At 70.3% G+C, this 56,730-nt stretch carries 50 protein-coding genes and 1 other RNA gene; 37 read left to right on the forward strand and 14 right to left on the reverse strand.

The window, feature by feature from the left end; genetic code table 11:
* Positions 1–108: 108 nt before the first annotated feature.
* The 5 genes from ACFXJ8_RS31045 to ACFXJ8_RS31065 all read left to right on the forward strand — a co-directional run bounded on the left by ACFXJ8_RS31045 (position 109) and on the right by ACFXJ8_RS31065 (position 7,130).
* Positions 109–609, forward strand: a complete 501-nt coding sequence (locus tag ACFXJ8_RS31045; protein WP_379647529.1) for a sigma-70 family RNA polymerase sigma factor — start codon at positions 109–111, stop codon at positions 607–609.
* Entirely contained in the window at positions 609–809 is a 201-nt protein-coding gene (locus ACFXJ8_RS31050; protein ID WP_379647530.1) for a zf-HC2 domain-containing protein, read from the forward strand. Before ACFXJ8_RS31045 ends, ACFXJ8_RS31050 begins: the two co-directional genes overlap by 1 nt.
* Positions 810–899: 90 nt before the next feature.
* On the forward strand, positions 900–1,679 hold the full coding sequence (locus ACFXJ8_RS31055; protein ID WP_379647531.1) for a tryptophan 2,3-dioxygenase: 780 nt from the start codon (positions 900–902) through the stop codon (positions 1,677–1,679).
* Positions 1,680–1,723: 44 nt separating this feature from the next.
* Entirely contained in the window at positions 1,724–6,598 is a 4,875-nt protein-coding gene (locus ACFXJ8_RS31060; RefSeq protein WP_379647532.1) for an NAD-glutamate dehydrogenase, read from the forward strand.
* A 31-nt stretch (positions 6,599–6,629) separates the two neighbouring features.
* Positions 6,630–7,130 (forward strand): GNAT family N-acetyltransferase, encoded by a 501-nt coding sequence (locus ACFXJ8_RS31065; protein ID WP_379647533.1) that lies wholly within the window; start codon positions 6,630–6,632, stop codon positions 7,128–7,130.
* Positions 7,131–7,257: 127 nt separating this feature from the next.
* Here ACFXJ8_RS31065 and ACFXJ8_RS31070 read toward each other — a convergent pair whose 3' ends face one another.
* Complete coding sequence (locus ACFXJ8_RS31070) at positions 7,258–8,247, reverse strand: hypothetical protein (RefSeq protein WP_379647534.1); 990 nt, start codon at positions 8,245–8,247, stop codon at positions 7,258–7,260.
* Between the two features lie 46 nt (positions 8,248–8,293).
* On the opposite strand from ACFXJ8_RS31070, the gene prfB reads away from it, so the two are divergent.
* Complete coding sequence (gene prfB, locus ACFXJ8_RS31075) at positions 8,294–9,406, forward strand: peptide chain release factor 2 (RefSeq protein WP_379647535.1); 1,113 nt, start codon at positions 8,294–8,296, stop codon at positions 9,404–9,406.
* 263 nt (positions 9,407–9,669) lie between these two features.
* Here the strand turns inward: prfB and ACFXJ8_RS31080 are convergent, their stop codons facing one another.
* Positions 9,670–9,849 carry a hypothetical protein gene (locus ACFXJ8_RS31080; protein WP_379647536.1) on the reverse strand — a complete coding sequence of 60 codons (180 nt, stop codon included), beginning with the start codon at positions 9,847–9,849 and terminating at the stop codon, positions 9,670–9,672.
* A 214-nt stretch (positions 9,850–10,063) separates the two neighbouring features.
* Between ACFXJ8_RS31080 and ftsE the strand changes: the two genes are divergently transcribed.
* From ftsE to ssrA, 5 genes are all read left to right on the forward strand, one after another.
* The gene (gene ftsE, locus ACFXJ8_RS31085; RefSeq protein WP_358137003.1) at positions 10,064–10,753 is read left to right on the forward strand and encodes a cell division ATP-binding protein FtsE; all 690 of its coding nucleotides are present in this window, start codon (positions 10,064–10,066) and stop codon (positions 10,751–10,753) included.
* 19 nt (positions 10,754–10,772) lie between these two features.
* A complete protein-coding gene (gene ftsX / locus ACFXJ8_RS31090) occupies positions 10,773–11,684 on the forward strand; it encodes a permease-like cell division protein FtsX (protein ID WP_379647537.1) in 912 nt (303 codons plus the stop codon).
* A 22-nt stretch (positions 11,685–11,706) separates the two neighbouring features.
* Positions 11,707–12,174, forward strand: coding sequence for an SsrA-binding protein SmpB (gene smpB / locus ACFXJ8_RS31095; protein ID WP_379647538.1), 468 nt, complete (start codon positions 11,707–11,709; stop codon positions 12,172–12,174).
* On the forward strand, positions 12,171–14,045 hold the full coding sequence (locus ACFXJ8_RS31100; protein ID WP_379647539.1) for a penicillin-binding transpeptidase domain-containing protein: 1,875 nt from the start codon (positions 12,171–12,173) through the stop codon (positions 14,043–14,045). Before smpB ends, ACFXJ8_RS31100 begins: the two co-directional genes overlap by 4 nt.
* A gap of 288 nt (positions 14,046–14,333) precedes the next feature.
* Positions 14,334–14,718, forward strand: a transfer-messenger RNA (tmRNA) gene (gene ssrA, locus ACFXJ8_RS31105).
* Between the two features lie 193 nt (positions 14,719–14,911).
* Here the strand turns inward: ssrA and ACFXJ8_RS31110 are convergent.
* Positions 14,912–15,559: a TetR/AcrR family transcriptional regulator gene (locus ACFXJ8_RS31110; RefSeq protein ID WP_379647618.1), complete on the reverse strand. Its 648-nt coding sequence runs from the start codon at positions 15,557–15,559 to the stop codon at positions 14,912–14,914.
* A gap of 304 nt (positions 15,560–15,863) precedes the next feature.
* Between ACFXJ8_RS31110 and ACFXJ8_RS31115 the strand changes: the two genes are divergently transcribed.
* From ACFXJ8_RS31115 to ACFXJ8_RS31150, 8 genes are all read left to right on the forward strand, one after another.
* On the forward strand, positions 15,864–17,087 hold the full coding sequence (locus tag ACFXJ8_RS31115; RefSeq protein ID WP_379647540.1) for an oxygenase MpaB family protein: 1,224 nt from the start codon (positions 15,864–15,866) through the stop codon (positions 17,085–17,087).
* Between the two features lie 106 nt (positions 17,088–17,193).
* On the forward strand, positions 17,194–17,448 hold the full coding sequence (locus ACFXJ8_RS31120; RefSeq protein WP_379647541.1) for a type II toxin-antitoxin system VapB family antitoxin: 255 nt from the start codon (positions 17,194–17,196) through the stop codon (positions 17,446–17,448).
* Positions 17,445–17,837 carry a type II toxin-antitoxin system VapC family toxin gene (locus tag ACFXJ8_RS31125; RefSeq protein WP_379647542.1) on the forward strand — a complete coding sequence of 131 codons (393 nt, stop codon included), beginning with the start codon at positions 17,445–17,447 and terminating at the stop codon, positions 17,835–17,837. Before ACFXJ8_RS31120 ends, ACFXJ8_RS31125 begins: the two co-directional genes overlap by 4 nt.
* A 179-nt stretch (positions 17,838–18,016) precedes the next feature.
* Positions 18,017–19,498, forward strand: a complete 1,482-nt coding sequence (locus tag ACFXJ8_RS31130; protein ID WP_379647543.1) for an MFS transporter — start codon at positions 18,017–18,019, stop codon at positions 19,496–19,498.
* Between the two features lie 209 nt (positions 19,499–19,707).
* A complete protein-coding gene (locus ACFXJ8_RS31135) occupies positions 19,708–21,513 on the forward strand; it encodes an ABC transporter ATP-binding protein (protein WP_379647544.1) in 1,806 nt (601 codons plus the stop codon).
* A complete protein-coding gene (locus ACFXJ8_RS31140; protein WP_379647545.1) occupies positions 21,510–23,228 on the forward strand; it encodes an ABC transporter ATP-binding protein in 1,719 nt (572 codons plus the stop codon). The genes ACFXJ8_RS31135 and ACFXJ8_RS31140 overlap by 4 nt, the downstream gene beginning before the upstream one ends.
* Before the next feature lie 133 nt (positions 23,229–23,361).
* Positions 23,362–23,706 carry a type II toxin-antitoxin system RelE/ParE family toxin gene (locus ACFXJ8_RS31145; RefSeq protein WP_379647546.1) on the forward strand — a complete coding sequence of 115 codons (345 nt, stop codon included), beginning with the start codon at positions 23,362–23,364 and terminating at the stop codon, positions 23,704–23,706.
* Complete coding sequence (locus ACFXJ8_RS31150) at positions 23,703–24,023, forward strand: helix-turn-helix domain-containing protein (protein ID WP_379647547.1); 321 nt, start codon at positions 23,703–23,705, stop codon at positions 24,021–24,023. The genes ACFXJ8_RS31145 and ACFXJ8_RS31150 overlap by 4 nt, the downstream gene beginning before the upstream one ends.
* Positions 24,024–24,106: 83 nt before the next feature.
* Here the strand turns inward: ACFXJ8_RS31150 and ACFXJ8_RS31155 are convergent, their stop codons facing one another.
* From ACFXJ8_RS31155 to ACFXJ8_RS31165, 3 genes are read right to left on the reverse strand one after another with little or no spacing between them, the layout of a single operon-like run.
* A complete protein-coding gene (locus tag ACFXJ8_RS31155) occupies positions 24,107–24,820 on the reverse strand; it encodes a DUF4386 domain-containing protein (RefSeq protein WP_379647548.1) in 714 nt (237 codons plus the stop codon).
* Between the two features lie 13 nt (positions 24,821–24,833).
* Positions 24,834–25,055 (reverse strand): helix-turn-helix transcriptional regulator, encoded by a 222-nt coding sequence (locus tag ACFXJ8_RS31160; RefSeq protein WP_379647549.1) that lies wholly within the window; start codon positions 25,053–25,055, stop codon positions 24,834–24,836.
* Positions 25,056–25,057: 2 nt separating this feature from the next.
* Positions 25,058–25,477, reverse strand: a complete 420-nt coding sequence (locus tag ACFXJ8_RS31165) for a hypothetical protein (protein ID WP_379647550.1) — start codon at positions 25,475–25,477, stop codon at positions 25,058–25,060.
* Between the two features lie 93 nt (positions 25,478–25,570).
* Between ACFXJ8_RS31165 and ACFXJ8_RS31170 the strand changes: the two genes are divergently transcribed.
* Complete coding sequence (locus tag ACFXJ8_RS31170; protein WP_379647551.1) at positions 25,571–26,089, forward strand: hypothetical protein; 519 nt, start codon at positions 25,571–25,573, stop codon at positions 26,087–26,089.
* Here the strand turns inward: ACFXJ8_RS31170 and ACFXJ8_RS31175 are convergent.
* The gene (locus ACFXJ8_RS31175) at positions 26,008–27,078 is read right to left on the reverse strand and encodes a hypothetical protein (protein WP_379647552.1); all 1,071 of its coding nucleotides are present in this window, start codon (positions 27,076–27,078) and stop codon (positions 26,008–26,010) included. The genes ACFXJ8_RS31170 and ACFXJ8_RS31175 overlap by 82 nt on opposite strands.
* Positions 27,079–27,189: 111 nt before the next feature.
* Between ACFXJ8_RS31175 and ACFXJ8_RS31180 the strand changes: the two genes are divergently transcribed.
* The 7 genes from ACFXJ8_RS31180 to ACFXJ8_RS31210 all read left to right on the forward strand — a co-directional run bounded on the left by ACFXJ8_RS31180 (position 27,190) and on the right by ACFXJ8_RS31210 (position 38,049).
* On the forward strand, positions 27,190–28,344 hold the full coding sequence (locus tag ACFXJ8_RS31180; RefSeq protein WP_379647553.1) for a sensor histidine kinase: 1,155 nt from the start codon (positions 27,190–27,192) through the stop codon (positions 28,342–28,344).
* Positions 28,345–28,349: 5 nt separating this feature from the next.
* On the forward strand, positions 28,350–28,985 hold the full coding sequence (locus tag ACFXJ8_RS31185; RefSeq protein ID WP_379647554.1) for a response regulator: 636 nt from the start codon (positions 28,350–28,352) through the stop codon (positions 28,983–28,985).
* A 168-nt stretch (positions 28,986–29,153) separates the two neighbouring features.
* Positions 29,154–32,270: a BTAD domain-containing putative transcriptional regulator gene (locus ACFXJ8_RS31190; protein WP_379647555.1), complete on the forward strand. Its 3,117-nt coding sequence runs from the start codon at positions 29,154–29,156 to the stop codon at positions 32,268–32,270.
* On the forward strand, positions 32,267–34,027 hold the full coding sequence (locus ACFXJ8_RS31195; RefSeq protein ID WP_379647556.1) for a serine/threonine-protein kinase: 1,761 nt from the start codon (positions 32,267–32,269) through the stop codon (positions 34,025–34,027). Before ACFXJ8_RS31190 ends, ACFXJ8_RS31195 begins: the two co-directional genes overlap by 4 nt.
* Complete coding sequence (locus ACFXJ8_RS31200) at positions 34,024–36,819, forward strand: BTAD domain-containing putative transcriptional regulator (RefSeq protein WP_379647557.1); 2,796 nt, start codon at positions 34,024–34,026, stop codon at positions 36,817–36,819. The genes ACFXJ8_RS31195 and ACFXJ8_RS31200 overlap by 4 nt, the downstream gene beginning before the upstream one ends.
* 95 nt (positions 36,820–36,914) lie before the next feature.
* Positions 36,915–37,550 (forward strand): hypothetical protein, encoded by a 636-nt coding sequence (locus ACFXJ8_RS31205; RefSeq protein WP_379647558.1) that lies wholly within the window; start codon positions 36,915–36,917, stop codon positions 37,548–37,550.
* Positions 37,534–38,049 carry an OmpA family protein gene (locus ACFXJ8_RS31210; protein WP_379647559.1) on the forward strand — a complete coding sequence of 172 codons (516 nt, stop codon included), beginning with the start codon at positions 37,534–37,536 and terminating at the stop codon, positions 38,047–38,049. The genes ACFXJ8_RS31205 and ACFXJ8_RS31210 overlap by 17 nt, the downstream gene beginning before the upstream one ends.
* Here the strand turns inward: ACFXJ8_RS31210 and ACFXJ8_RS31215 are convergent.
* Together ACFXJ8_RS31215 and ACFXJ8_RS31220 are read right to left on the reverse strand one after the other, a co-directional pair.
* Positions 38,039–39,094, reverse strand: coding sequence for a S1C family serine protease (locus ACFXJ8_RS31215; RefSeq protein ID WP_379647560.1), 1,056 nt, complete (start codon positions 39,092–39,094; stop codon positions 38,039–38,041). The two genes, ACFXJ8_RS31210 and ACFXJ8_RS31215, sit on opposite strands and share 11 nt — an antisense overlap.
* Positions 39,095–39,114: 20 nt before the next feature.
* On the reverse strand, positions 39,115–40,530 hold the full coding sequence (locus ACFXJ8_RS31220) for an AMP-binding protein (RefSeq protein WP_379647561.1): 1,416 nt from the start codon (positions 40,528–40,530) through the stop codon (positions 39,115–39,117).
* A gap of 63 nt (positions 40,531–40,593) precedes the next feature.
* Between ACFXJ8_RS31220 and ACFXJ8_RS31225 the strand changes: the two genes are divergently transcribed.
* The 3 genes from ACFXJ8_RS31225 (at position 40,594) to ACFXJ8_RS31235 (ending at position 45,064) form a co-directional block, all read left to right on the forward strand.
* Complete coding sequence (locus ACFXJ8_RS31225) at positions 40,594–41,487, forward strand: hypothetical protein (protein ID WP_379647562.1); 894 nt, start codon at positions 40,594–40,596, stop codon at positions 41,485–41,487.
* 43 nt (positions 41,488–41,530) lie between these two features.
* Positions 41,531–43,693 (forward strand): acyl-CoA dehydrogenase, encoded by a 2,163-nt coding sequence (locus tag ACFXJ8_RS31230; RefSeq protein WP_379647563.1) that lies wholly within the window; start codon positions 41,531–41,533, stop codon positions 43,691–43,693.
* A gap of 240 nt (positions 43,694–43,933) precedes the next feature.
* On the forward strand, positions 43,934–45,064 hold the full coding sequence (locus ACFXJ8_RS31235) for an NAD(P)H-dependent flavin oxidoreductase (protein ID WP_379647564.1): 1,131 nt from the start codon (positions 43,934–43,936) through the stop codon (positions 45,062–45,064).
* A 2-nt stretch (positions 45,065–45,066) separates the two neighbouring features.
* On the opposite strand, the gene ACFXJ8_RS31240 is transcribed toward ACFXJ8_RS31235, so the two are convergent.
* From ACFXJ8_RS31240 to ACFXJ8_RS31250, 3 genes are read right to left on the reverse strand one after another with little or no spacing between them, the layout of a single operon-like run.
* Entirely contained in the window at positions 45,067–45,471 is a 405-nt protein-coding gene (locus tag ACFXJ8_RS31240; RefSeq protein WP_379647565.1) for a type II toxin-antitoxin system VapC family toxin, read from the reverse strand.
* 3 nt (positions 45,472–45,474) lie between these two features.
* Positions 45,475–45,711, reverse strand: a complete 237-nt coding sequence (locus ACFXJ8_RS31245; RefSeq protein ID WP_379647566.1) for a hypothetical protein — start codon at positions 45,709–45,711, stop codon at positions 45,475–45,477.
* Positions 45,712–45,765: 54 nt separating this feature from the next.
* On the reverse strand, positions 45,766–46,575 hold the full coding sequence (locus ACFXJ8_RS31250; protein WP_379647567.1) for a crotonase/enoyl-CoA hydratase family protein: 810 nt from the start codon (positions 46,573–46,575) through the stop codon (positions 45,766–45,768).
* A gap of 129 nt (positions 46,576–46,704) precedes the next feature.
* On the opposite strand from ACFXJ8_RS31250, the gene ACFXJ8_RS31255 reads away from it, so the two are divergent.
* From ACFXJ8_RS31255 to ACFXJ8_RS31275, 5 genes are read left to right on the forward strand one after another with little or no spacing between them, the layout of a single operon-like run.
* Positions 46,705–48,234 carry an acyl-CoA synthetase gene (locus ACFXJ8_RS31255; protein ID WP_379647568.1) on the forward strand — a complete coding sequence of 510 codons (1,530 nt, stop codon included), beginning with the start codon at positions 46,705–46,707 and terminating at the stop codon, positions 48,232–48,234.
* The gene (locus ACFXJ8_RS31260; protein ID WP_379647569.1) at positions 48,224–49,120 is read left to right on the forward strand and encodes a Zn-ribbon domain-containing OB-fold protein; all 897 of its coding nucleotides are present in this window, start codon (positions 48,224–48,226) and stop codon (positions 49,118–49,120) included. The genes ACFXJ8_RS31255 and ACFXJ8_RS31260 overlap by 11 nt, the downstream gene beginning before the upstream one ends.
* Positions 49,120–50,139 carry a lipid-transfer protein gene (locus tag ACFXJ8_RS31265; RefSeq protein ID WP_379647570.1) on the forward strand — a complete coding sequence of 340 codons (1,020 nt, stop codon included), beginning with the start codon at positions 49,120–49,122 and terminating at the stop codon, positions 50,137–50,139. Before ACFXJ8_RS31260 ends, ACFXJ8_RS31265 begins: the two co-directional genes overlap by 1 nt.
* Positions 50,140–50,154: 15 nt before the next feature.
* Positions 50,155–51,303, forward strand: coding sequence for a thiolase domain-containing protein (locus tag ACFXJ8_RS31270; protein WP_379647571.1), 1,149 nt, complete (start codon positions 50,155–50,157; stop codon positions 51,301–51,303).
* Between the two features lie 29 nt (positions 51,304–51,332).
* Positions 51,333–52,916: an acyl-CoA synthetase gene (locus ACFXJ8_RS31275; protein WP_379647572.1), complete on the forward strand. Its 1,584-nt coding sequence runs from the start codon at positions 51,333–51,335 to the stop codon at positions 52,914–52,916.
* Between the two features lie 86 nt (positions 52,917–53,002).
* On the opposite strand, the gene ACFXJ8_RS31280 is transcribed toward ACFXJ8_RS31275, so the two are convergent.
* Together ACFXJ8_RS31280 and ACFXJ8_RS31285 are read right to left on the reverse strand one after the other, a co-directional pair.
* Positions 53,003–53,641 carry a LysE family translocator gene (locus tag ACFXJ8_RS31280; protein WP_379647573.1) on the reverse strand — a complete coding sequence of 213 codons (639 nt, stop codon included), beginning with the start codon at positions 53,639–53,641 and terminating at the stop codon, positions 53,003–53,005.
* Positions 53,642–53,703: 62 nt separating this feature from the next.
* Positions 53,704–54,564 (reverse strand): LysR family transcriptional regulator, encoded by an 861-nt coding sequence (locus ACFXJ8_RS31285; protein WP_379647574.1) that lies wholly within the window; start codon positions 54,562–54,564, stop codon positions 53,704–53,706.
* Positions 54,565–54,628: 64 nt separating this feature from the next.
* Here ACFXJ8_RS31285 and ACFXJ8_RS31290 point away from each other — a divergent pair, with 64 nt between their 5' ends.
* Both ACFXJ8_RS31290 and ACFXJ8_RS31295 read left to right on the forward strand, forming a co-directional pair.
* Entirely contained in the window at positions 54,629–55,150 is a 522-nt protein-coding gene (locus ACFXJ8_RS31290; protein WP_379647575.1) for a cysteine dioxygenase, read from the forward strand.
* Between the two features lie 166 nt (positions 55,151–55,316).
* Positions 55,317–56,684: a hypothetical protein gene (locus ACFXJ8_RS31295; protein WP_379647576.1), complete on the forward strand. Its 1,368-nt coding sequence runs from the start codon at positions 55,317–55,319 to the stop codon at positions 56,682–56,684.
* Positions 56,685–56,730 lie beyond the last annotated feature (46 nt).

Consider the following 56,730-nt stretch of genomic DNA (forward strand, 5'->3'; position numbering starts at 1 on the left):
GACCAGGTACGACAAGCTCGCCGTACGCTACGAGGCCACCGTCCAGATCGCCATCATCAACGACTGGCTGACCTGCTTATGAAACACGCCCTAGGTCACCTCGACGACATGGAGCACCGCATACAGGCGCTCTATGAGCAGTTCGGCGGGCCTTTGCTCCGCCACGTGCGCAAAGCCACAGGGAACGATCTGCAGTGGGCCGAGGACGTCGTACAGGAGACGATGGTCAGGGCCTGGCGGCATTCCGACCGGCTGCAGTGGGAGCCCGGCCTGGTCTGGGCGTGGCTGCTCACCGTGGCCCGCCGCATCGTGATCGACGGAAGACGCCGCAGGAGCGCCCGGCCGCACGAGGTCGAGCCCCCGGAGGCGGACACCGTCGCCGTTTCCGACGGCTGCGACCGGGCGCTGTCGGCGATCGTCGTCGCCGACGCGCTGCGCAGCCTGTCGCCGGAACACCGAGAAGTCATCGAGCAGACTTATCTCAGGGATCGTACGATTGGGGAGGCGGCGGAGATTCTGGGGATCCCGCCGGGCACGGTCAAGTCAAGGCTCTACTACGGGATCAGGGCTCTGCGGGGGCTGCTGCGGGACAAGGGGGTTGCCGGCTGATGCATCCTGAGGTGGCCGCATACGCGCTGGGCGTTCTCGACGAAGCGGATCTTCAGGCGTTCGAGCGCCACCTCGACTCGTGTGAGCAGTGCCAGACCGAGCTGAGGGAGCTGCGAGAGGTTCCCGAACTGCTCGACACCCTCAAGCTTCAGGCCTCCGCGTCAGAGGAAGACGACCCCCCGCTTCCTATGCCACGTTGACGTTCTTGGGCTTTTCGGGTGATATCGGGTACGTCCGGTCAACGAGGACCGGGCTGTCGGGGGAGGTGCCCGGTGGTGGGGACAGGAGCGATGCCTCCTGACCGGAGTTTCGGCGAGGAGGGCGCACGCCTGTCCTACGGCGGATACCTCCGGCTGCCCGCCCTGCTCGACCAGCAGGAGCCCCAGTCCTCCGTCCCCGACGAACTGCTCTTCATCACCGTCCACCAGGTCTACGAGCTGTGGTTCAAGCTGCTCCTCCACGAGCTGGAGGGCGCCAGGGCGGCGATGGTGGCCGGCGAGCTGTGGCAGGCCAGGCACCTGTTCAAGCGGGTCCACGCGGTCGAACGCGTCCTCGTCGAGCAGGTGGAGGTCCTGGAGACGATGACCCCGCAGGACTTCCTCGAGTTCCGCTCGACGCTGGCGCCCGCCAGCGGGTTCCAGTCCGTCCAGTTCCGCGAGCTGGAGTTCCTGTCGGGAGCCAAGGACCCCGGCTACCTCCAGCGGGTGCGCAACGCCGGCGAGGCCGAACTCGCCAGGCTGCGTCGCCGGCTGGCCGAACCCACGCTGTGGGATGCTTATCTCACCGCCCTCTCCCAGCGCGGCCTGGCTGTCTCCGACGCGGAGATCATGGCCTCGCTGCTGGTTGTGGCGAGGGACCGCGGGTCATACGACGATCTGTGGCAACTGGCCGAGGATCTGCTGACGCACGATGAGATGTGCGCGTTGTGGCGCATGCGTCACGTCCAGATGGTCGAACGGCAGATCGGCACCAAGTCGGGCACTGGCGGCTCGACCGGCGCGCCGTACCTCAGGGAACGTACGCGCCTGCACTACTTCCCCCTGTTGTGGGAACTAAGAGGCTGGTTGTGACCAGCATCCGATATGGCGACCCCTCACAAAGGAGTGAGAGCGACATGCCGCTCGACGAGGCCAAGGATGAGCTGCTCCAGAACGCCGCGCAGATCAGCGCGGCAGGCAGTGGCGACCACGGGAGCCCCGAGGAGGCTCTGGCCTACCTGCGCGTCTACTACCGGCACGTGGCGGCCGACGACCTGGTCGACCGCGACCCTGTCGACGTGTACGGCCCGGCGATGTCACACCGGCAGCTTGCCGAGGTGCGACCGCAGGGCAGGGCGGTGGTGCGGGCCTTCACGCCCTCCGTCGAGGAGAACGGCTGGGATCCCGGCCACTCCATCGTCGAGGTGGTCACCGACGACATGCCCTTCCTCGTCGACTCCGTCACCATGGAGCTGGCCAGACACGACATCGGCATCCACCTGGTCGTCCACCCCCAGCTGCGGGTCCGCCGCGACATGACGGGCCGCATCCTGACCCAGGGCCAGGAGGACGTCACGGGGATGATGCTGGTCGAGTCGTGGATGCACATCGAGATCGACCGGCAGGCCGACCCCGCGGTGCTCAAGCAGCTCGAGGCCGACCTGCAGCGCGTGCTGTCCGACGTGCGCTACGCGGTGGAAGACTTCCGCAAGATGCGGGCGCAGGCCGTACAGACGGCCGAGGACCTGTCGATGAACCCGCCGCCGCTGGAGCCCGCGGAGGTCGAGGACAGCATCGACCTGCTGCGCTGGCTCGCCGACGGGCACTTCACCTTCCTCGGCTACAAGGAGTACCTCCTGGAGGAGGCAGACGAGGGCACCGCGCTGCGTGCGGTGCCCGGCGCGGCGCTCGGCATCCTGCGCGCCGACAAGCCGGGATCCGCGAGCTTCTCCGCACTGCCGCCCGAGGTGCGAGCCAAGGCCCGCGAGAAGCAGCTGGTGATCACCACGAAGGCCAACTCGCGCGCCACCGTGCACCGCCCCACCTACCTCGACTACATCGGGGTCAAGATGTTCTCGCCCGGGGGCGAGGTGATCGGCGAGCGGCGCTTCCTCGGCCTGTTCACCCACGTCGCCTACAACGAGTCGATCTCCAGGATCCCCGTGCTGCGGCGCAAGCTCGCCGAGCTGCTGGAGCACGCGGGGCTGACCGCCGAGAGCCACGACGGCAAGGACCTCATCGAGATCCTCGAGACCTACCCGCGCGACGAGCTGTTCCAGACGCCGGTGGACGAGCTGCTGCCGATTGCGCTCGGCGTGCTGCGGCTGCGCGAGCGCAAGCAGGTCAAGCTGTTCCTGCGGCGCGACGACTACGGCCGCTACATCTCGTGCATGGTCTTCCTGCCGCGCGACCGCTACACCACCAAGGTCCGGCTGCGGATGCAGGAGATCCTGCTCAAGGCGCTGGGCGGCACGTCGCTCGACTACAGCGCCATGATCGGCGAGTCGGCGCTGGCCAGGCTGCACGTCGTCATCCGCGGCGAGCGCGGCAAGCCGCTGCCGCAGGTCGGGCTGGACCTCGATGAGCTGGAGGCCAGGCTCGCCGCGATCACCAGGTCGTGGGAGGACGACCTGGCCGCCGCGATCGGCGAGATGACCACCGAGGAGGAGGCGCCCCCGCTCGTCAGGCGCTACCACTCGGCCTTCCCCGAGGGGTACAAGGCCGACTACCCGCCCAAGATGGCCGTCGTCGACCTGCGCCGCCTGGAGGAGCTGGACGGCAAGCCCGACGACGAGATCGCCATCAACCTCTACGAGCCGTACGACGCGGCCGAGGGCGAGCGGCGGCTGAAGATCTACAAGCTCGGCTCGCCGGTCTCGCTGTCCCACATGCTGCCGCTCATCCAGCGGCTCGGCGTGGAGGTGGTCGACGAGCGGCCCTACGAGATCGACCGCGACAACGACCCCGCCACCAAGAACGCCTGGATCTACGACTTCGGGCTGCGCTACACCCCGTCCGAGGACGTCGACCGCAACGACTTCAAGCGGCTGTTCCAGGACGCGCTGCGCGCCCTGTGGACCGGCGTCGTGCAGGCCGACAACTTCAACGCCCTCGTCCTGACCGCCGGGCTGACCTGGGAGCAGGTCGAGATCCTGCGGGTCTACGCCAAGTACCTGCGCCAGGCGGGCAGCACGTTCAGCCAGCGCTACATGGAGCGCGTGATGGTCGGCAACGTACGGCTGTCGCGGCTGCTGGTGCGGCTGTTCGAGGCCAGGCTCGACCCCAGGCGCTCCGACGACGTGCGGGTCGACCTGGCCGAGGCGCTGCACGAGGAGATCCTCGGCGCGCTCGACGAGGTGGCCTCGCTCGACGAGGACCGGATCCTGCGGGCCTGCCTGGAGATGATCCAGGCGACCCTGCGCACCAACTACTACCAGGTCGGCGACGACGGGCGGCGCAAGCCGTACATCTCGCTGAAGCTCGACTCGCACGCGATCAGTGTGCTGCCGCTGCCGCGCCCGCGCTACGAGATCTTCGTCTACTCGCCCCGGGTGGAGGGCGTCCACCTGCGCTTCGGCAAGGTCGCCCGCGGCGGCCTGCGCTGGTCCGACCGCATGGAGGACTTCCGCACCGAGATCCTGGGCCTGGTCAAGGCACAGATGGTGAAGAACACCGTCATCGTGCCCACCGGGTCGAAGGGCGGCTTCGTCGTCAAGCGCCCGCCCACCTCGGGCAAGCGCGAAGAGGTCATGGCCGAGGGCATCGCCTGCTACCGGATGTTCATCTCCGGCCTGCTCGACGTCACCGACAACCTGGTCGACGGCAAGGTCGTGCCACCCGCCGACGTCGTACGGCACGACGGCGACGACCCCTACCTCGTCGTCGCGGCCGACAAGGGCACCGCGACCTTCTCCGACATCGCCAACAGCGTCTCCGCCGAGTACAACTTCTGGCTGGGCGACGCCTTCGCCTCCGGCGGCTCCATCGGCTACGACCACAAGGCCATGGGCATCACCGCCCGCGGCGCCTGGGAGTCGGTGAAGTACCACTTCCGCACCACCGGCGTCGACGTCCAGACCACCGACTTCACCGTGGTCGGCATCGGCGACATGTCGGGCGACGTGTTCGGCAACGGCATGCTGCTGTCGGAGCACATCCGCCTGGTCGCCGCCTTCGACCACCGCCACATCTTCATCGACCCCGACCCCGACGCCGCGGCCTCCTTCGCCGAACGGCGGCGCCTGTTCGAGCTGCCGCGCAGTTCGTGGGCCGACTACTCCGCCGAACTGATCTCGGCCGGCGGCGGCGTCTTCCCGCGCACCGCGAAGTCGATCCAGATCACACCGCAGATGCGGGAGGCGCTCGACATCCCGTCCGACGTGATGTCGATGCCGCCGAACGACCTCATCAGCGCGATCCTGCGGGCCCCCGTCGACCTGCTGTGGAACGGCGGCATCGGCACCTACGTGAAGTCCTCGGCCGAGTCGAACGCCGACGTCGGCGACAAGGCCAACGACCCGCTGCGCGTCAACGGGCACGACCTGCGCTGCAAGGTGATCGGCGAGGGCGGCAACCTGGGCCTGACCCAGCTGGCCCGCATCGAGTTCGCCCTGAACGGCGGGCTGGTCAACACCGACTTCATCGACAACTCGGCCGGTGTCGACACCTCCGACCACGAGGTCAACATCAAGATCCTGCTCGACCAGGTCGTCCGCGACGGCGAGCTGACCGACAAGCAGCGCAACCAGGTCTTCACCTCCATGACCGACGAGGTCGCCGACCTGGTGCTGCGCGACAACTACGCGCAGAACGTGGTTCTGGCCGCCGCCCACGCCCAGGCTCCCGAGATGCTCCACGTCCACGCGCGCTACCTGCGCCGCCTGGAGCGCGAGGGGCTGGTCAACAGGGAGCTGGAGTTCCTGCCGTCGGACAAGACGCTCGCCGAACGCCGCCAGGCGGGCATCGGCCTGACCGCGCCCGAGTTCTCCGTCCTGCTGGCCTACACCAAGCTGGTGGCCGACGCCGAGCTGCTGGCCACCGACCTGCCCGACGACCCCTACCTGGCCTCGTGGCTGGTGTCGTACTTCCCGTCGGCGCTGCGCGAGCGCTTCCGCGCCTACATGGACGCCCACCCGCTGCGCCGCGAGATCATCACCACCTGCGTGGTGAACGAGCTGGTCAACTCGGCGGGCACGACGTTCATGTTCCGCTTCGGCGAGGAGACCGGAGCCTCCATCCAGGACATCGTCCGCGCCTACCTGGTCACCAGGGAGGTCTTCGACCTGGCCAGCTTCCACCGGGGCGTCGAGTCGCTGGACAACGAGGTCGACACCCGCACCCAGCTGGCCATGCTCCTGGAGTCGCGCAAGCTCACCGAGCGCGGCACCCGCTGGCTGCTCGGCAACCGGCGCCCGCCGCTGGACCTCGCGGGCTCGGTGAACTTCTTCTTCAAGGACGTCAACAGCCTGCTCACCCACCTGCCGAAGCTCCTGACCGGGCCCGACCTGCTCGCCTACGAGGAGCGCAGGGACGGCTTCGTCGCCAGGGGCGTCCCGATGGAGCTGGCCGAGAGGGTCGCGGCCATGGTGCCGGCGTACTCCACCTTCGACATGGTGGAGATCGCCTCGCTGACGGGGCGTCCGGTCAACGAGGTCGCCGAGGTCTACTTCGACCTGGCCGACCGGCTGCAACTGGCCCGCCTGCGCGAACGCGTCATCGCGCTGCCGCGCGACAACCGCTGGAACTCGATGGCCCGCTCGGCCCTGCGCGACGACCTGTACGCCGCGCACGCCTCCCTCACCCAAGACGTCCTGGCGCACAGCACGCCGGGATCCTCGCCCGAGGAGCGGCTGGACAGGTGGACCGAGGCGAACGAGGCGGCGGTCGCCCGGGCCAGGCAGACGCTGTCGGAGATCTGGGAGAGCGACAACTTCGACCTGGCGACGCTGTCGGTGGCGCTGCGGGCGATCCGCACGCTGGTGGCCAGCAGCAGCCTGCCGCCCCACGAGTGACGGCACGGGTGGCCTCGGTAGCCTGGCGTCCGTGAACCACCTGTTGATGACCGAGCGGCTGGTCCTGCGCCCCGTGACCGCGCAGGACCACGCCGGGCTGCTCGCCCACTGGACCGGGGCGGACGTGCGCCGGTTCCTGTTCGACGGGGAGATTCTCTCCGCTGAGGAGGTCACCGGGATCATCGAGGACAGCACGCTGAGCTTCGCCGCTGCGGGGCACGGTCTGTGGCTGATCAGGGAGAAGGACAGCAGCGACCTGGTCGGTACGGCGGGGCTGCGGCCGCTGGACGACCTCGGTCTCGAGGTCTTCTACAGCCTGGCGCCCGCCGCGTGGGGCAAGGGCTACGCCACCGAGGCCGCCAGGGCCGTGGTCGAGCACGCACTCGGGCCGCTCGGGCTGCCCGAGGTGCTGGCCGAGGTCGACGAGGGCAACGCCGCCTCGGTCGCGGTCGTCGAACGGCTCGGCATGACCGCGTTCGAGTCGGTGCCCGGCCTGCTCGGCCCGATGACCCGCTACCGCAGGGTGCGCTGATCGTCGCGCCTGTCGGTGTGCCTGGGCAGCGCCGCTCGCAGTAGCTCCCAGGCACCTCGGAACCCCCGCGTCTTCCAGAACCTGGGGACTCCTCGACCACCTCGACGCGTGACGCGGCCCGACGGGGTCAGGTGCCGTTGGCCCTGGTGATCGCGCCGTCGTAGCCGATCACCCTGGCGGCGGCCGCGGGCGGGAGCGCGGCGATGTACTGCTGGGTCTCGTAGACCTTCGTGGTCTGGCTGTAGTTGTCGCGCGCCAGCGCCCACCGCCCCGACGGCGGGATGGGCAGGAACGGGTTGACGAACACGACGTTGGTCATCGACGTGGTCCGCAGCAGGGAGTACTGGACCAGCGCGCCGCCGTCGACGGTCCGCAGCGCGTAGACAGGGTAGTCGGCGGGAGTGAAGATCGAGTCGTAGCGGAACCCGTCGGTCTTGGCCTCGGTCCTGTTGTCGGCGATCGTCGCGGCCGTCTCCGTCGTGTAGGCCCCGGGGGCGACGAGGTTGGCCGCGATGCCCGTCGGCCCGCGCTCGGCGATGGTGGCGTGTAGCGGCGCGACGTAGCGCGGGCTGATCTGGACGCTCTTGTCGTCGAGGCCCACGACCTCCGCGTAGCCCGCCGCGTCGCGCTTGACCTCGGGCAGTTTCGCCCAGGGAAGCAGCAGGGAGAGCGAGCTCAGCCGCCAGTCGGTGCCCTTGACGAAGGTGAGGACGGCGGTGCGGTCGTCGCGCGGGACGACGGCGGTGAACCACAGCAGCTCGTTGGCATCCAGCCTGGGTACGAGGAAGGACGGGGTGCCCCAGGTGTGGCGGGCGGGACGGTCGCGGGTGGAGGCGTACTCGGCGTTGACCAGATCGACGCGGCCGTCGCGGGTGATCTCCCTGGCCATGCGCCGGTCGCCGGCGTCGCGCAGCAGGTCGTCGGTGAGGACGTACTCGGAGAAGGCGTTGGCCGCCTCGCTCAGCGACACCCCGGGAGCGGAGGTGGGCGTGGGAGCGGCGGCGGCGGTCGCGGCCGCGAGAGAGGGCCGCGGGTCGCCCGAGGCGGAGCAGGCCGTCACCGCGGCAAGCACACCGGCGGCCACCGCCGCCCATCCCCGCCGCCCGTATGCACGCACCTGGCCATGTTATGGGGTGCGCGCAGGTCGCGTACCCTTGGTAGACGTGGCAGACATCGATCCGGCAGAAGAGATCAACGCGCTCGCGGGAACGCTGCGAAGCATCCAGGACGTTCTCGACCTCGACTCCATGCGCAAGCAGATCGAGGAGCTGGAGGAGCAGGTCGCCGCACCCGATCTGTGGAATGACCCTGAGCAGGCCCAGAAGGTCACCAGCAAGCTGTCCCACCTGCAGGGCGAGCTCAACCGCGTCGAGGCGCTCGGCCGCAGGATCGACGACCTGACCGTCCTGTTCGAGCTGGCCGCCGAGGAGGACGACGCCGACACCAGGGCGGAGGCCGACAAGGAGCTGGCCACGCTGCGCTCCGACATCGGCGCGATGGAGGTCCGCACGCTGCTGTCGGGTGAGTACGACGCGCGTGAGGCCCTGGTGACCATCAACTCCCAGGCCGGCGGCGTCGACGCGGCCGACTGGGCGGAGATGCTGCTGCGCATGTATCTGCGGTGGGCCGAGCGCAAGGGCTACGGCACGGAGGTCTACGACACCTCCTACGCCGAAGAGGCGGGCATCAAGTCGGCGACGTTCACCGTCAAGTCGCCCTACGCCTACGGCACGCTGCGCGGCGAGCACGGCACCCACCGGCTGGTGCGCATCAGCCCCTTCGACAACCAGGGCCGCCGCCAGACCTCGTTCGCGGGCGTCGACATCGTGCCCGTCGTCGAGCAGACCGACCACATCGACATCAACGAGGACGACCTGCGCGTCGACGTCTACCGCTCCAGCGGTCCCGGCGGCCAGGGCGTCAACACCACCGACTCGGCGGTGCGCATCACCCACATCCCGACGGGGATCGTGGTCTCCTGCCAGAACGAGCGCTCCCAGCTGCAGAACCGCGCCTCGGCGATGAACGTCCTGCAGGCCAAGCTGCTGGAGCGCAAGCGGCAGGAGGAGGCGGAGAAGATGTCGGAGCTGCGCGGCGCCTCGACGACCTCGTGGGGCACCCAGATCCGCAACTACGTGCTGCACCCGTACCAGATCGTGAAGGACCTGCGCACGGGCCACGAGGCGGGCAACCCCACGGCGGTGCTCGACGGCGACCTCGACGACTTCATCGAGAGCGAGATCCGCTGGATGCGCCGCCAGGAGAGCGCGGAGTAGCTCTCTCTTTTCCGTACGGCACACGAGATTCTGTACGGCACGCACGGGAAGGCGCCCCCGTGGTCACCGGCGGGCGCCCGTCCAAGGGACGCTCCCCGGGCGGTGCCGCTTGCCCGCCGTCACGGACTGCCGTGATGGGGCGACCTGCCTTGATGGGGCGACGTAACGGACGTCAGCCGGAGTCCCGCTGGAGCACGCGTGATGGACGGGCGGTCACCGGTGACCACGGTGGCCTGGGCCCGGCTTGCCGTACGGACGAAGAATCAACCGACCAGGTGCTGGAGCGCGAGCGCGAGGAACAGCAGTGTCAGCAGGGCGATGAGGATCAGCGTCGGCGAGATCCCGTGCTGGTGCATCCGCTCACGGTTGGCGCGGCACAGGGCGCATCGACCCTCGATGACCGGGTGGGCGCACTGGGCGCAGACGAGGCGTTCGCAACTCATGTCACCATCCACTCTAGACGGTTCTCAGGCAACAGAATCGTTTTGTTTCCGTTATGGACGTTCCATGCCAGTCTTCCCCCTAGACTGTCCTGCAGCCAAGCGGAACGTCGATCATCAGTAAAGATGGGCGTCCCCGCTGGCGGGCGGTGGGAAGTGGGCATGTGCCACCCTCATTTCCGTCCCGGCCCCTAGACTGGCACGTCGTGATGCGCTCGTGATCCATTTCGATAATGTCACCAAGGTCTACGCGAACCAGAACAGGCCCGCTCTCGACCACGTGTCTGTAGACGTGGACAAGGGCGAGTTCGTGTTCCTCGTCGGTCCCTCGGGATCCGGGAAGTCCACCTTCCTGCGGCTGGTCCTCAAGGAGGAGAAGCCCAACTCCGGCGCGATCCATGTCGCCGGCAAGGATCTCGCGAGGCTGTCCAACTTCAAGGTGCCGCACCTGCGCCGCCGTATCGGCTGCGTCTTCCAGGACTTCCGGCTGCTCCCGAACAAGAACGTCTACGAGAACGTGGCGTTCGCGCTCGAGGTCATCGGTAAGCCGAGACGCTTCATCCGCAAGGTGGTGCCCGAGGTCATCGAGCTGGTCGGTCTTGAGGGCAAGGCCCACCGCATGCCAGACGAGCTGTCCGGCGGCGAGCAGCAGCGAGTGGCGATGGCGCGCGCGTTCGTCAACCGGCCTATGATCCTGCTGGCCGACGAGCCGACGGGAAACATCGACCCCGCCACGAGCATCGGCATCATGAAGGTGCTCGACCGGATCAACAGAACCGGCACCACTGTCGTCATGGCGACGCACGACGCCGCCATCGTCGACTCCATGCGCAAGCGGGTCGTGGAGCTGGAGGACGGCAAGATCGTCCGCGACCAGTCGCGTGGCGTCTACGGCCAGGCGTACTGACAGGAGTTATAGGCAGAACATGCGGGCGAACTTCATCCTCTCCGAGGTCTGGATCGGCCTCCGTCGCAACCTGACGATGACGATCGCGGTGGTCGTCACCGTGGCTGTCGCCATGGCCTTGCTGGGCGTCGGGTTGATGATCAACGCCCAGGTCAGCCTGATGAAGACCTACTGGTCCGACAAGGTCGAGATCTCGGTCTACCTGTGCAAGAAGGACTCTCCCTTCCCCTCGTGCAAGGCGTCGCCGAAGGGGGTCACGGAGACCGAGCGTGCGCAGCTGGACGCGCAGCTGAAGGCGCTGCCCAATGTCGAGAACGTTGACTTCGAGGACCAGAAGATGGCCTTCGACAACTTCAAGAAGACGCAGTCGAGCAGCTCGATCCTGGCGCAGGTCGTCGACGTCAACGACATGCCCGAGTCGTTCCGGGTGAAGCTGAAGGACCCCGAGCAGTACCAGCCGGTGATCGCAGCCGCCAAGCAGATGAAGGGCATCTCGACGGTCATCGACCAACGGGCCCAGCTCGAGAGCTTCTTCGGGATGCTGGAGAAACTCCGCTACGCCGCGCTGGCCGTGGCGCTGATCCTGGTGCTCGCGGCGATCCTGCTGATCGGCAACACGGTGCGGCTCTCGGCGTTCAACCGGCGCAGGGAGACGGGCATCATGCGCCTGGTCGGCGCGTCCAACCTCTACATCCAGCTGCCGTTCGTGATGGAAGGCATGATCGCGGGCCTGATCGGCGGTGTGATGGCGGCCGTCATGCTGATCGTGGCCAAGGTGTTCCTGTTCGAGGGGACGACCTCGGCCTTCGCCGCCAACAGCCAGCTCGGCTGGGACTCGGTGGCCCAGGTCATCACGCTCACGATGGTCATCGGCGTGGTGATCTGTGTCCTCGCGTCCTTTGCGACGCTTCGCCGTTACCTGAGGGTCTGACGAACCCGGGTAAGGTCGAAGCATGCCACGTGAGACCGGGCGCAAGCTCGTCGCCCAGAACAAGCGTGCCCGCCACGACTACCTCGTCGAGGACACCTTCGAGGCGGGCCTGGTGCTGCAGGGCACCGAGGTCAAGTCGCTGCGCGCGGGCAAGGCGTCGCTCGTCGACGGCTACGCCTCCATCGACGACGGCGAGGCGTGGCTGCTCAACGTTCACATCCCCGAGTACTCCCAGGGGACGTGGACCAACCACGCCGCCCGCCGTAAGCGCAAGCTGCTGCTCAACCGCAAGGAGATCGACAAGCTCGCCGCCAAGGTCAAGGAGGGCGGGCTGACGATCGTGCCGCTGTCGCTCTACTTCAAGGACGGCAGGGCCAAGATCGAGATCGGGCTCGCGCGCGGCAAGAAGGACTGGGACAAGCGCCAGTCGTTGAAGGAACAGCAGGACAAGCGGGAGATGGCTCGAGCCGTCCGCCAGCGCAACCGATGAGACCCCACGTTCGCAGAGTCCTGTCGGCGGCCGTCATGATGACGGTCGCCGGCACGACGCTGACCGGGTGCTTCGAGGAGCCTTCCGCGCACGAGGCCGTGCGCGACTTCCTCGTCGGCTGGCAGTCGGGCGACTACGCGCTGGCGGCCGGCCGTACCGACGGTGATCCGAAGGCGGTCGCCAAGGCGCTGGAGGACGCCCGCGTCCACCTCGACGCGGCGTCCTTCCGCTTCAAGATCAAGAGCATGGCGCAGAACGGCGCCGAGTCCACGGCCGACTTCGCGGCCGAGGTCGACCTCGGCGAGAACAACTCGCTGTGGGAGTACACCAGCAGACTGCCGCTGCACCTGGTCGACGGCGTGTGGAAGGTGCGCTGGTCGCCCAGCGTCATCCACCCGCAGCTGCACGAGGGCCAGCGGTTCGCGGTGGAGGCCAAGCAGGAGCCGCGCCGTTCGGTGCTCGACCGCACGGGCGAGCCGCTGCAGGAGGACGCCACGCTCTATGTCGCGGGGGTGACCCCCGTGACGCTCGGCGACCAGGCCGAGGAGGCGGTCGAGCAGCTCGCCAAGCTCACCGGCTTCGCCCAGGACCGGCTGCTCAGCCGCGTCAGGTCGGCGCCGCCCAGCACGTTCGTGCCGCTGGTCACCTTCGGCCGGCTGAAGTTCGGCCAGCTCAAGTCCAAGCTCGAGGCCATTCCCGGCGTCACGATCCAGGAGCAGCAGCAGCCCGTCGCGCCGGCGGCGCCCGAGCAGATCGTGGGCACCGTCAGCGCCCTGACCGCCGAGACCGAGCAGAAGCTGGGCGGTCCCCAGCGCGCGGGCGACTCCGTGGGCCTGACCGGGCTGCAGAAGGCCTACCAGGACTACCTGACCGGCTCCATGCAGACCTCGGTGGTCACGCTCGACCTCAAGACCGGCGAGCAGGTCGCCGAGCTGAAGGAGTGGCCGGGACGGCCGAACGAGCCCGTCGAGACCACGATCGACAGCACGATCCAGGGGGCCGCCGAGGCGGCGCTCGCCGGCACCAGGTCGGCGGCCCTGGTGGCGGTCAAGGCGTCCACGGGAGAGGTGCTCGCGGTGAGCGCCTCCGACAACCTCAACGAGGAGAAGGACGCGCTGGCGGGCAAGTACCCCGCCGGCACCGCCTTCTCGATCATCGCGGCCCAGGCGTTGCTGAGGAAGAACGTCAAGCCGAGCCAGCGGCTGGCCTGTCCCGCCGAGCGGTCCGTCGGCGGGGCCAGGTTCGAGCAGGCGGGGCTGACCGCGACCACCACGCAGAGCTTCCAGTCCAGCTTCGCCAAGAGCTGCGTCACCGCGCTCACCTCGCTGGCCCGCAGGATCACCGGCGACGAGCTGACCAGGGCCGCGGGCGACTTCGGTCTCGGCAAGGCGTGGAAGCTGCCGTTGAAGTCGTTCAGCGGCAAGATCGCCAAGCTCGACTCCGACGCCGACAAGGCCAGGGCCATCGCGGGGCAGAACGTCGAGGTGAGCCCGCTGACGATGGCGCTGGTCGCAGGGGCCGTCGCCAAGGGCACCTGGCGGCCGCCGCTGCTGGTCGTCAAGCCGGCCACGCCCGACCCCACCGCCGAGGTGCTGCCGGCCATGCCGCCCGCTCCCGTGCAGCTCGACGCCAAGACGCTGCCGGCGCTGCAGGCGATGATGCGCGCGGGTGTCACCTCGGGTACGGCGGCCGCGGCGGCCACGGGCGGCGAGCCGGTCTCGGGCATCACCGCTCCGGTGACCGGCAAGAGCAGGAAGCAGGCGTGGTTCGTGGGATGGCAGGGCGACGTGGCCGTGGCCGTACTCGCCGAGGACACCGACCCCGCGGCCTACGCGGGCCGCTTCTTCTCCGCGCTTCGCAACCCTGCGTGAAATAGTTCTCACGCTGAGCAACCATCGGCGGGTGGTGCTGCGTCTTCCAGAGTGACCAGACCCGATCGGGGGGTTGCGGATCTGGTCGTCGCGATGAGTCAGGACTTCATCTCGGGGGAAGTCCTGCCGTCCTGACCGGCACGACCCTGCCGGTCGCGCCCCCGGGGGCGTTGACGCATCTGTGCGCGCCTCCGGGGGTCAGCCCCGGGAATTGGGTTGGCGTTCCCCGTGTTGTGAGATGTATCTTCATGTTGCGCGGTCGTTCGCGGCCGTGTTGACAACTGCACAGGGGGTGATCGGTTTCGACTTTGACCTTGCAAGTCAGGTGAAGCGGGCCGAGGACTGCGGACATAACCTCGTTAATCCTGTGACCGCAAACAACAAGTGCCAACTCTAAGCGCACTGAGGTCAGCCAGGGTTCCCTGGCTCTCGCTGCCTAAGTAGCGAAACCTCTGTCAGCCCGAGCATGCCTTCGGCCCGGGATCTGGCATCGTTAGAAGGCTCAACCGCTCGACCCGGCCACGGGGGAGAGCGGGAAACCAAACAGTGGCTGAGCCTGTCGGCGACACGCCTGCGTGAGCGCCGGGGCTGAGAAAGCGTTAAGCAGGCTGCGCCCGGAGAAGCCCTGCCTTGGGGTTGAAGGACGCGGGTTCGATTCCCGCCACCTCCACCATGTGGGTGTTACTCGAACACGGCTCATCCAGGGCCTTGGCGAGTAGCGCTGTAGCGGCGGTGTCCTTGTGGACACCGCCGCTTCTGTCTTTTCTGTGGACGTACAGGAGTGGTCGGCAGGTCGATCACGGTGTCCCCTGAGGCGAGCTGGCGGTTCGTACGGCGGCCTCGGGAGCCTGGCGCGAGGCAGAGGATCAGGCGGGTGGCTCCAGCATGGGCACGAGGAATCGCCGGGCCACCGCGGCCAGTTGCTCGTCGTCATCCAGGTCGATGATGGCGCTGGGGATCGCCAGGAAAGAGGCGGAGATCCGCACCATCATCTCGGCCACGAGGTCGACGTCCAGGCTGCCCGACACGTTGCCCGCGCGTTGCTCGCGGCGAAGCTGGCCGGCGACGAACTGCCGCACGGTGGCGAGGGTTTGGCCCCCGTCGGCCGTCATGGAGGGGACTAGCAGGTCCGGTTCCGTGGCGATGAGTCCGCCGATCAGTGGGTTGCCGCGGATTGCCCGCAATGAGCTCACGAAGCCCAGAACCACCCTGTCAGCAGCGGTGTCGGCTTGTTCTATGTCGATGAGGAACTGGTCGAAGTAACGGCGGAACTCCCGGCGAACCACGTGTTCGACCAGCGTGTCCTTGGTGTCGAACCGCCGGTAGACCGTGATCCGCGACACCTTCGCCAGCCGGGCGACGTCCTCCATGGTGGAGCGCCTGATACCCAACCGGCAGAACTGCTCGTACGCCGCGTCAAGGATGCGCGTCCGTAGCCCGTCGATGTCGTCAACACGTTCGACGGCATCGAAGTAGGCGCGCTCCAGCAACGACTCCGAGTCCGACGGTGCCATGAATCCGGACAACACAGATTCCACGATCACCTCCTGTAGGGATTCTGCCTCAAACGCGGTCTTGTGATGCTCGTCACGCCGTGGTCTGATGATGATACACAGACGCATGATCTGTTTCTCAGTATCACCCACTTCTCAGCCTCGGGCGAGAAGGAGGAAACGGCATGGGAGAACTCAGCAGGCGGGCGCGGGTCGCCGAGATGCGGATCCCGTGGCGCGTACATGCGCTTCCTGCTCGGCCGACCAAGACTTCGCAACCAACCGCATGCCCTGAGTGGGACCCCACCTCGAAGGAGTGCAGAGCATGGCAGAGTTGAGCAGGCGCGAGATACTGATCTCGGGCACCGCCCTGGGAGCGCTCGGCGCGTTAGGGATGGCCTCCCCGGCCCAGGCGGACCCCCTGTCCGGCGACTGGACCTGGCCGGCCAGCGGTTCGGTCGCGGGTTCCGGCAGCGGCGCCGACCCCCGATGGGTGTGGGACGACGTGGCCGATCCGCTCCTCGCCTCACTGTTCGACCGCGGTGTCATCCCCGAGGTCAACCGGCTGCTGTACGACTGGAACCGCAACGACCAGCCCCTGCCCGCGGGACTGCCGGAGGATCTGCGGGCCTTCATCGAGCAGGCGCGTCAGCTGCCGTCGTGGGCCGACCCCGCCAAGCTGGACGCCGGGGCGCGGTTCCACGCGCTCAAGGGGAACTACATCGTCGTCCTCACCATTGTCGGCGCCGGGATGCTGGCCACCGCCATCCCCAAGGAGGCCCGCGCGGTCTACTACTCCGCGGGCGGTGCGGATCTGAAAGACCGGATCGCCAAGACCAACATCCTGGCGTACGCGGTCAGACCCCAGAACGCCTGGGGTGCCGGCGGCACGGCCGTGGTCGAGGCTGTGAAGACCCGGCTGGTGCACGCGGCGGTGCGGCACCTGCTGAAGTCGTCTCCCCACTGGTCCGGCCCCATCCCGATCAGCCAGGAGGACATGCTCGTCACGTGGCATACCCTGGCGACCTACTCCATGCGCGGGATGCGGGAGTGGAAGGTGCGCATCTCCTCCACCGAGGCCGCGGGGTACCTGCACTCGGTGCAGGTGATGGGGCACATGCTCGGCATCAGGGACGAGTTCCTCCCCGCCACCTGGGACTCCTCCTACGCCCAGTCGGACCTGGTCCTGCCCAGGAACATGGGGCCGACCCCGGAGGGGGTGGAACTGAACGGCATCCTGCGGGACATGCTCGCGGAGCTGACCAGCCCCGGCGGCATCGACAAGCCTCTCGTCAACGCGTTCGCCAGGTACCTCACCGGTAACCAGGTGGCCGACTGGAACGGCATCCGACGCGAGCCGCTGTGGGACCCGGTGGTCAAGACCGCTTGGCCGCTGCTGGTGCGGTTCCGGGAGGGTCTGATCGGGCTGCCGCTGGTGCCCGCCGCCGCCTGGGTCCTCGACGAAATGGTCAAGAAGTGGACCACGTACTACCTCACCAAGGGGGCGCAAACCAAGATCGTGATTCCGACCGGCAACCGGCCCGGCTGACCATGCGCGCCTTCGGCGTGTGACCTGCACACCTGCTCTCGGCCTTTCCGTCAATCTAGTATCGACGGTAGAATTCTTCTACGTCGAGGTGGAAAGGTGGAAGCCGATGAGTTTGAACATCAAGAACGCCGAGGCCGAAGAACTTGCACGCAAGCTCCAACGGCTGACGGGAGAGAGCCTGACGCAGACGGTCATCATCGCGATGACCGAGAGGCTGGGGCGCCTCGAACAGCGAGAGACGGACAAAGCGGAGCGGTTGCTGGCGATCGGCCGGGACATGGCGCGACGCATGGGTGAGGGCTATGTGTCCCAGGATTTCGACGCGATGTTGTATGACGAGGCGACGGGGCTGCCGAAGTGATTGTCGATTCGAGCGCGATCATCGCGATCATCACCGCCGAGCCCGACGCCGCGGTCTTCGCTGAGGCGATAGCGGAGGCCCGGTCTGCCCGAATGTCGGCCGCCAACTGGTTGGAGGCTTCGATCGTCGCCGACGGGCGGGGGGATCCGGTGGTTCGCCGTGAGTTCGACGAGCTCATCACGCAGGCTGACATCGTCGTGGAATCGGTGACGGTGGAACAGGCTCGTATCGCCCGGGAGGCCTACCGTGATTTCGGGCGGGGCAGCGGTCATCCGGCGAAACTGAACTTCGGCGACTGCTTCGCCTACGCGCTGGCGAAGGATGCCGGGGAACCGCTGTTGTACAAGGGCAAGGACTTCTCACACACAGACCTGCCTTCTGCTCTCTAGGGCCAAGGGTTGGGAGGCACCCTCCTGTCCCGTCTCGCGGCGGTGTCAGGGATGACACCGCCGCTGTTGGGACTACTCCCGGCGTAGTAGTCCTACCGGTCGTTGATGCCGACGTGGTAGCGGCAAATGTCTCCGCACGTAGGACGCCTCTGAACGGCAGCTCGACGACGATTGCGGTCATGAGAACCGTGGTCGTCGAGTCGAGTGCTCGGCCGGGGCGCACCCTCGCCGTGGTGGCCGTCGTGCAGTTCATGGTGTCGCTGGACCTGTCGGTCGTGAACGTCGGACTCCCGCAGATCGCTGCCGGCCTCGGCTTCAGTGAAGTGGGCCTGACCTGGGTGATCCACGCCTACGCGCTCACCTTCGGCGGGCTGCTCCTGCTGGGTGGCAAGGCCGCCGACCGGTACGGCCGCAAGCGGGTCCTGCTGCTCGGACTCAGCCTGTTCGGCCTCGCCTCACTCGTCGGCGGCTTCGCCCTGGAACCCGGGCATCTGGTCGCCGCCCGAGCCGTACAGGGCATCGGGGCCGCCGCACTGGCTCCGGCCGCGCTGGCGTTGCTGGCCACGACGTTCCCCGCGGGAAAGGCCCGCGTCCGCGCCTTCGGCATTTGGAGCGCGACGAACGCCGCCGGGGGCGCCCTCGGCGTCCTGATCGGCGGCCTGCTCGCCGAGTACGCCAGCTGGCGCTGGGTGATGTTCGTGAACGTGCCCATGGCCGCCGGCGCGCTGGCCCTGGCTTGGCGGGGTGTCGCGGCCGGCCCGCCTCCGGCTCGCGGCGGCCGTCCGGATGTCCTCGGCGCCTTCCTGGCCACGGCGGGCGTGACCCTGCTGGTGTTCGGCGTCGTGCGCACCGACCAGTATCCGTGGACCTCGCCGGTCACCCTGACGACCCTGGCGGTCGCCGCCGCGCTGCTGGTCGCGTTCGTCCACGTCGAGCGGACCACCGCCCGCGAACCGCTGATCCGGCTCGGCCTGTTCGCCAACCGCTCGGTCGCCGGCGCGAACGCCTACAGCCTGCTGGTCGGTGCGGTCATGGCGTCGGCCTTCTACTTCGTGTCCCTCTACCTGCAACGAGTGCTCGGAACGGGGCCGGCGCTGACCGGGCTCATGTTCCTGCCGCTCGCCCTCGGCGTGGTCGCCGGCTCCGTGCTCGCCGTCAAACTCGGCTACCGTCTCGCGCCGCGGACGCTGCTGGTCTTCGGCGGACTGCTGACCGCGACCGGGTTCGTCTGGTTCGGCCTGATCAGCCCGGACGGCGCTTTCACCACCGACGTCCTTGGGCCCTCGATCGTCGCCGGCATCGGCTTCGGGCTCTGCCTCGGACCGCTCGTCTCCATCGCCACCGCCGGCGTCGCGCCGCACGAGACCGGCACCGCATCGGGCCTGCTCAACAGCTCACGCCAGATCGGCGCCTCACTCGGGCTGGCCGCCCTCGGCACCGCGGCCCACCACCGCACCGGCCAGACCGTCACCCCCGAGACCCTCAACGACGGGTACGCGCTCGGCCTGACCCTCAGCGCCGCGCTTCTGGCCGTCGCCGTCCTCGTCGTTCTCACGGTCCTGCGCCGGACCAGCCCGTCATCACGGGCTGAGCAGACTGAGGACCGCGATGCGCTCCCAACCGGTGGCCGTGGTGGTAGGTGGGCTGATCGATCTCCCTAACCTCCGCGCTGCACGGGCCCTCATCTCATCTTGACATTGACAAGATGACGAGTCTCCTCCAATCTTGCCGATGACAAGATTGGAGGAGGGCCCCCGCTCACCGCCCTGATCGGGGGCTTCGTCGCCCTGCGGTTGAACAGCCTGGGCCAGCCCCCTCTCGGCTCGGCCGCGGGCCTGGTCGCGACGAGATTGACGACGACAGGAGAGTGATGACCACCACCGACCTCGCCGAAGCGAGGGAGCAGTTCACACCGCCCCAGGAGGCCGATTCCGCGGCGGGACAGAGCATGGCGGGGCTGCTGCGCCCCTACATCTGGAGTTTCGCCGCTGTTGTGATCCTGCAGGTGATCGGCGCTGTCGCGGGTCTGGCGCCGCTGCTGGCGGTCGTCGAACTGGGTCGTACGCTGCTGTCGCCCGGCCCGATCGATCACGGTCATGTCTGGGCCGTCGTGATCGCGGGTACGGCCGGCTTGTTCGTCCGGCTGCTGTTCACCGCCGCATCGTCCGGAATCGGGCATCTTGTTGACGACCAGGTGCAGCTGACGTTCCGCCGGCAACTGGCCACGCGGCTGGGGCGCGTACCGATCGGCTGGTTCTCCCGGCGCCGGACCGGCGAGCTGGCCAAGGTGGTGGGGGAGGACGTGGGTGCCGTGCACCCGTTCATCGCCCACACCCCCGGCGAGCTCGTCTCCGCGTTCGTGGTGCCGCTGGTGTCGCTGATCTACCTGTTCACCGTCGACTGGCGGCTCACGCTGATCACGCTGATCCCGGTGGTGCTGGCAGTGGCGCTGGTCCCCCTGATGATGACCCCGACCCGGCTGCGCGAGCAGAAGGAGTTCGATGCGGCCATGGGCCGGATTTCGAGCTCGGTCGTCGAGTTCGTCCAGGGCATCTCGGTGGTCAAGGCGTTCGGCGGATCCGGGCGCGCCCACCGTAGATTCCTGACGGCCGTGGACGATTTCGTTGGGATCTTTTCCCGGTTGGTGCACGGTATCGCCGGGATCGGTGCGGGGATGCAGGTGGCGTTGTCGCCGCCGTTCGTGCTGCTGGTCGTGCTGATCGGCGGGGCAGCGCTGATCACGTCCGGTGGCCTGGCCCCGGCCGACCTGCTGCCCATCCTGCTGCTCGGGCTGGGCCTGACCGCTCCGGTGGCGGCCCTCGGCCACGGTTTCGACGAGATGCAGGCCGCAGGGCGCGCGGTCGGCCGGATCAGGGACGTGCTCGCGGTCCGGTCGCTACCGGAGCCCACTCATCCGGTCGCGCCGCAGGGGCACCGCGTAGAACTGCGTGGCGTTCGATTCGGCTACGAAGACGATCACGAGGTGCTGCACGGGATCGATCTGGTGCTGGAGCCTGGGACGGTCACCGCGGTCGTCGGGCCGTCGGGAAGCGGGAAGTCCACGCTGGTCCAGTTGTTGCCGCGGTTCTTCGACCCGACCCACGGCTCGGTCGTCCTGGGCGGTGTCGACCTGCGCGAGCTCGGCAGCCGGGAGCTCTACCGGATGGTCTCCTTCGTCTTCCAGGACGTTCGCCTGCTGCGTGCGTCCGTCGCGGACAACATCGCGCTGGCGGTACGGCATGCCGACCTCGACGACGTGGTCCGCGCCGCCCGACTGGCCAACATTCATGATCGAATTCTTGAGCTGCCGCGCGGCTACGAAACGGTGATCGGTGAAGAGGCCGGACTGTCGGGCGGTGAGGCTCAGCGGATCTCGCTCGCCCGCGCACTGCTCGCCGACACGCCCGTTCTGGTGCTCGACGAGGCGACCTCCTTCGCCGACCCGCAGACCGAACAGGCGGTCCGCAGGGCACTGGCGACGCTGGAGGGCGATCGGACGATCCTGGTCATCGCCCATCGCCTGGAGACGGTCGCCGACGCCGACACCGTCGTGGTGCTGGAGAACGGGTCGATCGTCGAGCGTGGCAGGCCGGCCGAGCTGCTGGCACGGGACGGAAAGTTCGCCGCGTTCTGGCAATCCCACGGTGGCGCGCTGAAAGGAGAGGAGCCCCGATGATCCGCATGCTGCTCCGTGTGCTGGGACACGAGTACGCCCAGCCGGTGCGTCGCACCGTGGCCCTGATGACGACGACCGCGATAGCCGAGGGTTTGTCCTACGCACTGCTGGTTCCCGTGCTGCGGGCACTGTTCGGGAGCACGCCCGGGGACGCCTGGCCCTGGCTGATCGCGTTCGGGGCCGCGGTCGCGGCCTACGCCGTGCTGCGCTATGTCAGCGACCTGTCCGGTTTCCGCGTCGGGACCACGCTGTTGCGGGGTATGTATCACCGGCTCGGTGGCCATCTGGCCCGACTGCCCATCGGCTGGTACAGCGCAGGCCGCGTCGGGGAGGTGTCTGTGATGGCCAGCCGCGGTGTTCTGCAGGCGATGAGCGTGATCGCGCATCTGCTGGCACCGTTCGTCTCCGCCTGCGTGACTCCCTTGACGATCGTGGTCGTGATGCTCGTCTTCGATTGGCGCATGGGGCTGGCCGCGTTGGTCGCCGCCCCGGTCGTGGCGGCGATCCAGACCCGGACGGGGCGCTCGATGGCCGCCGCCGACGCGGAGCGCGCCGAACGCGACCATGAGGCCACCGGGCGAGTCATCGAATATCTCCAGGCCCAGCCGGTGCTGCGGGCCGGCGGCCGGACCGTCGAACGCTTCCGGTTGCTCGACGACTCGCTGCAGGACGTCCAGCGCGCGTCCCGCCGTACCCTGCTGTCGGCGCTGTCCGGCGCGGTGGGCTTGACGCTCGTGGTGCAGGCGATGTTCACCGGGTTGCTGGTCCTGGGCGCCTACCTCTCGCTCGGCGGGAACATCGGCGCGGCAGAGGTGCTGGCGATCCTGGTGCTGGCCGCCCGCTGTGCCGATCCGCTGCTGTCGCTGTCGGACATCGCCGGCAAGGTGCGCGGCGCGCGTTCCGAGCTGGCGAGGCTCGACACGGTGTTGCGCACCGAGCCGCTGCCGGAGCCCCGCGAACCGATCCAGCCGGTGGGCCATGACCTGGAGTTCGACTCCGTCACCTTCCGGCACGGCGACCGTACGGTGATCGACGAAGTTTCGTTGTCCGTGCCCGAGGGACAGCGGCTCGCCGTCGTCGGGCCGTCGGGCGCGGGCAAGAGCACCCTGCTGCAACTGCTCGCGCGGTTCTACGACGTGGACGCGGGCGCGGTGCGCGTGGGAGGCGTGGACGTGCGCGCGATCAGCTCTGAGGTGTTGATGGAGCAGATCGCCATCGTCTTCCAGGACGTCTACCTCTTCGACGGCACGATCGAGGAGAACGTGCGGCTCGGCCGTCCCGACGCGAGCGTTGCCGAGGTGCGGGCGGCAGCGACCGCGGCCCGGCTGGACGAGGTGATCGAACGACTGCCCGGTGGATGGGCGACGAACGTCGGCGAGGGCGGCGCACTGCTGTCGGGTGGTGAGCGCCAGCGGGTCTCGATCGCGCGAGCCCTGCTGAAGAACGCGCCCATCGTGCTGCTGGACGAGGTGACCTCCGCCCTGGACCCGGTGAACGAGGCGGCCGTCCACGAGGGCATCGAACGCCTGATGGCGGGCCGGACGGTGGTGATGGTCGCGCATCGGCTGCGGACCGTCCAACGCGCCGATCGCATCGTCTTCCTGGACGGGGGCGGGATCGTGGAGGAAGGCAGCCACGACGACCTGCTGCGCTTTGGCGGCCGTTACGCCGATTTCTGGAACGCTTCCCTGACACCGGCAGCAGCCCAGCCTTGACTGAGATCGTCATCTGGTATGACGGAATCCCCGGAACCGGTCCCTGGCTTGTCCTGTCGTGTTTAGGAGATTCTTAAGTATCGGCGACGAAGGGGTCGCGGTGGACGAGTAGGAGATCTTCTTTACCGATGAGGTGGGGGAGTTCCTGGAGGAGTTGTACGACACTGATCGGCAGACGCACAAGCTCGTGAACCAGGCGATTCTGGTACTGGAGCGCAACGGTCCCGCCGAGGGTCGGCCGCTGGTGGACACGATCGCCGGGTCGAAAATCCCGAATCTGAAGGAGTTGCGTCCCGGGTCGGTCGGGCGCAGTGAGATCCGGATTCTGTTCGTGTTCGATCCGTGGCGCGCGGCGATCCTATTGGTTGCCGGTGACAAGGTCGGCAACTGGGAACGGTGGTATCGCGAGGCGATACCACGAGCCGAGCGATTGTATGACTTCTACCTGGTAGAGCGGTACAAGGAGACGGACGGATGAGCGGTTACCGCAGGTGGCGCGAGAGCGGGCATCTGGAGCGTGCGGTGGAGACCGCAGGCGGTGCCGAGCAGTTCGAGAGCGAGGTTCGTCAGCTGCGTGAGGAGGCACAAGGCTGGCGGCTGGCCGAAATGCGACAGCGTAGAGGTCTCACCCAGGCGCAAGTCGCCGACCGCATGGGCGTGTCCGTTGTTCGCGTCTCCCAGATCGAGAAGGGCGACGTGTCCACCCGCGAGGTCCTGGACCGCTACGTCGCCGCGCTCGGTGGCACGCTGAAACTCGTCGCCGACTTTGGAGATGAGCAACTCAAAGTCAGCTGACCCCCGAACCCGCTCGGCGCGGACGACCCGGTCTCCATGTGACAGGCCATTCGTCTCGGGCGGATCCGGGGGCGCGGGCGGGCTCAGGACGTTGGCATGCCGGCCGCCGCCGGTCGGGGCGTTGACGTTTCGCGGACGCCGACGATGAGCAGGTAGCCGAGCAGCCACACCTCCGCCACGGTCGCCGGCGCCAGGGCGAAGGGGGCCAGCCTGCTCGCGAGGTCCGGCGCGAGGAACTGCGCGAACAGGTCCACCAGGTACCCGGCGCAGCCCGCGATCAGCGCGATGCCGAGAGGCTTGGGGAACAGGCCGGATCGGAGGACCAGGAGGCCGGCCGGGAGCATCCAGAGGCCGAAGAACATCTGCGCCAGCAGATAGCCGTAGCGGTGCATGTCGAGCAGCAGGAGCACCATGGCGCGGGAGCCGTCGGCGCCTCCGAACGCGGTCGCGTAGGCCGGTTCGGTCGCGACCAGGAGGGCCGCGAAGTGGTTGACCAGGTTGAGGCAGATCATCGACATCGCGACGGCGATGAAGACCAGCATGGCGCGGGCGAGGGGCCTGCTGACCTGCTTGAGGATCTGGTAGAGGAGCAGGCCCATGACCAGGAAGCAGGTGGCTTGCACGAGGTCGGCGACGAAGCCCATCCGGAACAGCGTCGCCTGGGCCACCACGTTCTCGGTGGTCCTGGCGGCGTCGCCGGGGACGTGGACGCGGGCCCTGACGTACAGCTGAGCCCAGCCGCCGAGGATCCCTACGACGAGGTATAAGACACCGGCCGTTCGCGCGAGGGATTTCATGGGTGGAGCCTCCTTAGGGCTCGTCGGGGTACTGGAAGACGTCGTCGAGAGGGACGCCGAAGACGCGGGCGATCTGGAAGGCCACCTCGAGCGAGGGCGAGTAGCGGCCCTGCTCGATGGCGATGATGGTCTGGCGGGTGACGCCGATGCGGTCGGCGAGGTCGGCCTGGGTCATCTCGCCGTGCGCGAACCGGAGCGCGCGGATGGAGTTGGTCACTCTGGTGGGCTTGACCACGGCTACATGCCCCGTCGGTAGGCGATGAGCTTGACGGCCGGCCCGACCAGCCCGGCCAGTACGTAGACCGCGTACATGCCGTTGGCGATCCAGAAGTGGTCGGCGTCGGCCAGGGCGAGGACGAACGGCAGGAGCATGCCGATCGAGAGGATCGTTCCGCCGACGTACTCGCCGAGGCGGTTGATCTCCTTGTCGCGTACGTCGGAGCGGTGGGACTCGCTGGGTTTGGCGATCTCCATCAGGACGCGTCCCACGACGGAGGCGCCGATGGCGATGCCGATCGTCCACAGCAGGGGGGACACGTAGGGCACCTCGGTCAGCCCGCCGTCGCCGGTGCGGCTGAGGATGACGGCGATGTAGGCCGTGAACGTCACCACGTTCACGGCGAGGTAGACCCAGATGCCCTTTTCTTCGTACGACACACGAGCAAGGTATGACGTTTTTGACATGATGTCAAAGATTTTTAACACGCATTGCCTTCGCGGAAGCAATTGGATAGCATGACTATCCAATACATGGAGGTAGTCGTGATCGTCCTGATCGCTCTCGTCGTGAGCACCCTCGTCTTCCGGCTCCTGGGCGCGCTGGGCGTCCGCCGTTTCGACACCTGGGCGGTGGCCGCCGCGCACGGCATGGCCGTCATGCTCGTGCTGACCGCCAGCGCCCACTTCGTCCCTGACAGCGTCACCGTCATGCCCAGTCACGGCGACATGGTGGCGATCGTGCCGCCGTTCGTGCCGTTTCCCAGCCTGATGGTGTACCTGACCGGCGTGTTCGAGCTGCTCGGCGCGCTCGGCCTGGTGATCCGCTCGACCAGGTGGGCGGCGGGGCTCGCGCTCGCGCTGCTGTTCGTGGGGCTGCTGCCCGCCAACATCTACGCCGTCGTCGCCGACGTCCCCTTGGGCGACCAGGCCGCGACCCCGCTATGGCAGCGCATTCCCGAGCAGGTCCTCTACATCGCCGTCGTGCTCCGGGCCGCGGCCACCGCGCCCCGCCCGCAGTGGGCGCAGCGGCCCCTCCTGCGCAGGGCGTAGGCGAGGGCGGCGGCGCCGAGGGCCAGGCCCCAGATCGGCCAGAAGCACTCGGGCAGCCACGCGCCCCACTCCGCCAGCTCGAAGGCCCCGGCCAGCGCTCGCCTGATGTAGGTCAGGCCGGCCACGGTGACGATAGTCGCCACCAGCGTGGCGGGGACGATGGCGAGTAGGGGCGGTACGCGACGGCCGCGCAGGCCGGGGATCCAGCGGGGGAAGATCTCGCCCCAGCGTTGCACCAGCCCGAGGGTGAGCACGCCGCCCAGCGCGCCGAACGTCGCCAGGTAGGCGCCGGCCAGCCAGATGCCGGGCGCGTCCTTCTCGCCCTGCTCAAGGAAGCCCTCGCTCACCCCGAGCGGGATGCCGAGCGCCCACGCCCACCGGGTCGCGCAGTAGAACAACGGGGTGGCGACCGCGATGGCGACCGCCGTACGGCCCCAGCGGGCGGCCGCGGCGGGAGTGGTCCAGCCCGCGCCGTCGTCCGTACGCCCGCAGGACAGGCACGCGTCGCGGCGGCGGCGCTGGGCGGTCACGGCCGCCGCCGCGATCAGGGCGCCGCCGAGCACGCACAGCAGCTGGTTGAGCACCGGCCACTGCCAGACGTCGCCGAGGCCGACCTGGCCCCAAGGGCCGTCGAGGAAGGCGGCCACTGCCAGCAGCGGCGTGTAGGCGACGCCCATCATGAGGCGGGAGTCGGGGATCACCAGCACGAGGAACCCCGCCAGCGGCCACGCCACCAGCAGCGGAACCCTGCCGCGGCCACGTACCAGCGCCGCCGAGGTGGCCGCGCAGAGCAGGGCGAAGGCGGCGATCCACCAGCCGCCGGGGTTGGGGGACAGGCCCGCCAGGAGGGAGATCTGGCCGTCGAGGTCGGGGTCGCTCGCGCCCCAGGGGAAGCCGGGCGCGCCCAGCGCCCATGACACACCGAGCGCCGCGTAGCCGACCGACCAGGCGGCCGCCGCGTAACCCGCCTTCGAGATGATCGTTGTCATGCCTCAAGCCTCGGGTCGGGCCCCGGGTGGAGACCATGTGCCGTTCGGCAGGTTGTGAACGCTTCGTGGGGGTTGGCGGGTGCCGTTCGGCATGTCCGTATCGTGGCTGCCGTGAATTTCTCGGTGCTGCCCCTGGCGGCGACGGTGGTGCCCCTGGCGGCGACGGTGGTGCCCCTGGCGGCGACGGTGGTGCCCTTGGTGGCGACGGTGGTGCCGCTGGTGGCGGCGGTGGTGGCGCTGGCGTGGGTGGTCGTCGGTGGCGCCCGCGGGCGGTCGCGCCTGCCCGTGCTGGCCGGTGCCGCCGCGGGGCTCTCCCTGGCGGTCACCCTCTGGTACATGATCAGCGGTCCGCGCAGGGGCGAGGACCTGATGGGGCTGGCCGAGAGCCTCACGCTGGCCGCCCTGGTCGGGCTCATCGCCCGCTGGTCCCCGGTACGGCAGGCGGTGCCGTCCGGCGTGGTGACGGGGTTGGCCGCCTCGGTGTGGCTGCTGCGCTACCTGGTGCCCGCCTCGCCACTGGAGGCCCTGGGCATGTGCGCGTTCTGGGGCCTCGGCGTGTGCGGCGTCGCAGGCGTGGGCGGCTACCTGCGCTCGCTCGACACCCGCAGGGTGCGCGCGGTCGAGGACGAGCGGGCCAGGCAGCGGCTCCGCCTGGCCAGGGACCTGCACGACTTCGTCGCCCACGACGTCAGCGAGATGGTGGCGCAGGCACAGGCGGGGCAGGTGGTCGGTGTCGCCGAGCCCGCCCAGGCGCTGGCGGCGCTCCAGCGGGTCGAGCAGGCGGGCCTGCGGGCGATGGAGACGCTGGACCGCACCGTGCTGGAGTTGCACGACAGCCCTCGCCTCGACGGGCTGGCCGAGCTGGCGGCCAGGTTCACCGCGGCGGGGTCCGCCCGCGTGGAACTGGCGGTCGAGGAGGTCGAGGCGCCGGAGGAGGTGGCGGGGCTCGGCTACCGGGTCGTCGTCGAGGCGCTGACCAATGTGCGCCGCCACGCCCAAGAGGCGACCAGGGTGGACGTCGCCGTTCGCGCCGAGGGCGGGACGCTCGTGGTGACCGTGACCAACGACGGAGTCGGTGGCGGGGAGCGGGAGGGGCGAGGCGGGGGGGTCGACGGCGGAGTCGGTGGCGGGGAGCGGGGCTCGCGGCGGGGTGGGTTCGGGCTTTCCGGGCTGGCCGAGCAGGTCGAGGCGATGGGCGGGACGCTGCGGGCCGCCGCCGTACCAGGAGGGTGGTCGCTGGTGGCGCGGCTGCCTCTGGCACGATGAACGGCGTGTCCACCCGGATCCTCGTCGCCGACGACCAGGAAGGCATCAGGAGCGCGTTCCGGCTCATCCTCGACGCCCAGCCCGACATGACCGTGGTCGCCGAGGCCGCCGACGGCGTCACGGCTGTCGAGACCGCGCTCGCGATCCGCCCCGACGTGGTGCTCGCCGACATCAGGATGCCCAGGGCCGACGGCATCGAGGTCACGCGGGCGCTGGCAGGGACCGGCATCCAGGTGGTGGTCGTGACGACGTTCGGCGAGGAGGAGTACGTGCGGGCGGCGCTGCGGCACGGCGCCTCGGGGTTCGTGCTCAAGCGCTCGGGGCCCACGCTGCTCGTCGAGGCGGTACGGGCGGCGATGAGCGGGGACGTCCTCATCAGCCCCCAGCTCACGGTCGGTCTGTTGCGCGGTTCGAGCGCTCCCGATGCCCCCTTGACGGACGCCGGCCTCACCGACAGGGAGGACGACGTCGCCCGCCTCGTCGCCCAGGCCAAGACCAACGCCGAGATCGCCGAGGAGCTTTTCCTGTCGGCGGGCACGGTCAAGAACCACATCGCCAGCATCCAGCGCAAGCTGGGCGTGAAGAACCGGGTCGGCATCGCGGCGTGGGCCTGGAGCACCGGCCGGGCGCATAATCCGTGATCCGATAACACACTGGCCGGGCGTATATGCCGTGATTCGATAGCATCGACGGGCTATGGCCGCGATCGTGACTAATAGGGCGGACAGCCTCGCTTCCCCCGCAGCTGACGTGCCCCGCCCGGCCTCGGCAGAGGCGCCGCGGGCCGTGTTCACGCGCGGGGTCGGCTGATGCGGTTCGGGATCCTCGGCCCCGTCGAGGCGCGACGAGCCGACGGCGGCGCGGTCACCGTCGGCGGCGCCCGCCTGCGCGCGCTGCTGGCGCTGCTCGTCCTCGACGCGGGCCGGATCGTGTCGATCGAACGGCTCATCGAGGGCCTTTACGGCGAGCAGCCCGTGACCGGCGAGACCAACGCCCTGCAGTCGCAGATCTCCCGCCTGCGCAGGAGCCTGGACACCGCGATCGAGTTCCACCCGGCCGGATACCGCCTCGCCGTCGACGGTGAGGAGGTCGACGCCCACCGCTTCGAGCACCTGATCCGCCAGGGACGCGCCGCCGAACCGGCCGCCCGGCGGTCCGCGCTGCTGGCCGAGGCACTGCGGTTGTGGCGGGGGCCGGCGCTGGCCGACGTGCGCGAGGCGCCGTTCGCGCCCGCGCAGGCGGCGCGGCTCGAAGAGCTCAGGATCGCCGCGACGGAGGATCGTATCGAGGCGGACCTCGAGCTGGGCAGGCACCGGGAGCTGGTGGCCGAGCTGCAGGAGCTGGTGGCGGCGCACCCCGTCAGGGAGCGGCTGCGCGGGCAGCTCATCAGGGCCATGTACGCCGGGGGTAGGCAGACAGAGGCGCTGGCCGTCTTCGAGGACGCCCGCCGGACGCTGGCCGACGAGCTGGGCGTCGACCCCTCGCCGGAGCTGCGGGAGATCCACCTGGCCGCGCTGCGGGGCGAGCTCCACACGCCCGCTGCCGGCCTGGGCCCGCACCCTGAGCAGGCCGCTGCCGTCCCGGGGCGCCACCACGGCCAGGCCGCTGCCGCGCCCGAGCGTGCGGCGGCCGTGCTGCCCGCGCAGCTCACCAGCTTCGTCGGCAGGGAGTCCGACGTGGCAGAGGTGGGCGGCCTGCTGGAGCGGGCCAGGCTGGTGACGCTCACCGGGCCCGGCGGGGCGGGCAAGACCAGGCTCGCCATCGAGTCAGCGGCCACGGTTCGCGGCGAGGTGGGCTTCGTCGAGCTGGGCGCGCTGGCCGAGGACGGCGACGTGGCGCAGGCCGTACTCACCAGACTGGGCCTGCGCGTCGGGCAGGACGTGCCCGACCCCGCCGACCGCCTGGTCACCGCGCTGGCGGGGCAGCCGATGCTGCTCGTCCTCGACAACTGCGAGCACGTGATCGAGGCCGCGGCCGGGCTGGCCCACCGCCTGCTGAGCGCCTGCCCCGACCTGCGCGTCCTGGCCACCAGCAGGGAGGCGCTCGGCATCACCGGCGAACGCATCCGGCCGGTGCCGCCGCTGCCGGGCTCGCTCGCCGTCCACCTGTTCGAGGACAGGGCGGCCGCCGTGCGTCCGGGATTCACGGTGGACGAGGGCAACCTCGCCGACGTCCAGCGGATCTGCGCGGCGCTCGACGGGCTGCCGCTGGCGATCGAGCTGGCCGCCGCCCGCCTGCGCTCGCTGTCGGTCGCCGAGGTCGCCGCCAGACTCGACGACGGGCTCGGGCTGCTGTCGCGCGGCAGCCGTACGGCACAGCCACGGCACCGCACGCTGCGGGCGGTCGTCGAGTGGAGCTGGGGCCTGCTGGACGAGCAGGAGCAGGAGGTCGCCAGGCGGCTGACGGTGTTCGCCGACGGCGCCAGGCTGGAGGCGGCCGAGCGGGTCTGCGGCACCCGGGACACGGTCGAGCTGCTCACGGGGCTGGCCGACAAGTCGCTGGTCGAGGTGGTCGGCGACCGCTACAGGATGCTGCAGACCATCAGGGCGTTCTGCGCCGAGCGGCTGGACGAGGCGGGAGAGGTGGACACCTACCGCAGGGCCCACGCCGAGTACTTCCTCGGCCTGCTGCGCGAGGCGGCCCCGCACCTGCTGCGCGCCGAGCAGCTGGAGTGGGCGGCCAGGCTCGACCCTGAGCACGACAACCTGGTGGCCGCGCTGGGCTGGGCCACCGAGCATGACCCGGCGATGGCGTTGCGGATCTTCGCCGACCTCTCGACGTACTGGTGGCTGCGCGGACGGCGGGGCGTCGGCGTGCGGCCCGCCCGCGCGCTGCTGGCCGCCCTCGGCTCGGCCAGTCCGCCCGAGGGGCTCGAGGCCGAGTACGTGATCTGCGTGACCAGCGCCGTCTCCGGCGGTGCGCATCTGGAGAAGGCGCAGCAGCTGATGCGCGCCATGGACCTGATCACCGACCGTCCCCAGCTGACGTTCTTCTGGGGCAGCTTCGTCGGACCCTCCATCGAGGACGGGTTCCTCCAGGTGATGATGGAACGCGTCCAGGCCAGCGACGACGCGTGGGTCAACGGCCTCAGGCACGTCGGCAGGGGGTTCCTCTGCTACCTGATGGAGAGCGACGTGGAGGGCACCGAGCGGGAGTTCTCGCTCGCGCTCGACTACTTCCGCTCCCTCGGCGAACGGCTCGGCATGGCGATGGCGCTGTCAGAGCTGGTCAGGGTGGCCGCCTGGCGCGGCGAGCGGGAGCGGTTCACCGAGCTGATCGAGGAGGCGCTGCGGCTGGTCGGCGAGCTCGGCGCGCAGGAGGACATCGCCGACCTGCTCTGCCAGCGCGGCGAGGGCGAACTGCTGCTCGGCGACCTCGACCAGGCGGAGGCCGACTACCGGCGCGCGGCGGAGCTGGCCCGCAGGGTCGGCGCGCTGGAGGGCACCACCAGGGCCAGCTGCGGCCTGGCCGAGGTGGCCAGGCTGCGCGGCGACCTGGAGCAGTCCCGACGCCGCTACGAGGAGGTGCGGGCCAGGGAGCAGCTGAGCGGATCCTTCGGTGAGTCGCTGGTTGACGTGTACATCGGCGTGGCGCTCGGCCGCATCGCGGCGGCCTCGGGCGATGTCGAGCTCGCCGCGGCCCTGCACGAGGAGGCGTTCGTCGCGGCGTTGCGGGTGCAGAGCATGCCGGTGCTGGCGCACGCGGTGGAGGGGCTCGCGGGCGTCGCGGGCCTGCGCGGCGACCACGGCAGGGCGGCCACCCTGCTCGGCGTCGGCTCGGGGCTGCGCGGCATGTCACCGGCGGGCGACCGCGACGTGGCGCTGGTACGCGACCGGGCGCGGGCGGCGCTGGGCGAGCAGGCGTTCGCCGAGGCGTACGCCGGGGGCGCGGCACTGTCGCGTGAAGACGTGGCGGGGCTGCTGTGACACCTCAGGTGATCGGCGGATACACGCTGCTGCGGGTGCTCGGCCGCGGCGGGATGGGCGAGGTGCACCTGGCCGCCACGCCCACGGGAGGGCTGGCCGCGGTCAAGGTCATCCACCCTGCTCTGGCGCGCGACCCCGCCTTCAGGCGGCGCTTCTCCCGGGAGGTGTCGGCAGCCAGGACGGTCGCCAGGTTCTGCACCGCGCCCGTGCTCGACGCGGGGCTGGACGGGGAGGTGGCCTACCTGGTCACCGAGTACGTCAAGGGACCCGACCTGTCGCATGCCGTACGGGAGCAGGGGCCGTTGACCGGCGGGAACCTGGAGGCGCTCGCGGTCGGGATCGCGACCGCGCTGTCGGCCATCCACGGCGCGGGAGTGATCCACCGCGATCTCAAGCCGTCGAACGTGCTGCTGTCGCCGCTCGGGCCGCGCGTGATCGACTTCGGCATCGCGCAGCTCGTGGGCGCGGACAGCCTGGTCAGTCAGGCGATCATGGGGACGCCCGCGTTCATGGCGCCCGAGCAGGTGCGGGGCGAGCAGGCCGGGCCGTCGGCGGACGTGTTCGCGTGGGGCGGGGTGATCGCGTTCGCGGGGACGGGGCGGTTGCCGTTCGGTGGTGGGGCGCCTGCCGAGGTGCTGTACCGGATCGTGAACGAGGGGCCCCACCTGCAGGGGCTCGACGAGCGGGCGCGCGGGGTCGTCGAGTGGGCGATGGCCAAGGATCCCGCCAAGCGGCCGACGGCCCAGCAGTTGCTCGCCGAACTCGTGGGCGGCCAGCCGACCCCCGCGGCGGCCACCATGGTCGTCGAACGCACCTGGACCGGCCCCGTCACCACCCCACCGGCCCCCGCCGCCGTGCCGGGTCCCGTCGGCGGCGCGCAGGGTGCCGTCGTTGCCGCGCCGGGCGCAGAGCCGCCGCACCGGGCCTCGGAGACCCTTCACCGAGGTCCCGAGCCTCCGAACCGAGTGTCCGAGCCGCCGAACCGAGTGTCCGAGCCGCCGAACCGCGCGCCCGAGCTTCCGAACCGCCCGCCGGAGCCGCCGAACCGCGCGCCGGAGATCTTCGAGGGTGCCGGGTCCACGAGGGTGGGGCCACCTTCTGCTCGTGGGCCTGTGGCGGTCAAGCGGCGGCGGTGGCTGTGGGCGGCGGGCGCGGCGGTTCTCGTGGTCGCGGTCGCGGTGGCGGGCCTGGTGGTGTTCAGGCCAGGGGCGCCCGCCTGGCCGTACCATGCCGACTTCGCCAGCTGGGAGACGGGCAGCACCGACGGCGGCACCGTCGAGCGGTCGGGCGATCACTACGTGCTCACCGCCAATCCCGGCTGGCGGCTGTGGCGTTCGGCGCCGTTGCCCACCGAGCCCGACACGGGCGCGGTGATCAGCGCGAAGGCGCGGCGGGTCACCGGCACCGGCGAGTTCGGCGTGTGGTGCAGGGGGGTCGACGCCGCCCGGCGCTACGAGTTCGCCGTGACCAGCGCGGGCCAGGCCACGATCACCAAACGCCAGGCCGGTAAGGGCGCGCTGCTCGACTCAGGACCGGCGCCCGAGAAGTCCGGCGATCGCCGCATCGTCGTCGAATGCAGGAGCGAAGGGCCGAAGACGGTCCTGCGGATGTGGCTCGACGAGGAGCTCGTCGGCGAGGCCACCGACACGAGCGACCCGCTCGGCCCCGGACCGAGCGGGGTCTTCGCCGCTCCAGACGGGGACCGGCGGGTGAGCGTCAGGTTCGGCTCGTTCGACGTGCGGGCCGCACAGGGATGAGCGCGCGCTTCCGCCTGCTCGGGCCGCTGGCCGTGCGCGACGGGGAGCGCGAGGTGACCCCCGGCCCGGCCAAGCACCGGGTGCTGCTGGCCGCGCTGCTGCTGCACGCGGGGCACCCGGTCACCGTCGACCGGCTGGTGGCCGCCGTGTGGGGGGACGAGCCGCCCGCCTCGGCCGAGGCGGTGCTCAGGGTGTACGTGAGCGCGCTGCGCAAGCTCGTCGACGGCATCAGGACGGTGCCCGGCGGCTACCTGCTGGCGGTCGATCCGGACGAGGTCGACGCGTTGCGCTTCGAGCGCATGGTGGCGTCCGCGCGCAGGGCCAGGGACGCGGGCGGTGCGCGGGAGGCGGCCGAGCTGCTGCGGGAGGCGCTGGGGCTGTGGCGGGGCCCGGCGCTCGACGGGATCGACGGCGAGCTGCGGCGGGCGCGTGCCGTACCGCTGGAGGAGCTGCGGCTGGCGGCGCTGGAGGAGCGGGTCGCGCTCGACCTGGAGCTCGGCAGGGGCGGCGAGGTGATCGGCGAGCTGCGCGCGCTGGTGGCCGCCCACCCGCTCAGGGAGCGGGCGTGGGCGCAGCTGATGCTCGCGCTCCACCAGGCGGGCCGCAGGTCGGAGGCGCTGGAGGCATACCAGTCGGCGCGCGGCGTGCTCGTGGACGAGCTCGGCCTCGAACCAGGCCCCGAGCTGCGCGAGGCGCACGACAGGGTGCTCGCGGCGGACGACATGGTGGGCGTGCCCAACGAGACGCCGCCGGACATCGCCGACTTCACCGGCAGGGAGGCGGTGCTCGGCTGGATCAGGGCGGCGGTCCCCGTGCCGGGGGCCGCGCCCGTCCACCTCGTCCTGTACGGCCCGGCGGGCTCGGGCAAGACCGCGCTCGCCGTCCACGCGGCGGGCGGGCTCGACCTGCCCGACGGCACGCTGTACGCCTCCCTGCGAGACAGGACACCCGGCGCCGTCCTGGAGGACCTGGTGCGCTCGCTCGGCTGCCCCGACGGCGCGGTCCCTGCGACGCTCGACGAGCGGGTGCGCCTCTACCGCAGCCTGGTGGCCGGCCGGCGGGTGCTCGTCGTGCTCGACGACGCCACCAGCGAGGCGCAGGTCAGGGCGCTGCTGCCGACCGGAGCGGGCTGCATGACGCTGGTGACGAGCAGGTCGCCGCTGTTCGGCCTGGAGGCGGCCCGCGCATACCCGATCGACGTGCTGGAACCGGGCGAGGCGGTGGCGATGCTGGCCGGGATCGTCGGCGCCGACCGGATCGCCGCCGAGCCCGAGCAGGCCAGGCGCATCGCGCGGCTGTGCGGAGGGCTGCCGCTGGCGCTGCGGATCGCGGGGTCGAGGCTGGCGCGGCGCGGGGGTTGGACGCTGGAGTACCTCGCGGACCTGCTGGGCGACGAACGCGGCAGGCTGGACGAGCTGAGCGCGGGCGACCTCGCCGTCCGGTCGAGCCTGGCGCTCGGCTACCGGGCGCTGGCCGACGATGAGCGCGTCCTGCTGCGCCGCCTCGGCGCCCTCACCGCACCCGACGTCGCCCCGTGGATCGCCGCCGCCCTCCTGGCTCGCGGCGGTGATGAGCGGGCGGGCCGGCGGGTGCTGGAGGCGCTGACGGAGGCGGGGCTGCTGCAGGAGCGCGGCCTCGACCGGTACGGCTGGCACGACCTGACCCGCCTGTACGCCGCCGAGCGCCTGGCCGAGGAGGAGGGCGCCGCCTCGGCCGTACTGGAGAAGGTCGCGGGGGAGATCCTCGACCGCGCCCGCAGGGCGAGGGAGCTGATGCTGCCCGCGGAGCCCGGCTCGGGCCTGACCCTGGCCAGGACCGCCGAACGGGACCTGGCGACCACCCGGCTGGCCGAGTCGGCGCGCTGGCTGGCCGCCGAGCGCACGTTCATGGTGGCGGCGGTCGCCGACCTGCACAGGGCGCGCATGGACGAGGCGGCGTGGCGCCTGGCGTTCTACCTGACCCCGCTGTTCGAGCTGGGCGCCTACCACGACGACTGGCGGGCCGGCGCGCGGCTCGGCCTGGAATCGGCGCGCAGGGCCGGGCACCGGCACGGTCAGGCGCTGCTGCTGCGCTCGCTCGCCGACCTCGACAGGGCCGAGGGCAGGCTCCAGGAGGCCGCCGACGCGTTGCGCGCTGCGCTGCCGCTGACCGAGCAGGGCGAGGTGGCGCGCACGACGCTGCGGCTCGGCCTGGTCTACCGCGCTCAGGGCCGTCTCGATGAGGCGGAAGGCTGCTTCGCCGAGTGCCTGGCCGCCTTCGGCGCCGATCCGCGCGGCCTGGCCGACGCGCTGCGGGCGCTGGGCGAGCTGCGGGGGAGTGAGGAACTGCTGCGCCGGGCCCTTGACGGCTATCGGGAGCTGGGCGATCCGCGCGGCGAGGCCGCCACCCTCCTCGACCTGGCGGCGCTCGACCTCGGTCGGCGCAGGACGAGGGAGGCCGGGCAGGCGGCCGAGCGGGCGCTGGCGCTGAGCAGACGGCTCGGCGACCGGCTGCCCGAGGCCACGGCTGCGCTGGTGCTGGCGAACGTGGCCACGGCCGAGGGCCGCCCCGACGCGGCGGGTACGGCGGCGCGGCATGCGATGGCGGTGTTCGAGACGCACGGCGACAGGCGCGGCAGGGCCAGGGCGCTGCTGACGATCGCCGCCGCCCATCTCGACCTTGATGAGGTAGATGGGGCAGTTGATGCGATTACAGAGGCTATGGGAGAGTTTGACGCTCTCGGTGACCGCCGTTGGCTCACCGAGGCGGAGGAGCTCGCGATGGAGTCGCGTCGCCGCCGTGGCCTGCGATAACAGCCGGCTATACGGATCCTGAACGTCGTCCTCCTAGTGTCTGGCTCGTCGATCTCCCGACCGCAAGAGGTAAGAGCAGGATGAAGATACGCACGATGGCACGAAGCGCCGCGGTGACGGTCACGCTGGCCGCCGCGCTGAGCGGCTGCGGGATGATGCCCGCCCAGTTCGGCGGTGGCGGCGGTGAGGAGAAGCAGCAGCAGAGCCAGCCCATCGCGGCGGAAAGCAGCGCCGCTCCCCAGCAGGCCGAGAGCGCTCCGCCCGAGCAGCAGACCGAGAGCGCTCCCCCCGAGCAGCAGGCCCAGAGCGCTCCCGCCGAGCAGCAGACGACGATCGCGAGCCGCGAGGTGAAGGCGGGCGGCGCCGACCTGCTGGTGAGCATCACCAGCCTCAAGCGTCAGGGCAAGCTGGCCACGCTGGCATGGACGGTCACCAACCAGGGCGAGAGCAGGTGGGATATGGGGACCGACATGGGCGACACGCCCGCGGGCCTCGGCCTGACCGTGGGTGGGGTCAACCTCGTCGACCCCGTGAACGGCAAGCGCTACAAGGTCGCCAGGACGGGCCAGTACCCCCGCGCGACGTGCCTGTGCTCCGACTACGACGTCTTCACCGAGCCGGGCGAGGTGCTGCCGCTGCACGCGACGTTCGCCGCCCCACCCGCCGACGTCACGAAGATCAACGTCGACCTCAGGGTGCTGGGAGTGTTCACGGATGTTCCTGTTTCCTGAGCTCGCGCTCGTGGTCACACTGCTAGCCGATCCCGTGGCGCCCATCGAGGACGTCATCGCGCCGGTGGAGGACGTGGTCGCCGAGGTCGAGTCGCTCGACGGCACCGAGAACGTCTCGACCGAAGGCAGGCAGGTGACGGTGGCGCTCACCAGCGACGTGCTGTTCGCGCTGGACAAGTGGGTGCTCACCGCCAAGGCCAGGCAGCGGCTGGCCTCGGTCGCGGACAAGATCAAGGCCGAGTCGGCGGACGGGGCGGTCAAGGTCTACGGCCACACCGACGACCAGGGCGCCGACGGCTACAACCAGGCGTTGTCGCTGCGGCGGGCGCGTGCCGTCCAGCAGGCGCTGGAACGGCTGGCGGGCGGCGCGGTGACGTTCGAGGCGGCGGGCTTCGGCGAGACCAGGCCGAGGCTCCCCAATGTCGTCGACGGCAGGCCCAGCGAGGAGAACAGGGCGAAGAACCGCCGCGTCGAGATCGTCTTCTCCGTCAAGCAGTGAGCTCGATGAGCGTCACGGTGAGGGTGTCGGTGGAGCCGTCCGCCCTGACCACCTCGACCTTGGTCTGATCGCCGGGCTTCAGCTCCGCGAGGACCTCCGACAGAGCCGACATGGTCCGGGTGCTGGTGCCGTTCACCGAGACGATGATGTCGCCCTCCCTGATGCCCGCCCTGGCCGCGCCTCCGTCGGGGGAGACCCTGACCACGCCGACCCCGATGCCGGAGCCGTCGCGGCCGACCACCGTGCGGCCGACGATGCCGAGCGCGGCCTTGCGCGTGTTGGTGACCTTGCCGTCCTTCACGATCTGCGCGGCGATGTCGGTGGCGGTGTTGCTGGGGATGGCGAAGCCGATGCCGGGCGCGGACCCTCCGCCCAGCTCGGGGTCGGTGGCCGTCAACGTCGGGATCCCGACCACCTGCCCCGACAGGTCGACCAGCGCGCCGCCGCTGTTGCCCGGGTTGATCGCGGCCGAGGTCTGGATGGCGTTGGCGATCGTCGCGACGGACGAGCCGCCCTCTCGCTGCGGCTCGCTGATCGTACGGCCGAGCGCCGACACGATGCCGTTGGTGACGCTGCCGGAGTAGCCCAGCGGATTGCCCATGGCCAGCACGATCTGGCCGACGCGCAGCTTCGAGGAGTCGGCGAACTTGGCGGGGGTGAGCCCGCTGGCGTCGCTCACCTTGATCACCGCCAGGTCGCCCGCGGGGAAGGAGGCGACCACCCTGGCCTTGCGCGGAGGACCGCCGGTCGCCGGCGTGACCTCCAGCTCCTTCGCCTCGCCCACCACGTGGGCGTTGGTCACGACGTGCCCGGCCGTGTCGTAGACGATGCCCGAGCCGAGGCCGACTTTCGTGGTGATCTGCACGATCGACGGCAGCACGTTCTTGATGACCCGCTCGTAGGCGGTCTCCAGCTCGTGCGCGGACCCCGTCATGGCGGTGGCGGTCGGCGACGGCGAGGGCACGGGCGTGGACCGTGAGATGGAGCCCGTGCAGCCGGAAATGAGCAAAGCTGTGGCTGCGATGCCCGCGACGATCATCCTCATGCGCGGTTATGTTCCCCGCATCAACCGGAAAGATACGCCTGCCTGACATCGCGCCTGCTCAGCTTGCCCGTGGGGGTGCGCGGCAGCCGTGCGCGGTATTCGATCACCCGGGGGTGCTTGAGCCTGGCCAGGCGCGGCTCGCAATGCCGCAGCAGCTCGGCGGTGAGCTCGTCGCCCGGCGGCACGCCCTGGGCGGGCTGGACCAGCGCGACGATCCGGTGCCCCCACTCCTCGTCGGGCACGCCGATCACGGCCACGTCGGCGACCGCGGGATGCTCCAGCAGCGCCGCCTCGACCTCGGCGGGATAGACGTTGACGCCGCCCGAGATGATCAGGTCGGTCCTGCGGTCCAGCAGGAACAGGTAGCCGTCCTCGTCGAGGTAGCCGATGTCGCCGGGCGTGTAGTCGCGTCCGCGCATGGCGGCGGCGGTCTTGCCCGGATCGCCGTGGTACTCGAACCTGTTGATGCCGCCGATGTAGACGAGCCCAGGCTCGCCGGGGGCGGCCTGGCGGCCATCCTCGCCGACGACCGTGAACGCCATCCCCTCCAGCGCCCTGCCGACCGTGCCCGGCCTGGCCAGCCACTCCTGCGAGGAGACCATCGTCGCCACGGCCGCCTCGGTCGAGCCGTAGTACTCCCACAGCACGGGCCCCAGCCAGTCGATCATCGCCCGCTTGGTCGCAGGAGGGCAGGGGGCGGCGCCGTGGTAGAGGTGGGTGAGCGACGACAGGTCGTACTTCTCCCGATCGGGTACGGCGAGCAGCCGGTGGAACATCGTCGGCACCATGAACGCGTTCGTCACCCGGTGGCCCTCGATCAGCTCCATCGTCTGGATGGCGTCGAACCGCTCCGGCGCGACGATCGCGTGGCCGAGGTTGAGGGCCATCATCGCCTGGCCGTACGGGGCGGAGTGGTAGAGCTGCGAACACACCAGGTGGACCCCGCCGAACGGCAGTCCGAAGTGCTTCCAGCTCTTGCGCATGAGGATGGGGTAGAGGTCCTCGGGCGTCAGGTCGAGCAGGCGCCGCCGTACCCCCTTGGGCCTGCCGGTGGTGCCGGAGGTGTAGAGCATCATCGAGCCCGCGCGCCGGTGCGGCGGCGCGTCGGCGGGAAGCCCGGCCACCGGCAGAGGGGTGTCGACGACGACCTTCGCCCCGCTGTCGGCGACGATGTAGCCGATCTCCTCCTCGGTGAAGTGCCAGTTCACCGGCACGTGGTAGGCGCCGAGTTGGTAGGTGGCGAGCATCATGGCCAGCGCCTCGGGGCCGTTGCGCAGCACCGTGACGACGGCGGCGCCAGGCCCGACCCCGCGCTCGATCAGGGCGTGGGAGAGCCGGTTGGCGTGGGCGAGCAACTCCCCGTAGGTGCGGCCGTCCTGCCCCAGGACGGCGGGGCGGTCGGGCTCGGCGGCGGCGATCTCGTAGAAGCCCCTCATGCGGGTGACCATACAGAACGACATTCGGTCCACGGAAGACGGTCGATCACGTAGCCTCGGAACATGGCGCACAATCAGGGACAGGAGCCGTATCAACCCTCCTACGAGGCGCCCACCACTCCTTTCCAGCGAGTGGAGATCCCCCCGGCCGACCAGACCGTCCACGTGCCGATGCCGCCGACGGCGGGCCAGTACCGGACACCATCCGCGCCGCCGCGCAGAGGGTTGTTCGCGCGGCTCGTGACCGGTGTCGGTGACGTGCCGATCAAGGTCGTCTACCTGCTCGCCGCGGTGGTCGCCACCGTGCTCGCGGTTGTGGCGATCTTCGCGCTGTTCTCCGGCGACGAGCCCGACCTCACCGAGCCGCAGCGGGCGCAGGCCTCGGGTCCCGCCGCCCCCGGTGTGCGGGAGGACGTGACCGCGCTGGCACCCGTGCCGGAGAGCCTGGCCTTCCCGACGATGCCCGGCAAGGCCAGCGCGGTGACCGGCACGATCGTCGACAAGCGGACCGGCATCAGCTATCCCAAACTCGGCAAGCCGTGGGCGGCCAAGTCCTTCGCGCCCTTCGCGATCGCCCAGCGGGTGGGCAAGGTGGAGATCCCGCACACGATGGTGGCCTCGGCGCCGCTGCCCGTGACCGCCGACAAGCCCGAGACCAGCGCCGACTACAGGGAGCTCGCCGTCAGGGCGGCCCGCTGGTCGCTGCGCGCCCAGCATCCCGAGGGCGCCTCCGTCACCTGGACGGGCTCGCAGAAGCCGGCCAAGGGCACGGGTTGGATCGTCGGCTTCCGGGTCGACTACACCGTCGACGGCGAACGGCACTCGGCGCAGGCGCTGGCCGCGGTGGTCGCGGCGGGCAAGAAGAAGCCCGCCATGCTGCTGGCCACGATCCCCGACAGCGGCAAGAGCCACTGGCGTGATCTCAACACTCTCGTGAAGGGGCTACGTTCGTCATAGAAGGATCCTCTAGAATATGGTTCTGGGAACCATAGGAGGCGACATGGCGATCGGGTTGAGCGAGGAGCACGAGGCGCTCCGCGAGTCGGTGGCGGGCTGGGCGGAGCGCAACGTGCCCGCCGAGGTCGTGCGGTCCCAGGAGGGCGGGCGTCCGCCGTTCTGGCCGGGCCTGGCCGAGCAGGGGCTGCTCGGGCTGCACCTGCCCGAGGAGTTCGGCGGATCCGGATACGGCCTGCTGGAGGCGGCCGTCGTCACCGAGGCGCTGGCCGAGCGCATGACGCCGGGCCCGTTCGTGCCGACCGTGCTGGCGAGCGCGACCATCGCCGCAGCCGAGTCCGACAAGGCGCGCGCCGAACTGCTCCCGGGGCTCGCCGACGGCTCGCTGACCGGCGCCGTTGCGATGTCGGCCACCCTCGCCAGCGCCGACGGCGACTCCATGGTCGTCTCCGGTACGGCGGCGCACGTGCTCGGCGGCGCGCTGGCCGACGTGCTCGTGCTTCCCGTCGGCGACGTATGGGTGGCGGTGGACGCCGCGCAGGTCTCCGTCGAGCCGGTCGCCTCGCTCGACATCACCAGGGCCGTGGCCACGGTGACGCTGGAGGCGGTGACCGTACCGGCCGACCGGGTGCTGGGCGCGGTGGACGTGCAGAACCTCGCCGCGATCATCCTGGGCGCCGAGGCGACCGGCCTGGCGGCCTGGTGCGTACGGGCGGCGGCCGACTACGCCAAGGTGCGCGTGCAGTTCGGCCGGCCGATCGGGCAGTTCCAGGGCATCAAGCACAAGCTGTCGCGCATGCTCGTCGCGCTGGAGCAGGCCCGCGCCACCGTCTGGGACGCGACCAGGGCCACCGGCGCCGAGCGCGACTACGCCGCGGCCGTCGCGGGTGTGATGGCGCCCGACGCGGCCGTGCAGTGCGCCAAGGACGCCATCCAGACCTTCGGCGGCATCGGCTACACCTTCGAGCACGACGCCCACCTCTACTACCGGCGCGCGCTCACGCTCAGGGCGCTGCTCGGCTCCTCCTCCACCTGGGCCGCCACCGTCGCCTCGCTCGCCCTGTCCGGCGTGGGCCGCTCGATGGAGATCGACCTGCCCGACTCGGCGGCCGCGCTGCGCGCCTCGATCGCCGCCGAGATCGCCGACATCGCCACTCTGGAGGGCGTCGAGCAGCGCAGGGCGCTGGCCGCGGCCGGGTTCGTCATGCCGCACCTGCCCAAGCCGTGGGGCCGCGACGCCGACCCGCTGGAGCAGGTGCTCATCCAGCAGGAGCTCAAGGCGGCCAAGGTCAAGACGCCCAACATGATCATCGGCGCCTGGGTGGTGCCGTCCGTCGTCGCGTACGGCACGCGGGAGCAGCAGGAACGCTTCCTGCCCAAGACGCTGGCCGGCGAGACGATCTGGTGCCAGCTGTTCTCCGAGCCGGGAGCGGGCTCCGACCTGGCCTCGCTCCAGATGAAGGCCACCCAGGTGGAGGGCGGCTGGACCCTCACCGGGCAGAAGATCTGGACCTCCGTCGCGCACGTCGCCGAGTGGGGCATCTGCATCGCGCGCAACTCCTCGGCGGGCTCCAAGCACGAGGGCATCACCTACTTCCTCGTCGACATGAAGTCGCCGGGGGTCACGGTCAGGCCGCTGACCGAGATGACCGGCGAGAACCTGTTCAACGAGGTGTTCCTGGACGAGGTCTTCGTGCCGGACGACCTGGTCGTCGGGCAGGTCGGGGAGGGCTGGAAGGTCGCCCGCAACACGCTGTCCAACGAGCGGGTGTCGCTGTCGTCGGGCTCCGGCGGCACCGGCGCGTCCGTGCCCGACCTGCTGGGGCTGGTCTCCCGGCTCGGCAGGCCGCTGACGGCGGTGGAGGAGCAGGCGGTCGCGGCGGTCGTCTGCGAGGGACACTCGATCAACGCGCTGTCGCTGCGGGTGACGCTGAAGCAGTTGGCGGGCTCCGAGCCCGGCGCCGACGCCTCGGTGCGCAAGCTGCTGTCGACCTCGCACGCGCAGCACGTGTCGGAGACGGCGGTCGAGCTGCTGGGCGAGGCGGCGACGGCGGCGGCGGACATGAAGCTGGGTGACGCGGGCTACTGGAACAGGGCGGTGCTGGCGACCCGGGCGATGACCATCTACGGCGGGACGACGGAGGTGCAGCTCAACATCATCGGCGAGCGCATGCTCGGCCTGCCCAGGGACCCCGAGCCCGGCAAGTAGTCACGATGTGGGGGGACCGGCTCCGTTCGGACGGGGCCGGTCCTTCGGCGTTCCGGCTCCCGGCGCCCGACCCTCGGCCGCGCGGCCCCGGGTCGCCGCCTCGCCGTCCGAAGAACCCACCGCCGAGCCTCCAAGGAGCCGGTAGGCGGGTGGCCGGGGTGGGTCGGCGGGTCGGACCGACGAAAGGTTCTAGAGTAGAACACGTTGCAGTTTTCCCGGCCCCGATCGTATCGTCGGCCCATGCGGACACGAGTCACCGACCTGTTCGGGATCGAGTTACCGATTTTCGCCTTCAGCCACTGCCGGGATGTCGTCGCCGCGGTCAGCCGCGCGGGCGGGATGGGCGTGCTGGGCGCCCTCTACTTCACCCCGGAAGAGCTCGAACTGGAGCTCAAGTGGATCGACGACCACGTCGACGGCCGACCGTACGGCGTCGACGTGGTCATGCCCGCCTCCTACGAGGGCGCCGACTTCCCGCCAGAGGAGCTGGTCTCCCGCCTGCAGGGCATGATCCCCGGCGGGCACCGGAGCTTCGTCGAGAACCTGCTCGCCGAGCACGGCGTGCCCCCGCTGCCGGAGGACGCCGACCCCGGCAGGGTCCTGCTCGGCTGGACGGACGCGACCGCCAGGCCGCAGGTCGAGGTGGCGCTGCGGCACCCGATCGCGCTGCTGGCCAACGCCCTCGGCCCGCCTCCCGCCGACATCGTCGAGCTGGCGCATGCGCACGGGGTCAAGGTGGCCGCGCTGGCCTCCACTCCCCGCCACGCCGTCAAGCAGGCCGAGGTCGGCGTGGACGTGGTCGTCGCGCAGGGCACCGAGGCGGGCGGGCACACCGGTGAGATCTCCACGATGGTGCTCATCCCGCAGGTCGTGGACGCGCTCAAGGGGGCCGGTCCCGACGGCTCCGACGTGCCGGTCCTGGCGGCGGGCGGCATCGGCGGCGGCAGGCAGATGGCGGCCGGAATGGCGCTGGGCGCGGAGGGCGTGTGGACGGGGTCGATCTGGCTGACCGTCGAGGAGGCGGACACGCCCGAGGCGGCCAAGCGGCGGATCCTGTCGGCGACCTCCAGGGACACGGTCCGCTCGCGCAGCTGGACCGGCAAGCCCGCAAGGCTCCTCAGGAACGAGTGGACCGACGCGTGGGAGGCGGAGAATTCGCCGGGCACGCTGCCGATGCCGTTGCAGTTCATGCTGGTGTCGGACGCGCTGCGGCGCATCGGCCGGTCCGACGCGGCCGAGCTGGCGACCTTCCCCGCCGGGCAGATCATCGGCACGATGAACCAGGTGAAGAGCGCGCGCGACGTGGTGTTCGAGATGGTGGAGGGGTACATCGAGGCCATGGAGCGCCTCGGCCACATCACCGAGACGTGACGTCAGGCATAACTCTCGATCTCGATCGAGGCGCGCCCCCTGAGTGCCTCGGCGAGCCGCCGTTCTGTGGTGACCAGCGGTACGCCGAGGGTCTCGGCGAGCGCGACGTAGGAGGCGTCATAAGCTGACGCGTTCTGCCGTAGCTCCCACACGCGGTCGGACATGCTCTCGGTCATGGCATGGCGGGAGAGGCGGAGGCTTCTGAAGGCGAGTCGCGACTCTTCGGCGAGATCCTTCGAGATATCGCCGCGGAAGACCATCTTTCGCAGGACGTTGTGGACTTCGTAGTCGATGAGAAAGGGGGCGCTCATCCACTCTGCACCACGCAGTCGCGCGATCAGGTCGGGGATGTCGGCGGGCTCTGAAGTCAGGGCCTCGACCATTGCTGAGGCATCGATGACGAGCATGGATCAGCGATCCCGATCCTCTTCGAGCAGGCTCGCCGCAGTGCCTCGCCTGGCTCGCTTCTGCCCTCTGGTCTTCTCCCAGTGCGCGTCGAGCACCTCGCCGATCTCGGGCTTCCCCTCGATCTGAGCGATGCGACGCAGCAGATACTGCGAAATCGTCAGCCCCTGGGCGCGAGCCCTCGCGGCGATGGTCGCGTGGAGCTCTTCTGGAACATTTCTGATCTGCAGATTCTCCGCCACACAAGCAATCTATCATGCGTTACGCATGCACGCCTGGCTGAACCTATGGCTGCCTCAGTGGCCCTCGTAGTGGGCGGGGCGCTTGTCCTTGAAGGCTCGCGCCCCCTCCTTCGCGTCCTGTGAGCCGATCACCGGCCAGCCGTACTCGTCGGAGACCTTCAGCGCCTCGGGCTCCGGCAGGCCGAGCGTGTCCCGGTAGGTGCGCAGGATCGCCTGTACGGCCAGCGGCCCCGAGGCCGCGATGTCGTCGGCGATCTCCCGTGCCACCGAAAGAGCCCGGCCGTCGGGGACGACCCTGTTCACCAGCCCCATCGACAGCGCCTCCGCCGCGGTGACCGACCGCCCGGTGAGGAGCAGGTCCATGGCGTGGCAGTAGGGGATCTGGCGGGGCAGCCTGATCGCGCTGCCGCCCATGGGGAACAGCGCCCGCTTGGCCTCGAACAGCCCGAGGGTGGCCGACTCGCCGACCACCCGCAGGTCGGTGCCGACGAGCAGTTCGGTGCCGCCCGCGACCGCGTAGCCCTCGGCGGCGCAGACGATCGGCTTGGTCGGCAGGTCCTCGCGCAGCAGCCCCTTCCAGTGGAAGTTCGGGATGGCCGCGGCCCTGGCCTGGACCTCGGGGTCGGCGGACGGCTGACCCATGGCCTTGAGGTCGGCGCCCGCGCAGAAGGTGCCGTTCGCGCCGGTCAGGATGGCCACGCGGACCTCCCGTTCGGCCGAGACGTAGGCCCAGGCGGAGGCGAGGCCGATGAGCATGTCGGAGGACAGGGCGTTCCTGGCCTCGGGGCGGTCCATGGTGACGATCACGACGTGGCCGTCGCGTTCGACGCGGCAGTGGGGGGTGCTGATCGGCAGGATGTCCACGGCTGACCTCCACGGCGGGGTAGGGGCCGATCCTCTCAGGCGCGGAGGGGTGGATCAAGCGCTTGCTAGGCTGCTTCACCGCGGGTTAGTCTGCCGTCACAAACGAGAACAGGTTCTAGGGAGTTCCCTATGGGCACGCTCGGTTTCTGGAGGCTGGCGCAGGCGGATCCCGAGTGGATCGCCGCGGTCGATCCCGACGGCGCCGAACATCGCGCGGGAGACCTGCTCGCCAGGGCCAACCAGCTCGTCCACGGCCTGCGCGAGCTCGGGCTCCAGCCGGGCGACGGCATCTGCGGCCTGGTGCCGAACGGCGCCGACGGGCTCGTCCTCTACCTCGCCGCGTTACAGGCGGGCTGGTACTACACGCCGATCAACTGGCACCTGGCCGCGCCCGAGATCGCCTACATCGTGGCCGACAGCGAGGCCAAGGCGCTGTTCGTCCACCCGCGCTTCGCCGACGCCGCGCCCCTGGTCGAGGGCGGCTCGTTCGCCTTCGGCGACCTGCCAGGCTTCAGGCCGGTGGAGGAGCTGACCCGAGGCCGCCCCACCACCATGCCCCCTGACCGTACGGCGGGCGCCACCATGCACTACACCTCGGGCACCACCGGCAAGCCCAAGGGCGTCAGGCGCCCGCTGTCCGGCCTGGACCCCGACGACGGCGCCGAGCTGATGACGTTCCTGCTCAGCCTGTTCGGCATCACGCCGGGCCGGCCCAACGCCCACCTGGTCACCTCGCCGAGCTACCACACCGCCGTCACCCAGTTCGGAGGTACGGCGCTGCACATGGGCCACACGCTCGTCTACATGGACACCTGGGACGCCGAGGACCTGCTCCGCCTGTGCGAGCGCCACCGGGTCACCAGCTCCCACCTGGTGCCCACGCACTTCAAGCGCCTGCTCTCGCTGCCGGAGCAGACCCGCGCGGCATACGACCTCTCCTCGCTCCGCTGGATGATCCACGCCGCCGCCCCCTGTCCCGTCCCGGTGAAGTGGGCGATGTTGGAGTGGTGGGGCGACTGCGTCTACGAGTACTACGCGGCCACCGAGGGCGGCGGCACCATCGCCACGCCCGACGGCTGGAAGAAGCACCCCGGCACCGTGGGCACCCCGTGGCCGATCAGCGAACTGCTCATCGTGGACGACGAGGGCGAACCCGTCCCGACCGGCACCCCGGGCACGATCTACATGAAGATGATGGGCGTCGCCTTCGAGTACAAGGGCGACCCGGCCAAGACCGCCGCCGCCCGGTTGAAGGACCACTTCACCGTCGGCGACATCGGCTATCTCGACGAGGACGGCTTCCTCTACCTCTGCGACCGCAAGGCCGATCTGATCATCTCGGGTGGCGCGAACATCTACCCCGCCGAGATCGAGAACGAGATCATGATTCATCCCATGGTCGCGGACGTGGCCGTGTTCGGCATCCCCGACGAGGAGTGGGGCGAGCAGATCAAGGCCGTGGTCGAGCCTGCCCAGGGCGTCACGCCGGGCCCCGAGCTCGCCGCCGAGATCCTCGGGTCGCTGGAGGGACGGCTGGCCAGGATGAAGTGGCCCAGGTCGATCGACTTCATCGAGGAGATGCCCCGCGAGCCGAACGGCAAGCTGCTCAAACGCAAGCTCCGCGCGCCGTACTGGGAGGGTCGCGACCGTGCCATCTGAGCCGCTGACCGCCGACCACGTCCTGGAATTCCCCGGCGGCTACACCAGGACCACAGGACCCGTCATCGGCCGCTTCCTCACCGAGCTGAGGGACGGACGGCTGATGGGGGTCCGCACCGCCGAGGGCAGGACGCTGGTGCCCGCGCTGGAGTACGACCCCGCTACCGGCGAGCCCGTCACCGGCGAGTGGGTCGAGGTCGGCCCCGCCGGTACGGTCACCGGCTCCGCCTGGGTCCACCGGCCGCTGGACAGCCACCCGCTCGACCGCCCGTTCGCCTGGGCCCTGATCAGGCTCGACGGCGCCGACACCGCGCTCGTCCACGCGGTCGACGCGGGCGACTCCAGGGCGCTGCCGCCCGGCACCAGGGTCCGCCCCGTCTGGCGGGCCGCACGCACCGGGCACATCACCGACATCTCCCACTTCGCCCCCGAGGTCACGAAGATCGTCTCGCCGATCAGGACCGCCTACCGGCTGACCGCGAGCCCCTCCCTCACCAGGTTCCTCGAAGGCGTCAGGGACGGGGTGTTCCTCGGCTGCCGCTGCGGCACCTGCGAGAAGGTCTACGTCCCCTACCGCCTGTCGTGCCCCGGATGCGGCAACCCGATCAGCGAGGAGGTGCCGCTGCCCGACACCGGCACCGTCACCACGTTCGCGATCAACAACCTGCCCGACCCGCGCGCCCCCGAGGTGCCGTTCGTGTCCGCCTACATCCTGCTCGACAACGCGGATATACCGATGATCGCCCTGGTCGGCGGGATCCCCGCCCACGAGGTACGGCAGGGCATGCGGGTGCGCGCCGTGTGGGTGCCCGAGCAGGAGCGCACGCTGTCGATGTCGAACATCAAGTGGTTCGCCCCCACGGGCGAGCCGGACGTGGAGCTGTGATGCGTGACGTGGCCGTCGTCGCCTTCGCCCAGACCAGGCACACCGCCCACGACACCGGGCTGTCGGAGCCCGAGCTGATCCTGCCGGTCATCAGGGCGGTGCGGGAGCAGTCGGGCCTGTCGGCGTTCGGGTTCACCTGCTCGGGCTCCTGCGACTACCTGGCCGGGGCGCCCTTCTCGTTCGTCTCCGCGCTCGACGCGCTCGGTGCGTGGCCGCCGATCTCCGAGTCGCACGTGGAGATGGACGGGGCCTGGGCGCTCTACGAGGCCTGGGTACGGCTGCAGCACGGCGACGTCGACACCGCGCTCGTCTACGGCTTCGGCAAGTCGTCGCTCGGCGACCTGCGCACGATCATGACGCTCCAGCTCGACCCCTACTACCTGGAGCCGCTGGGGCTGGACCGGCTGTCGTTCGCCGCGTTGCAGGCCGCCGCCCTCGGCGCGGACCGCGCGGCGCTCGACGAGATCGCCAGGCGCAGCCGTACGGACGGGCTGGCCAACCCGAACGCGCTCCACCTGCCGCTGGAGGAGGGCGAGCCGGTGGTGGAGCCGCTGAAGGAATGGGACATCGCGCCGATCACCGACGGGGCCGCCGCGGTGGTGCTGGCGGCCGGCGACCTGGCCGGGCGGATCTGCGCCAACCCCGCCTACATCCGAGGGATCGCGCACCGCATCGAACCCCACTACCTCGGCATGCGCGACCTGGCCAGATCGGCCTCCGCCGCCGACGCCGCACGCGCGGCCGGAGTCGGCAAGGGGCCGGTGGACGTGGCCGAGCTGCACGCGTCGTTCAGCCACGAGGAGATCATCCTGCGGGAGGCCATGGAGCTGCCGTCCTCGACGGTGATCAACCCCTCGGGCGGGCCGCTGTCGGCCGACCCCGTCATGGCCACCGGGCTCATCAGGATCGGCGAGGCGGCCCAGCGGATCATGGACGGCGCCGCGCGCCGTACCGTCGGGCACGCCGCCGGAGGCCCCTGCCTGCAGCACAACCTGGTGACAGTGATGGAGGCGGGATGAGGATCGGTGAGCGGCATGGGTAACCGATGCGCGGTGGTCGGCGTCGGCCAGACGCACTACACCACCAAGCGCAGAGACGTCTCCATCGCCGGACTCGTGCGCGAGGCCGCGCTCAGGGCCCTGGACGACGCCGGGCTGACCTTCAAGGACATCGACGCGGTCGTGATCGGCAAGGCGCCCGACCTGTTCGAGGGCGTCATGATGCCCGAGGCGTACCTCGCCGACGCCCTCGGCGCGGCGGGCAAGCCGATGATGCGCGTCCACACGGCTGGCAGCGTCGGCGGCTCCACGGCCCTGGTCGGCGCGAGCCTCATCCAGGGCGGCGTGCACGACCGCGTGCTCGTCGTCGCCTTCGAGAAGCAGTCGGAATCGAACGCCACCTGGGCCCTGTCGACGCACCTGCCGTTCAGCGCCTCCCTCATCGTCGGCGCCGGAGGGTACTTCGCCCCGCACATCCGCGAGTACATGCGCAGAACCGGCGCGCCCGACCACATCGGCACGCTCGTCGCCGTCAAGGACCGCCAGAACGCGCTCAAGAACCCCTACGCCCACCTGAAGATCCCCGGGATCAGCCGCGAGATGGTCGAGGCCACGCCCATGCTGTGGGAGCCCATCCGCTACCTGGAGACCTGCCCGTCCTCCGACGGCGCGTGCGCCGTCGTGCTGTCCTCGGAGTCCGCGGTCACCGGCCACCCCGCCTGGATCCACGGTACGGCCATGCGGTCCGAGCCGATCTTCCGCGCCGGTCGCGACACCGTGAACCCGCAGGGCGGCAAGGACTGCGCCGCCGACGTCTACCGCCAGGCCGGAATCGCCGACCCGCGACGCGACATCGACGTCGCCGAGATCTACGTGCCGTTCTCCTGGTACGAGCCGATGTGGCTGGAGAACCTCGCCTTCGCGGCCGAAGGCGAGGGCTGGAAGCTCACCGAGTCGGGCGCGACCGCGCTCGACGGCGACATCCCGTGGAACCCGTCAGGCGGCGTGCTGTCGTCCAACCCGATCGGCGCCTCGGGGCTGATCCGCTTCGCCGAGGCGGCGCTGCAGGTGCGCGGGATGGCGGGCGAGCACCAGGTCGACGGCGCCCGCCGCGCCCTCGGCCACGCCTACGGCGGCGGCGCGCAGTTCTTCGCCATGTGGATCGTCGGCTCCGACAAACCCTGACACCCGTCGTTTCCGGAGAGGAAGGCCCGATGGAGTTCAACCACGCCGACCTGTTCGAGGGTCTCGCCGACGCCATCGGGGACCGCGTCGCCGTGGTCTGCGGCGAGCGCAGGCTCACCTACGCCGAACTCGACGCCCACGCCAACCGGCTCGCCCACCACCTCCACGACCACGGGGTACGGCCGGGCGACCACGTGGGCGCCCAGCTCTACAACGGCATCGAGTACGTCGCCACCCTCCTGGCCACGCTCAAGCTCCGCGCGGTGCCCGTGAACGTGAACTACCGCTACGTCGAGGCCGAGCTGCTCCACCTCTACACCGACTCCCGCATCGTCGCGCTCGTCTACGACGTGGAGTTCGACGCCCGGGTCGCCGCCGTCGCCCCCCAGGCGCCCGAGCTGCGCCACCTCGTCGCCGTCGGCGGGGAGTCGGCCATCGGTACGGCGGTGCCGTACGAGAAGGCGCTCGAGAACCAGCCGGAAACGCGCGGGTTCGGCACCAGGTCGGGCCAGGATGTCTACATCATCTACACCGGCGGCACCACCGGCCTGCCCAAGGGCGTGATGTGGCGCTGCGAGGACCTGTTCATGGGCTTCGGCGGCGGCAACCCCTACGGTGAGCCGCGCCAGAGCCCCGAGCAGGTCGTCGAGGAGGCCGCCAAGGCCGACCCGATCATCATGATGGCGGTGGCGCCGCTGATGCACGGGGCGGCGCAGATGGCCACCTTCATCGCCTGGTGGATGGGCGCGGCCATGGTGTACGTGCGCAAATTCGACGCCGCGGACGTACTGCGCGCGGTCGAACGGGAGAAGGTGCTGTCGATGAACATCACCGGCGACGCCATGGCCAGGCCGCTGGCCGACGAGATCGCGGCGGGAAGCTACGACCTGTCGTCGCTGTTCGTGATCAGCTCGACGGGGGCCATCCTCACCGGCGCGGTCAGGGACCGGCTGCAGGAACTGCTGCCGAACACGATGATCCTGGACAACTTCGGCTCCACCGAGTCGGGGTTCACCGCGTCGGGAGTGGCCGGGTCGTCGCCGGAGAAGGGGCTGCGCTACCAGCCGAACGCGAACTCGACGATCCGGCTGGCGGTCCTCGACGAGCGGTTACAGCCGGTGAAGCCGGGCGTGCTGGGGACCGTGGCGAAGGCCGGGAGGATCGCGTTCGGGTACTACAACGACCCGGACAAGACGGCCAGGACGTTCGTGACGGATGCGGAGGGGACGCGCTGGCTGCTCACCGGCGACCTGGCGACCGTCGAGCCCGACGGGACGATCAACGTGTTCGGGCGCGGGTCGCAGTGCATCAACACCGGCGGGGAGAAGGTCTTTCCCGAGGAGATCGAGGCGGTGCTCAAGGGGCATCCGGCGGTGTTCGACGCGGTGGTGACCGGGGTGCCGGACGAACGGTGGGGGAACAGGGTCGCGGCGGTCGTCGAGGCGCGCAAGGGGGTGCCGGTCACGCGGGAGGAACTGAACGCGCACTGCCGGGGCAGCTTGTCGGGGTACAAGGTGCCGCGAACGTACGCGTTCGTGGACGAGATGGTCCGGTCTCCGGCGGGCAAGGCGGACTACCGCTGGGCGCGAGAACAGGCCCTGGCCCAGGGCTGACCGTCACCCCCCAAAGTCCTTCAGCCCGTGGAAACGGGAGGATCCCGCGCCGACGAGCGCCGGGCGGGATCCGTGGGAGTGTGGGGTCAGGCCTTGGCGGGCTCCCCCGTGAACGCGGCCGCCGCACCGAGGCCCAGGTAGACGATGCCGCTGCTCACGTCGAGTCGGCGACGCGCACGGGCCGAGTTGCGCAGACGCCCCGAAAGGGCCGAGGCGAGCAGCGCGTAGGCCCCGTCGCTCGCGACGCCGAGCGCGATCCACACCACGCCCAGCAGCACGATCTGCGGTGCCACCGGCCCGAGCTCAGGCTTCACGAACTGCGGAAGGAACGCCAGGAAGAAGATCGCGGTCTTCGGGTTGAGGACGTTCACCACGAACCCCTCCCAGAACACCCTGGAGCGCGAATGGCTCTTCAGCGTCGCCGTCTCCCCGTCGTCGGACCTGGTCATGAGCTTGCGGACGCCGAGCCACACCAGGTAGGCGACGCCGAGCCACTTGACCACCATGAAAGCCGTCGCACTGGCCGCCAGCAGCGCGCTGATACCGAAGGCGGCGGCCGCCACGTGCACGATCGAACCGGTGTGGATGCCGAGCACCGAGACCAGCCCGGTCGCCCGTCCTTGCGCGACGCTTCTGGTGACGATGAAGACCACCGCGGGTCCCGGCACGAGGAGAAGGGCCATGGTGGCCGCGCAGAAGACGGCGAGTGTGGCGAAGTCCGGCATGCCGTCATGGTAGGAACCGCCCTGCTCCCGGATCAACGCCTTTTCACCCGTTGAGACCCGGGTCAGCAGGCGGCTCGTAGGGCGTGGACGAGGGCGGCGGTGGCGGGCGGGAGGGGAGGCGCGCCGTACGTGGCGGCGTACACGTGCCTCGTCGACCCGGGGATCTCGTTCGCCGACACCCTCTCGTGCCGGTGGGCGCGCAGCGCGAGCCCCGGCAGGACGGTCACGCCCATCCCCGCCGCCACCAGCGCCTGCACGGCCACGATGTCGTCGCTGGTGAACGAGATCGACGGCTCGAAGCCGGCCTGCGCGCACAGCTCCAGCAGGTGGCTCCTGCACCGGTCGCAGCCGCCGATCCACCGCGACGCGGCGTGCGAGGCCAGCGTGCCCCGGCCGTCCTGCGTCACGAGGTAGCTCGGGTCGTCCAGCAGGTGGGTCATGCTGGTCCCGCTCTCCTCAGGCGCCGTGTCGTCGTACCTGAAGATCACCGCGACGTCCACGCGGCCCGCGCGCAGCAGCCTGAGCGCCTCGGGCGGCTCGGTCTCGATGAGCGTGAGCTGGAGCCCTGGATGCGAGGCGGCCAGCTTGGCGGCGGCGACGGGGACGAACGTGCCGAGCGACGAGGGGAACGCGGCCAGCCGTACCCGGCCGGAGCGCAGGCCGACGTGCGCGGCCAGTTCCTCCGAGGCGGCGTCGAGACGGCCGATGATCTCGGCGGCGCGGTCGGCGAGCAGCTTGCCCGCCTCGGTCAGCCGGATGCCGCGCCCGACCCTTTCGATCAGCTTGGCCCCCGTCTCCGCCTCCAGCCTCGACAGGTGATGGCTGACGGAGGGTTGCGAGTAGTGCAGCGACTTGGCCGCTGCCGTGAGCGAGCCGGTACGCGAGACGGCCACCAACACCCGGAGTCGAACTACATCGAGCATATCTATGAATATGCCAAAAAACTTCTGTTGGACCTATCGGTCTAGAGGGAGGAGCGTAAAAGGCATGGACGAACTGCTGCGAGCAATCAGGAAAATCACCGCCAAGGGGCTCGACCCGCGGCACACCGCGTTCGCCGTGGCCGACCTGCTGAGGGGGAACCTGCCCGACCCCGCCGACCTGCTCACGCCCGAGGAACTGCTCGGCGATCCCGACCACTACGTCTCCACGATCCGCCACGCCGAGAAGGACTTCTCGATCGTGGCCGTCGTCTGGCAGCCAGGCCACGAGACGGTGATCCACGACCACGTGGCGTGGTGCACGTTCGGCGTGCTCACCGGAAACGAGCACGAGACCCTCTACCGCGACATGGGCGACCACCTGGTCGAGATCGGCCGCGCGGACAACCCGCCGGGCGACGTGTCCGGGTTCGCGCCGCCTGGCGACATCCACAAGGTGCGCAACACCAGCGACGAGATCGGCATCTCGCTCCACGTCTACGGCGCGGACCTGAGCGCCTCCGGCACCAGCGTCCGCCGCATCTACGACCTGCCCGTCCGCTCCCTGGCGGCTTCGGGACCCGCCTGATCTCCTCGGCGAGCTAGCTGAGACGCGGGCCGGGCGTCGACTTTCCCTGCCCAGGCGCGGCCTGCGGTCGCGGCCGGTAAACCGTTTGCGCACCGTGGGGGCGGCCCGCGGTCGCGGCCGGTAAACCGTTCGCGCACCGTGGGGGCGGCCCATTACGGTCGCGCGGATGAGCAGCGTTCCTCTGCCCCTGCTGTGGTTGTTCGGGCCGTCGGGTGTCGGGAAGTCCTCGGTCGGCTGGGAGGTGTTCGTCCAGCTGAGCCGGAGTGGGGTCAAGACGGCGTTCGTCGACGGCGACCAGATCAGCCTGTGCCATCCCGTACCGGAGGGCGGCACCCACTGGATCCGGGCGCGGAGTCTTGCCGCGATGTGGCCCGTTTTCCGGGAGGAGGGGGCGAAGTGCGTGGTCCTGTCGGGTGTCGTCGGCAGTCTCGAGGAGGTGCGCGAGCACACGGCGCTGCTCCCTGACGCGGCGTTGACGCTGTGCCGGTTGCGTGCCGACCCCGCCGAGCTCAGGGAACGGTTCCTCGCGCGAGGATGGCGTCAGGACCTCGTCTCGCGGGCTGTCGCCGACGCGCGGGCGCTGGACCGCGGTGACTTCGCCGACGTGTGCGTCGACACCGACGGGCTCACCGTGGCCGACGTGGCCCGCTTGGTCCGCGAGCGGGCGGGTGGCTGGCCGCATGCCGTCCCGGCCGCAACGTCCGGCGGTGCCGTGCCCGGGTCTCCCGCGCCGCGCCGGGATGTCGTGCCCGGGTCTCCCGCGCCGCGCCGGGATGTTGTGCCCGGGTCTCCCGCAACGTCCGGCGGTGCCCTGCCCGGGTCTCCCCCGCCGCGTGGCGGTGCGGTCCCCGGTCCGTCGGCGTCACGTGGCGGTGCCGCTCCCGGTCCGTCGGGACCGTGTGTTGGTGCCGTTCCCGGCCCTTCCGTGCCGCGTGGGGATGTCGTTCCCAGCTCGTCGGCGTCCCGCGGCGATGCCGTTCCCGTGCTGTGGTTTTCCGGCGCCACCGCCGTCGGGAAGTCGACGGTCGGCTACGAGGTCTTCAGGCAGGTCTTCCGGACCGGAGTGCGAGCCGCCTACGTCGATCTCAAGCAGCTCGGCGCACTGCGTCCCGTCGCTGACGACGACCCGGGTTCTCATCGCCTCAAGGCCCGCAACCTCGCGGCCCTCTGGGCCGGATATCGGGCGGCCGGCGCCCGCTGCCTGATCGTCTCGGGGGACGCCGACGCTGACGCCACCCTCCGCGGTTACGCCGAACTGCTTTCGGGAACGGCGGTGACGGTGTGCCGTCTGCACGCCGGTACGGCCACGCTGGCCGAGCGCGTCGCCCGGCGCGGCCGGGGAGAGGGACCGGTGGTGCCGGGCGACGAGCTGAAGGGCCTGGACGCCGACACCCTGCGCCGAATCGCCGGACGGGCGGCGCGCGAAGCGGAGGCGCTGGACCTCGCCGGGGCGGGCGACCTGCGCATCGACACCGACGGCAGGTCGGTGCGGGAGGTGGTCGAGGAGGTTCAGGCCCTCATCGGTGATCGGTGAGGCTCCTGGCCACCAGGAGCCCGCCCGCGAGGGGCTCCTGGCCACC

The organism is Nonomuraea sp. NPDC059194, from assembly GCF_042754765.1.
In the GTDB taxonomy this organism is placed as follows: domain Bacteria; phylum Actinomycetota; class Actinomycetes; order Streptosporangiales; family Streptosporangiaceae; genus Nonomuraea.

Coding starts and splice junctions, on each gene's coding strand:
- ACFXJ8_RS31045 (WP_379647529.1), top strand. CDS start 109: ATGGAGCACCGCATACAGGCGCTCTATGAGCAGTTCGGCGGGCCTTTG.
- ACFXJ8_RS31050 (WP_379647530.1), top strand. CDS start 609: ATGCATCCTGAGGTGGCCGCATACGCGCTGGGCGTTCTCGACGAAGCG.
- ACFXJ8_RS31055 (WP_379647531.1), top strand. CDS start 900: ATGCCTCCTGACCGGAGTTTCGGCGAGGAGGGCGCACGCCTGTCCTAC.
- ACFXJ8_RS31060 (WP_379647532.1), top strand. CDS start 1,724: ATGCCGCTCGACGAGGCCAAGGATGAGCTGCTCCAGAACGCCGCGCAG.
- ACFXJ8_RS31080 (WP_379647536.1), bottom strand. CDS start 9,849: ATGAGTTGCGAACGCCTCGTCTGCGCCCAGTGCGCCCACCCGGTCATC.
- ftsX (WP_379647537.1), top strand. CDS start 10,773: ATGCGGGCGAACTTCATCCTCTCCGAGGTCTGGATCGGCCTCCGTCGC.
- smpB (WP_379647538.1), top strand. CDS start 11,707: ATGCCACGTGAGACCGGGCGCAAGCTCGTCGCCCAGAACAAGCGTGCC.
- ACFXJ8_RS31100 (WP_379647539.1), top strand. CDS start 12,171: ATGAGACCCCACGTTCGCAGAGTCCTGTCGGCGGCCGTCATGATGACG.
- ACFXJ8_RS31110 (WP_379647618.1), bottom strand. CDS start 15,559: ATGGCACCGTCGGACTCGGAGTCGTTGCTGGAGCGCGCCTACTTCGAT.
- ACFXJ8_RS31115 (WP_379647540.1), top strand. CDS start 15,864: ATGGCAGAGTTGAGCAGGCGCGAGATACTGATCTCGGGCACCGCCCTG.
- ACFXJ8_RS31120 (WP_379647541.1), top strand. CDS start 17,194: ATGAGTTTGAACATCAAGAACGCCGAGGCCGAAGAACTTGCACGCAAG.
- ACFXJ8_RS31130 (WP_379647543.1), top strand. CDS start 18,017: ATGAGAACCGTGGTCGTCGAGTCGAGTGCTCGGCCGGGGCGCACCCTC.
- ACFXJ8_RS31135 (WP_379647544.1), top strand. CDS start 19,708: ATGACCACCACCGACCTCGCCGAAGCGAGGGAGCAGTTCACACCGCCC.
- ACFXJ8_RS31140 (WP_379647545.1), top strand. CDS start 21,510: ATGATCCGCATGCTGCTCCGTGTGCTGGGACACGAGTACGCCCAGCCG.
- ACFXJ8_RS31150 (WP_379647547.1), top strand. CDS start 23,703: ATGAGCGGTTACCGCAGGTGGCGCGAGAGCGGGCATCTGGAGCGTGCG.
- ACFXJ8_RS31155 (WP_379647548.1), bottom strand. CDS start 24,820: ATGAAATCCCTCGCGCGAACGGCCGGTGTCTTATACCTCGTCGTAGGG.
- ACFXJ8_RS31170 (WP_379647551.1), top strand. CDS start 25,571: ATGGAGGTAGTCGTGATCGTCCTGATCGCTCTCGTCGTGAGCACCCTC.
- ACFXJ8_RS31175 (WP_379647552.1), bottom strand. CDS start 27,078: ATGACAACGATCATCTCGAAGGCGGGTTACGCGGCGGCCGCCTGGTCG.
- ACFXJ8_RS31190 (WP_379647555.1), top strand. CDS start 29,154: ATGCGGTTCGGGATCCTCGGCCCCGTCGAGGCGCGACGAGCCGACGGC.
- ACFXJ8_RS31200 (WP_379647557.1), top strand. CDS start 34,024: ATGAGCGCGCGCTTCCGCCTGCTCGGGCCGCTGGCCGTGCGCGACGGG.
- ACFXJ8_RS31205 (WP_379647558.1), top strand. CDS start 36,915: ATGGCACGAAGCGCCGCGGTGACGGTCACGCTGGCCGCCGCGCTGAGC.
- ACFXJ8_RS31210 (WP_379647559.1), top strand. CDS start 37,534: ATGTTCCTGTTTCCTGAGCTCGCGCTCGTGGTCACACTGCTAGCCGAT.
- ACFXJ8_RS31215 (WP_379647560.1), bottom strand. CDS start 39,094: ATGAGGATGATCGTCGCGGGCATCGCAGCCACAGCTTTGCTCATTTCC.
- ACFXJ8_RS31220 (WP_379647561.1), bottom strand. CDS start 40,530: ATGAGGGGCTTCTACGAGATCGCCGCCGCCGAGCCCGACCGCCCCGCC.
- ACFXJ8_RS31225 (WP_379647562.1), top strand. CDS start 40,594: ATGGCGCACAATCAGGGACAGGAGCCGTATCAACCCTCCTACGAGGCG.
- ACFXJ8_RS31230 (WP_379647563.1), top strand. CDS start 41,531: ATGGCGATCGGGTTGAGCGAGGAGCACGAGGCGCTCCGCGAGTCGGTG.
- ACFXJ8_RS31235 (WP_379647564.1), top strand. CDS start 43,934: ATGCGGACACGAGTCACCGACCTGTTCGGGATCGAGTTACCGATTTTC.
- ACFXJ8_RS31240 (WP_379647565.1), bottom strand. CDS start 45,471: ATGCTCGTCATCGATGCCTCAGCAATGGTCGAGGCCCTGACTTCAGAG.
- ACFXJ8_RS31255 (WP_379647568.1), top strand. CDS start 46,705: ATGGGCACGCTCGGTTTCTGGAGGCTGGCGCAGGCGGATCCCGAGTGG.
- ACFXJ8_RS31265 (WP_379647570.1), top strand. CDS start 49,120: ATGCGTGACGTGGCCGTCGTCGCCTTCGCCCAGACCAGGCACACCGCC.
- ACFXJ8_RS31270 (WP_379647571.1), top strand. CDS start 50,155: ATGGGTAACCGATGCGCGGTGGTCGGCGTCGGCCAGACGCACTACACC.
- ACFXJ8_RS31275 (WP_379647572.1), top strand. CDS start 51,333: ATGGAGTTCAACCACGCCGACCTGTTCGAGGGTCTCGCCGACGCCATC.
- ACFXJ8_RS31280 (WP_379647573.1), bottom strand. CDS start 53,641: ATGCCGGACTTCGCCACACTCGCCGTCTTCTGCGCGGCCACCATGGCC.
- ACFXJ8_RS31285 (WP_379647574.1), bottom strand. CDS start 54,564: ATGCTCGATGTAGTTCGACTCCGGGTGTTGGTGGCCGTCTCGCGTACC.
- ACFXJ8_RS31290 (WP_379647575.1), top strand. CDS start 54,629: ATGGACGAACTGCTGCGAGCAATCAGGAAAATCACCGCCAAGGGGCTC.
- ACFXJ8_RS31295 (WP_379647576.1), top strand. CDS start 55,317: ATGAGCAGCGTTCCTCTGCCCCTGCTGTGGTTGTTCGGGCCGTCGGGT.